We start from the raw sequence: 57,671 nt of genomic DNA, 5'->3' as shown, positions 1-57,671 counted from the left end.
AGCATCCGATGCAGTAAAGTTCGTCCATGGTCGAACGACAGCCGCAGGGACTCAGGGAGCGCAAGAAGCTGCGCACCCGCCACTCGCTGTGCGAGGCCGCCATGCGCCTGTTCCACCACAAGGGCTACGAGGAGACCACCGTCGCCGAGATCGCCGCCGCGGTCGACGTCTCCACCCGCACGTTCTTCAGCTACTTCGCCAGCAAGGAGGACGTGGTCTTCCACGACACCCGCGCCCGCGCCCAGCAGGCGCTGGCGCTCATCGCCGCGCGCGAGCCGGGCGAGCCCGTCGCCGCGCTGCTGACGCGGGTGGCCGACGCGATCCTGACGCTGGACCCCGTGGAGGGCGATCTGGTGCTGCGCATGATGCCCGAGCGCAGCGGGATCATCAGGGAGGTGCCGGCCCTCCAGGCCCGCGCCCTGCACCTGCTGTTCGAGTTCCAGCGCGAGCTGGCCGGCGCGCTGCACGAGGCGTACGGCGGCGAGCTGGACCACGTCGAGGCGGCCACGGCCATCGGCGCGTTCATCGGCGGGGCGAAGCTCGCGGCCACCGTCACCATGGACCACGGCGGCTCCCCCGAGCAGGTCGTGGCGGCGGCGCACCGGGCCGCGGAGCTGGCCATCAGCGGCCTACAGGGGCTAGGACACCAAGATTCGCCATAAAAGGGTAGCGGACGGGCCTATGTCTTGCTCATCCTGGGCGTAATGGGTCTGATCCGGTCGATCAACACGCTACCCGCCAGTATTACGACAAAATCGTTCCCCGAGGGTGCCGACCCGGCGCCTCTCGGTGGCATGCGCGCGACCACATGGGACACCGCGCGTGAAAGTCCCTGGCAGAAATGGATTGCGGCGTGGCTGTTCCTGGTGTTCCGTCACGCTGTGGGGTACAGACATGAACGGTCGTGAGGCTCAACCGGACGGCGACGGCGCCGGACCGGTCCCCCAGGGCGTCCCCCTCGTCGGGCGGCGTGACGCGTTGCGCGCTTTCGCCCAGAGTGTGGACGCGACCGTGACCCGGGGCTTCCAGTTCCGAGCCGTGGTCGGCGAACCGGGCGCGGGCAAGACACGGCTGATGGCCGAGCTGGCGGCGATGGCCGGCGGGCGCGGCATCACCACATTATGGGGCCGGGCCGCGGAGTTCGAGCAGATCATGCCGTTCAGCGCGCTCGTCGACGCGCTGGACGACCACCTGGAGGCCCGCCGCGACGAGCTGTCGGGACGGCTCGGCGCCGGGCAGGCCCGGCTGCTGGCCGCGGTGTTCCCCGCGCTGGCCGCCAAGATGCCGGTGCCCGCGGAGGGCGCCGGCCACGAGGACGACGGCGACCAGAGCGGCATGGTCCGCTACCGGCTCTACCGGGCGCTGCGCCAGCTCATCGACGAGCTGGCCACCCCCGCCGGGCTGGCGCTCATCCTGGACGACGTGCACTGGGCCGACGACAGCTCCGCCGAGTTCCTGGACCACCTGGTGCGCCATCCGCCGCGCGGCCGGGTGCTGGTCGCGGTCGCCTACCGCCCGATGCAGGTGACCCCGCGCCTGGCGGCGCTGGCCCGCAGCGCGGGCGTGCGGGGCGGGGAGGTCGCGGTCGGGCCGCTGAACCAGGCCGAGGTCGAGCAGTTCCTCGGCCCCGCGGTGCACCGCAGCCGCCGCGCCGCGCTGTTCGAGGCCAGCGGCGGCAACCCGTTCTACCTGGAGGCGCTGGCCAGGATGAGCCGCCTGGCGGTCGGCGAGCTGCCCGCGACCGTGCGGGCCGCGCTCCAGGTCGAGCTCGGCGACCTGTCGCCGGGCTCGCTGCTGGTCGCCCAGGCCGCCGCGGTCACCGCCGACGAGTTCGAGCCCGCGCTGGCCGCCGTGACGGCCGAGGTCGGCGAGGCCAGGACCCTGGACGCCCTGGACGAGCTGGTCGCCCGCGACATCGTGCGCCCCGGCACCGGCGGCAGGTTCCGCTTCCGTCATCCCCTGGTCCGGCAGGCCGCCTACGAGTCGGCCGCGGCGGGCTGGCGGCTGGCCGCGCACGCCCGCCTGGCCGCCCACCTGACGGGTCTCGGCGCGCCCGCCACCATGCGCGCCCACCACATCGAGCGCTCGGGCAGCTTCGGCGACCAGAGGGCCATCGCCACCCTGGTGGAGGCCGCCCGCACGGTCGCCGCCCAGGCCCCGGTCACCGCCGCCCACTGGCTGCGCAAGGCCCTGGACCTGATGCCCGAGGAGCCCGGCACGCTGGAGGAGCGCCTGGAGCTGCTCATGGAGCTCAGCCGCGCCCTCGGCGTCAGCGGCCGGCTCGCCGACGGCCGCGACACGGCCCGCGAGCTGCTGCGCCTGCTCCCCGAGGACGACCACGCCCGCCGGGCCAAGGCCGCCCGCATCTGCGCCCTGATGGAACGCCAGCTCGACCGCCCGCACGAGGCGCGCGCCCTGCTGCTGGACGAGCTGCGCCGCATGCCCGACCCCCGCGCCGCCGTCGCCATCCCGCTGCGCATGCGCCTCGTCGCCGAGAGCATGATGCGCGCCGACTTCCGCGCCGCGCAGGCCGTGCTGGACCTGATGCCCGACTCCGAGGAGGGCTGGGCGCCTGGCCTGGCGATGGCGGTGGCGGCGCTGCGGCCCATGCCCGCGCTGGCGGCCGGGCGGCTGACCGAGGCGCTGCACGCCGCGGACGCGGCCGACAGCATGATCACCGGCGCGCTGGACGAGCATCTGGCCGAATGGCTGGACGCGGTGGCGTGGACGTGCTGGGCCGAGGACTACATGGGGCGCTACTCGTCGGCGCTGCGTCACTTCGACCGGGCCGCCGCGGTCGCCCGTTCCACCGGGCAGGACTACATCCTGACCAACCTGCTGGCCGGCCGGGCCCGCACCCTGATCGTGCTCGGCCGCCTGCCCGAGGCGCTGGACACCGCCGAGGAGTCGGTGGAGGGCGCCCGGCTGCTGGAGTCGGGCCAGCAGACGGTGTTCGCCCTCACGTTCCTGTGCCTGGCCCTGACCTGGTCGGGCGAGCACGAGGCAGCGCTGCAGGCCGGCGAGGAGGCGATCCGCGTCGGTGTCGGCGGTGACGAGGTGTGGGGCGATATGGCCCGCTACGCCCGCAGCGTCGCGCTCATCTGTGTCGGGCGGGTGGACGAGGGCGTGGAGGCGCTGCTGGACGCCTGCGACGGGTTCGTCGACCCGCGACTGGACAAGGCCACCCTGCTGACCTGCTGCGAGCACCTCGCCTACGCCGAGGCCTCCCGGGGGCGCCCCGAGGCCGCCATGGCCTACGCCCAGCGCGCCGCCACGCTCACCCAGCCGCAGCTGCCGGTGTTCTCCGGCCTGGTCCCGCTCGCCGAGGCGCACGCGCTGCGCACCGGCGACCCGAGGGCCGCCGCCGAGCGGGCCGACCAGGCGTCCATCCTGCTCACCGCGGGCGAGCGGCGCATGGACGCCGGACGGGCGCTGATGACCGCCGGGATCGCCTACGGCGAGGCGGGCGAGCGCGCCCTGGCCCGCGCCCGCCTGCGCGACGCCAGCGAGATCTTCAACGCCTCCGGCGCCCGGAGCCTGGCCGCGCAGGCGGCCCGCGCCCAGCGCCGCCTCGGGGTGCGGGTGTCGTCGGCGGGCACCGGTGGCCAGGCCTCCGGGCCGCACGGGCTGTCGCCCAGGGAGACCGAGATCGCCCTGCTCGTCGCCGAGGGGCTCACCAACCAGCTCATCGCCGAACAGCTGTTCCTGAGCGTCCGCACCGTGGAGACCCACCTGTCCCACGTGTTCGCCAAGCTCGGTGTGACCTCACGCGTGGGCGTCGCCACCAAGCTGAACCGCGGCGGACCCTGAGTCCGCACCCGCGCGGGCACGTAGGTATGTACGGGGTTTCCACGATGCCGTACGGGGTCCCCTGTTGGCATTGTTTGAGGTGGGTCAAGAGCAGGAGGACGGTCAGATGGAACACCGCATTTCGCGCTTCACGCTTGACGGCGTGCCGGGGGCCGAGATCTCGGTGCATCCCTTCTCGACCGAGGACGAGCTCGGCCTGACGCTGACACGGTACCGCTCCGCGGACTGCGACGACGTCGTGCTGCTCGTCCACGGCCTGACCTCGTCCAGCGACATGTTCATCATGCCGGAGCACCACAACCTGGTGAGCTTCTTGCTGGACAGCGGTTTCGGCGACGTCTGGACGCTCGACTTCCGGATGAGCAATCGGTTCCCCTACAACATGGAGACCCGGCGGTTCACCCTGGACGACATCGCGGCCTTCGATCATCCGGCAGCAATGGCAGAACTCCGCCGTCACGTTGGGGCACGGCGGATCCATGTCATCGCGCACTGCCTGGGATCGGTGTCCTACATGATGAGCCTCTTCGGCGGGGCCGTCACCGGCGTCACCAGCATGGTCGCCAACAGCGTGGGGCTGACCCCGCGGGTCCCCGCCTGGGCCCGCGTCAAACTCCGGTTCGGCCCGCCGATGCTCGAGTACGGCCTGGGGCTGCCGTACCTCGACCCGCGCTTCGCGGGCGCGCCGCCGCTCAGCCGGCGGCGCCTGCTCGCCCGCGCGGTGTCGCTGTTCCATCCCGAGTGCCGCGAGCCCGCATGCCACATGCAGAGCTTCATGTGGGGCAGTGGACGCCCGGCGATGTACCGGCACGGCAACCTCGCACCGGAGACCCACCTGCACGAGCGGCTCGCCGACCTGAACGCGGCGGCCGACGTGAACTACTACAGGCACATCAACAAGATGGTGCGGGCAGGGCGCGCGGTGAAGTGCGATCCGGGGGATCCGCGGCTCGCCGCCCTGCCCGACGACTATCTGGCCGACGCGGGGCGGATCGAGACCCCCGTGCTCTTCCTCACCGGTGACCACAACGACGTGTTCACCGACTCGAATATCGTGTGCCACCGTGTCCTGGCCAAGCGGGCGCCGGGCCGGCACGAGTTGCAGGTCCTGCCGGGGTACGGGCACATCGACCCGCTCATCGGGAAGAACGCGCACGTGGACGTGTTCCCGCGCGTCCTCGACTTCCTCAAGCGTCACGCGGGCTGAGGCACATAATGATCACGAACATTCCAGGCGCGCCCTCGGGTGCGGAACACGCGGACGTCGTTGTGGTGGGATCCGGGTTCGGGGGCTCGGTCGCGGCGTACCGCATGGCCTCGGCGGGGCTGTCTGTGGTGGTGCTGGAACGGGGTCGTGCCTACGCCCCCGGCACCTTCCCGCGCAGCCCCGCCGAGATGGGGAAGGCTTTCTGGGACCCGGCCGAGGGTCTGTACGGCATGTTCGACGTGTGGAGCTTCGACGGCTGCGACTCGGTGGTCTCCAGCGGGCTCGGCGGCGGGTCGCTCATCTACGCCAACGTGCTGCTGCGCAAGGACGAGCGGTGGTTCGTGCACGAGGAGCCGCTGCCGCACGGCGGGCACGAGAACTGGCCGGTCACCCGGGCCGACCTCGACCCGCACTACGACGCCGTGGAGCAGATGATCGGCGTCACCTCCTATCCCCTGGAGCACGACGCCTACAGCGACACCCCGAAGACCCGGGCGTTACAGGACGCCGCCACCGAGCTCGGCCTGGACTTCCAGCTGCCGCCGCTGGCGGTCAGCTTCGCCCCCTCGCGGGGCGCGGCGCCCGGCATCGGGCTCCCCCTGGTGGACGGCCCGTACGGCAACCTGCACGGCGTGCCGCGGCGCACCTGCCGGCTCTGCGGGGAGTGCAACCTCGGGTGCAACGACGGGGCCAAGAACAGCCTCGACCACACATACCTGGCGGCGGCCCGCCACCACGGCGCGGACCTTCGCACCTTGCACGACGTGCGCGGGATCCGGCCGAGGCGGGGTGGCGGGTACGCCGTCGACTACGTCACGCATCAGCCGTCCACCGGCCCGCGGACCATCACCTGCGACCGGCTGGTCCTGGCGGCGGGCACGCTCGGCACGACCTATCTGCTGCTGCGCAGCCGCGCGGAACTTCCCGGGCTGAGCAACGCGCTCGGCACCAGGTTCTCCGGCAACGGCGACCTGCTGACGTTCTTACTACGGGCCAAGGACCGCACCCGCACCCGCACCATCAACGCCAGCCGGGGCCCGGTCATCACCAGCGCGATCCGGCTGGCGGACACCGCCGACGGCACCCGCGAGACCGGCCGGGGCGGCTACATCGAGGACGGCGGCTTCCCGGCGTTCGTCGACTGGCTGGTGGAAGGCGCCGACGTGCGCAGCGAACTGGGCCGCGCCGCCCGGTTCCTGGTCGAACGGCTGCGCGCCATGCTCACCGGCGACACCAACCTGTCGGCAGAGATCGCCGACCTGCTCGGCCGCGGCGAGCTCTCGGTCTCGTCCCTGCCCCTCCTCGGCATGGGCAGGGACGTGCCGGACGGCGTGCTGCGGCTGAAGGACGGCAAGCTGGACGTCGAGTGGCACACCGAGACCGGTGAGGACTACTTCGAGCGGGTGCGGGCCACCATGCGCCGCGTGTCGGACGTGCTCGGCGCCGAGTACGCCGAGCTGCCCGCCTGGCTCGCCAAGCGGATCGTCACCGTGCACCCCCTCGGCGGCGCGCCGATGGGGCGTCACCCCGGCGAAGGCGTCTGCGACGCCTACGGCGAGGTCTTCGACCATCCGGGCCTGTTCATCGCCGACGGCGCCGCGCTGCCGGGAGCGGTGGGGGCCAACCCGTCGCTGACGATCGCGGCGCTGTCGGACCGCATGAGCACCCGGATGCTGGAACGGCGTCCGAGCCCACCCAAGAGATCCACGACGGCCACGAAAGAGGTTGAGTTTCACATGACCGTGGCGACCGGCCTGGTCCATGACCCGTCCGGTGAACTGCCGTCCGGCCCGACTCCCGGGCCCGGCGAGCGCACGTCCCTGTCGTTCACCGAGGAGATGCGGGGTTTCCTGTCTCTCGGCGTGGCCGACCCGCGTTCGGGCGACGTGTCGTCCCGGACGGACGGCGACCGGTTCTCCTTCGAGCTCACCATCAGAATCGACGACGTCAGCCGCTTCCTGGCCGAGCCCACGCACCTGGCGCGCGCGGAAGGCTGGGTCGACGCCCCCTTCTGCGGGGGACGCCGCATGGTGGAGCGTGGATGGTTCAACCTGTTCGCCCCCGGCCTGAGCTCCGACCGGCGTGAGATGCGCTACCGGTTGTGGTTCACCGACGCCGAGGGCGAGCCGCGCACCCTTTCGGGCTGGAAGGACGTTCATCACGGGCCGGCCACCAGGCTGTGGCTCGACACCTCGACCCTCTTCTCGCGCCTGCTGGAGGGTCACGTCCCGGAGGGCGAGGACGAAGGGGCCACGGTGCTCGGCGCGGGCACCCTGCACATCAGGCCCATGGACCTCGCCGCCACGCTGAAGAGCTTCGACACCGAGGGGCCCCGCGGCCTGACGGCCGTCGCCCGCTTCGGGAGGTTCTTCGTCGGCGAACTGTGGGACGTCTACGGACCGGGGTGAGGCGGAAACCCCGAGGCGGCCGACCGGTGAGGGGGAGGTGGATCCCCTGAACCGATCGGCCGCCGGCCCCGGGTCAGCGGCTGAGGTCGCGGTCGCCCGCGGTGGGCCGGTGAGCCATCGATGACTTCATCGTCTTCGTCCCCTACTACTTGGAGGGGATAGGGGAGGGAGGCGGGGGTGTCGGGAGGGCGGCGTAGTCGACCCTGCCGGTGCTCTCCAGAAGCGTCATGTGCTTCATCACCACATCGACCGCGACCTGGGCGAAGGCCCGGATCTCGTCGTTCTTGGTGCCCGCCCGCACCAGGGCGACGGCGGCGAACACCTTGCCGTGCGCCGCGCGCAGCCGGTCGGCGAAGACCTTGTCGTACTCCTCGCCCGACAGCTGCGACAGCTCGGCCATCCAGCCCTGCTGGTCGGAGTTCGGCGTGCTGGGCAGCCGGACCCTGAGCTTGGCGGCCAGCGCGCGCACCTGCTCGTCGAGCTTCACGTGGTCGGAGGCCAGCATCAGCCCGACCTCCTTGACCCGCTGGCTGCCGGCCCGCTCCTGCGCCTGCTGGCCGGTCGGGATCTCCCAGAGCCCGGCCTGGCGCACCTTGATCAGGAAGTCGCGGTCCGAAGGCCCGATGGGGCCGGACTCGGCGCTGGTCCAGTCCGCCGGCGAGGCTCCGCTCGCCGACCTGATGGCGTTCGGGGCGATGGTCAGCACCGTGATCGTGGCTACGACCAGGAATGTCAGTGCGCCGAGCACCTCGATGATCCGCATGGGCCTGAACTGAAGCCGGTTCACCGAATGCCCTCTCCTTCCGTGTGTGCCGCTGTCTTCCGCCGCGCGCGCTTGTCGGGCAGAGGTACGGGAGTGGGGCGGCCACGGTTCAAGGTGGGGCGAGATTTCCTAATTTTGTGGAAGTTGTGCGATTTCCTTACCGTGACAGGTGGTCCGCTGCCACCATGTGCCTGTGCAGCGTCATCGCAGTGTCCGGTCCGGGCCGGAAGAAGCACACGACGACTCCGATGAGCAACTGGTCGCGACGCTCTACCGCGAGTTCGGCGGGCCCCTTCTGCGCAACGTGCGCAGACTGACGGGAGGTGACCAGCAATGGGCAGAGGATGTCGTCCAGGAGACGGTCTTCCGCGCGTGGCGCAACGCGGGGAAGCTGAACCGCGAACCCGGTCTGCTGTGGGCCTGGCTGATGACGGTGGCGCGCCGTATCGTCATCGACACCCATCGCCAGCGTTCGGTCCGCCCCCAGGAGGTGGAGCCCGACAAGCTCGACAGCGTCGCCATCCCGGACGGGTCTGAGCCCATGCTGTCGGCGATGGTGGTGTCCGAGGCCCTGTACAGCCTTTCCGAGGAGCATCGGGAAGCGCTCGTGCAGACGTACCTTCACGACCGTACGATCAATGAGGCGGCAGAAGTGCTGGGGGTGCCACCCGGGACGGTCAAGTCCCGGGTGTACTACGCGCTTCGCGCCCTGCAGAAGACCATGAAGGAGAGGGGGTGACCGGCTGATGGATTCACCCCCTCACGTCGAGGTGGCCGCGTACATCCTCGGCGTCCTCAACGACGAGGACTCCGCGAAGTTCGACCTCCACCTGCTCGACTGCGCGAGCTGCCAGGACGAGCTACGGGACATGTACGACCTGCCCGACGCGCTCGACCTGGTCAAGCGCGACGTGAAGCGCACGGTGAACGGCACGAGCCTCGGCACGAGCGGCGCGACGGCCGGATATCGCATCAACGGGGCGGCGCGCGACACCGGGGGCGGCCCGGTCTCCGAACCGATCGACCTGCACGAGCTGCGGGAGGCCCGCGACGGGGTGGTCCGCGACCTGCCGGGGGCCCGCGACACCCGTGAGCCGATCGACCTGCGCGACCTGCGCGAGGCCCGCGACGGCGTGGTCCGCGACCTGCCCGGCGCCCGGGACACCCGCGACGGCGAGGTGCGGGACCTGTGGACGCCGAGCGGCCCGCAGACGCCGCGGCGCCATCCGGGCACGGGGCACCGGCGGCGCGCCGACGACTACGACTACCTGCCTGGCCGCACCGACGACGACGAGCTGTCCCGCGTGCGGGACCGCCGGCGCAACGCGCTGTGGCTCGGCGTGGCCGCGGCCATGGTGGTCGCGGTGGCCGGCGTCACCACGGCCCAGGTGTGGCCGCGCGACGACCCGCCGGTGGTGGCCGCGCCCTCCCAGACGGGATCGTCGCTGATCCGCGAGGGCACGAGCCCGGACACCGGCGTCAGCGGCTCGGTCGGCATGGTGACCAAGAGCTGGGGCACCGAGGTGAACTTCCAGCTCAGCGGGGTGACCGGCCCGGAACGTTGCAGCCTCATCGCGATCTCGCACAACGGCGACCGCGACGTGGTGTCGGGCTGGCGTGTCCCCCCCGGCAGCGGCTTCGGCGTGCCGGGACATCCCGACCCGCTGCGCCTCACCGGGGCCACGGCCCTCGCCGCGAGCGAGATCGCCCACTTCGAGGTGCGCAGGGACGACGGCGTACGCCTGCTGGACATCCCGGTGGCCTGACGCGCCCCCGGTCCGGCCGGGGGCGCGGATGATGACGCGGTCCTCCTCCTAACGCCTGCTCTCGGTGGGCGCGGGGGTGAGGCGGAGCGCGAGCGCGGGGCACATCTCGATGGCCCTGCGCGCCTCCCCCTCCAGCCTGCCCGGCACCGAGGCGGTGCTCACCACGGGGTAGCCGTGGGTGTCGAGTTTGATGAGCTCCGGCACCACCAGCGAGCACAGCCCGTGGCCCTCGCACCGGGACCAGTCGAGGATCAGCTGCGCCTCGGCGGCGCGGGACAGCGGCTCGTCGGGCAGCGGCAGCACGCCGCGGGTCGGCAGGCCGCAGGTGCCGTACGCCGAGTGGGTCATGACGTCGTCGGCGAAGACGTCGATGGCCGACAGCACGAAGCGCGAGGTGCCGTCCGGGTGCCCGCAGGCGCCCCGGCCGCGCATCGTCGCCGCGGCCCGGTGGATCGCGTCGATGTGCCCGTGACCGTCGGCGAGCGCGCCGAACGCCTGCGCCAGGTCCGGCAGGCCCATGTAGCACGGGCCGCACTGCCCCGCGCTCTGGCCCGCCATGTAGCGGGCCACCCGCGCGGTCTCGCCGAGCGGGCAGGACTCCCAGCCGAGCGGGATCACGATGCCGGCGCCGAGCACGCCGCCCATCGCCTCGAACCCGGCGCGTGACACCTCGGCCCGCTCGGCGGCCTCGGCGGACATCCACTTGCCGTGGTAGCCGCCGACCAGCACACCCTGGCCGATGGTGGCGTCGCACAGGTCGAGGATCTCGCGCAGCCGGACCCCGGTGGGGGTCTCCACCACGGCGGGACGCCGGGCGGAGCCGGTGACGCTGAGCATCACCGTCCCGGGCTCGGACGGCAGGCCGACCGAGGAGTACATGTCGACGCCGAGCATCGCCAGCAGTGCCAGCTGGGCGTAGGTCTCGGCGTTGGAGAGCATGGTCGGCATGCCGCCCACGCCCCGGTCGCTGGAGCGGACCTTGCGGCCGGGCGGGATGGGACGCTCGCCGTTGATGCCGCGCACCAGCGCGCCGCCCTCGCCGGAGATGAAGCGGTCCGGCATGCGGACGACGCGGACGGTGTCGGTGATGCCGCGTTCGTGGATGGCGTTGAGCAGCGACCGTTCGCCGGGACCGCCGTGGGCGACGCCCACCACGATCTCGACGGCGGACAGGGCGCGGGCCACGAGGTCCGCGCCGTCCAAGATGAGGTGCGGCGCCCTGCTGAGCAGCACCTTGTCCTTGTGCGCCGCGGGCTCCCCCTCGGTGGCGTTGACCACCACCGTGATGGGGGCGCCGCGGCGGCCCGCCGAGTCGACCACGGCCCGGAGCTTGCGGGCGAAGGGGAAACCCGCACCGCCCCGGCCGCGCAGGTCCCCGAGCTCGGCGAGCGCTATCAGATCGTCGATCGGCAGGCGGGGCATGTGCCCGTGGACCCGCCGGTGGGTGTCGTAGTCGAGGCGCGGGGAGGCGTCCAGGCCGGCGGTGAGCCGGCCGGGACCGATGCGGTAGACGTCCAGTACGCCGTACGTCGTCATCGCCGCACCTCTTTGCGCAACGTCACCCAGAACTCCTCGTCGAAGACGTCGTCGACCCGGATCGTCTCGGCCTTGCGGCCGCCGCCGGTCTTTCCGGCGGACCTGAACTTGGCGGGGGCCCGGTCCCGTGGCCCGACCGTCACCACCAGACGCACCAGCAGCACGAACCCGACCGCGACGATCGCGGCGACATAGCTCAGGGTCACCCAGTCCGCGGCTGCGCGGCCCGCGGTGAGGCCGTGCACGATGGAGACCGGCCAGGACAGATAGGCGGTGACGTGCAACGCCCGCCACAGCCATGGCCATCGGATCCCGACGAAACGGCCGCGGAACGCGCCCGTGGCCGCCACCAGGATCATCAGTTCGGCGGCGACGGTCCCGAGTGAGACCGCGAAACCGGAGTCGCCGAAGGGCAGGAACGCGTCGGACGGAGCCACCCGTCCCCTCATGATCTGCAGGACCACGTGCGTGATGAGGAATCCCACCGAGAACACGGCGAAGAAGCGATGCAGTGCCTGCATGAAAACGCGTTGCCGCACCCGGAGGAGAAGTCGGTCCGTGGCCGCCAATCCGACGACCACCGTGCCTGTCAGTCCAAGGAGAGTGAACACCCCCGAATAGAAAATAAGAAAATCCTGAAGCTGTACCAGGACCGATGCTCCGAGGAGAGCGGTGCCGGCCAGCAGCGACGTGGAGGTGACCAGTCTGACCACGATTGGGGGTCGTGATCGAGACCTTTGCGGTGCCCGCCGGTGTCGCGTTTCCTTCATCCCGTCCTCCGCCAGATGATGCGGAACCGGCCTAAACCGGACAACATACCGCTGGGTGCCTACCGGGATCATCGGGACATTTGCGCGCGCCGATCACAATAGCGCCTCTGGAGTCTCGCTGGTACCAGAACGTTACAGAAATTCGGGCATTCGTCACCCGCCTCACCAGCCGACCTGACCACTCCCCTACCTCGAAGTCAGTACCGCGTACCTGTCCTGACCACCGGAAAAGCAGTGGCCCGGCGCGCCGGAGGCGATCTAACGTTGAGCGTCGTGAACACTCGCAGCCCTCAGACGATCAGTGACGGATCCGGCCGTCCGGTGCTCAGCTACGTCGAGGGCACCCGCGCCGGACGCCCCTACGCCGACATGGCCAAGGTGCTCGGCCCCGGCGCCGACGAGGTGATCCTGCGCCGGCTGCCCGGCTGGGTGGTGTCCGGCGACGAGGACCTCGGCAGGCGCCTGCTCGCCGCCGGGGCGTCCCGGCTACGGCACGCCCACACCTACTCGCGCGACCTGCGGGCCGAGCCCGCGCCCGCCTGCTGGGCCGAGACCGGGTACGGCGTGGTGGCCTGCGACGCGGTGCCTCCCGCCGAGGTGTTCCCCGCCTGGCGCGCCGCCTACGGGCCCGGGCACCCCGACCACCACGACACCGGCGACGCCGCCCTGCTGGCCGGTGAGCTGGCGCCGCTGCTGGCCGGGAGGTCCTGGGGCCCGCTGCTGCCGTGCGGCGGCCTGCTGCTGCGCCAGGACCGCGTGGTGGCCGGCGTGCTGGTGGGCACGCTCGGCGCCGACCCGCCGTTCGGCGGCCCGTGGGTGATGGACGTGTTCCGCGACCCCGCCCCCCGCTTCGCCGGGCTCGGCGGGGTGATGCTGCGCCGCGCGCTCGCCCTGGCGACCATGCACGGCCTCCCGGCCCTGGGCCTCGCCGTCACCGAGGGCAACCCCGCGCGGCGCCTCTACGAGCGTCTGGGCTTCCGCCACACGGCCTCCGCGATGACGGTGATCGTCCCCGGCGAGGTACGGGCGGACGCCGCCGCCGAGCACGGCTGACCCCGGGCGCCGCGGGCCCGGCCGCCGGAGGTCTCAGGCCGCCTCGGGGCTCAGCCAGACGTAGCCCGCGAACCTGCCGCCGATGCGGTCCCTGCGGTGGGAGTACAGGTCGGCGCTCTCGATGGTGCAGCGGTCGTCGTGGCGGACGTCGGCGACGCCGGCCCGGGCGAGCTGGGCGGCGATGCCCGCGCGCAGGTCCAGCGCGGGGGTGCCCGCGCGGGTGGTGGACCACGCTCCGGGGACGGCCGCGGCGACCTGGTCGCGCAGCGCCCCGGGCACCTCGTAGCACGCGCCGCAGGCCATCGGGCCGATCAGCGCGATCAGGTCGCCCGCGCCGTACGCGCGCATGGCCTCGACCAGCGCGGGCACCACCCCGGCGGCCGTGCCCGCCCGGCCGGAGTGGGCGCCGCCGACCAGCCCGGCGGCGGGATCGGCGAGCAGGACGGGGGCGCAGTCGGCGGCGAGCACCGCGAGCGCGAGGCCGGGACGGTCGGTGTAGACGCCGTCCAGCTCGGGAGGGTCGACGCCGAACGGCTCGGTGACGTAGCCGACGTGGGGGCTGTGCACCTGCCGCATGAACACGACCTTGGCGGGGTCCAGGCCGAAGCCCTTGGCGGTGATGGCGCGGTTCTCGCTGACGGACACCGGGTCGTCGCCCACCGACCCGCCGAGGTTGCGGGTGCCGTACGGCCCCCCGCTGACCCCGCCGTGCCGGTCGGTGAACGCCATGCGCACCCGGTCGATCGCAAGCACGGCGCCAGCCTACCCGTCAGGCCCGTCGCAGGGACTCGTACAGGGCGTGGGTGCGGGCGGCGACGGCGGCCCAGGAGAAGTGCTCGACGGCCCGCGTCCGGCCCGCCTTCCCCATGGCGGCGGCCGTGCCCGGGTCGGCCAGCAGCGCGGCGACCCGCTCGGCGAGGGCGTCCGCGAACGCCTCGGGCTCGCGCGGCTCTCCGTCGGCCAGGGGGTCGATCGGCACCAGCAGCCCGGTCTCGCCGTCCGCGACGACCTCGGGGATGCCGCCGGTGGCGGTGGCCACCACCGCGGTCTCGCAGGCCATGGCCTCAAGATTGACGATGCCCATGGGCTCGTACACCGACGGGCAGACGAAGACCGTGGCGTGCGTGAGGATCTGGATCACCTCGGGCTTCGGCAGCATCTCCGAGATCCAGACCACGCCGGACCTGCGGGCCCGCAGCTCCTCCACCAGGCCGGTGATCTCGGCCGCGATCTCCGGGGTGTCCGGGGCGCCCGCGCACAGCACGAGCTGGGCGTCCGGCGGGAGGGCGCGGGCGGCCCGCAGCAGGTGGGCGAGGCCCTTCTGCCGGGTGACCCGCCCGACGAACAGCACGTACGGCCGCGCGGGGTCGATGCCGTGCCGGGTGAGGACGTCCGTGCCTGGGTCGGGGGCGTACTCGGCGGTGTCGATGCCGTTGTGGATCACACCGACCCGGGCGGGCGGGATGTCCGGGTAGCAGGCGAGCACGTCGCGCCGCATGCCCTCGGAGACGGCGATCACCGCGTCCGCGGCGAGCAGCGCCTCGCGCTCGGCCCACGAGGACAGGGTGTAGCCGCCGCCGAGCTGCTCGGCCTTCCAGGGGCGCAGCGGTTCGAGGCTGTGCGTGGTGACCACGTGCGGGACGCCGTACAGCATCTTGGCCATGTGACCGGCGAAGTTGGCGTACCACGTGTGGCTGTGCACGAGATCGGCGCCCTCGCAGGCGGCGGCCATCTCCAGGTCCACGCCGAGCACCTGCAGCGCCGGGTTGGCCGCCTCCAGGCCGCCGGGCACCCGGTAGGCGTCCACGGCGGGCTCGGCGCGCGGGGCGCCGAAGCAGCGGACCCGCACGTCGGCCAGGCGGCGGAGCTCCCGCGCGAGGTATTCGACATGGACGCCGGCCCCGCCGTAGACCTCCGGCGGGTACTCGCGGCTCAGCAGATCGACACGCATGGGTAGACCTTAGCCGTCTGTGATGTTTGAGCGGATTTGGTGAGGAAAAGGCGGGTAACGTCGTGCTATGACGACGTCCAGAATCCTCGCGATCGTGCTGGCCGGTGGCGAGGGCAAGCGGCTGATGCCGCTCACAGCCGACCGGGCCAAACCGGCGGTCCCCTTCGGAGGCATCTACCGCCTGGTCGACTTCGTACTGTCCAATCTGGCCAACGGCGGCTACCTCAAGATCGTCGTCCTCACGCAGTACAAGAGCCACAGCCTCGACCGGCACGTGTCGCGCACCTGGCGGCTGTCCGCCATGCTCGGCAACTACGTCACGCCGGTGCCCGCCCAGCAGCGGCTCGGGCCCCGCTGGTTCGCCGGGTCGGCGGACGCGCTGTTCCAGAACCTCAACCTGATCTACGACGAGCTGCCCGAGCACTGCATCGTGTTCGGCGCCGACCACATCTACCGCATGGACCCGCAGCAGATGGTCCGGCAGCACGTCGACTCCGGGGCGGACGTCACCGTCGCCGCGATCCGCCAGCCGCTGACCATGGCCGACCAGTTCGGGGTGATCGAGACCGACCCGGCCGGGCGGCGCATCGTGGCGTTCCGGGAGAAGCCCACCGACGCCATCGGGCTGCCGGACGCGCCCGACCAGATCTACGCCTCGATGGGCAACTACGTCTTCAAGACCCAGGCCCTGATCGACGCCCTGCGCGAGGACGCGCTCGACCCGAGCAGCCGGCACGACCTCGGCGGCGACATCATCCCCATGTTCGTCAAGGCCGGCGGCGCCGAGGTGTACGACTTCGCCGACAACGTGGTGCCCGGCTCCACCGAGCGCGACCGCGGCTACTGGCGGGACGTCGGGACGCTGGACGCCTACTACGAGGCCAACATGGACCTGGTGTCGGCCCATCCGGTGTTCAACCTGTACAACTCGCACTGGCCGATCTACACCGGGCACGACCCGCTGCCCCCGGCCAAGTTCGTGCACAACGACGGCGACCGGGTGGGGCAGGCGCACGACTCGCTGGTCTCCCCCGGGGTGATCGTCTCCGGCGGCACCGCCTGCCGGTCGATCCTTTCGCCGGGCGTGGTGATGCACTCCCACTCCCAGGTGGAGGATTCGGTGCTGATGGGCGGGGTGAAGATCGGCCGGGGCGCCATCGTGCGGCGGGCGATCATCGACAAGAACGTGGTGGTCCCGGACGGGGCCAGGATCGGCCTGGACCTGGAGTACGACCGCTCCCGATTCGCGGTGACGCGGGCGGGCGTGGTGGTCATCGCGAAGAACGAGATCATCGACCGGTAGGCGCGCGCCCTTGGTCAATCCATGGGGCGTCTGCGACTAGCCGCTATATCTGGGTAGGCGTTGAAGTATGACGGAATTTCGGCGAGGCCCCGACGACATGGGCGACGACGAGCAGTTGAGCGAGATCGCGGAGTGGACCGGCGACGTCCGCCTCGGGCACAACTTCGAGGAGGAGGACCCGGAGCACACCGGAGGTATCTCCCGCCGCGTCCGGCAGGAGGTCCCCGACCGCCCCCCGCACGCCGTGCGGGAGAACATGCGGCTGGTCGCCCCGGACGAGGGCGCCCACGAGGACGTGGACTCCGAGGAGTTCGCCCTCTACGCCGGACCGGACGACGACGATCTGTCCGCCGAGGAACGGGCCATGCACATCGAACCCGAGTAAAGCGCCGGCCTTCGCACGCTAAAGTCCCGGATGTGCGAAGATCACGGCCATTCTGGCGGCTGACCCCGGCGGAACGACGCGTGTGGGACGCCTATCCCTCCGGCGACTGGGTCGACCTGCGGACCGGTGACTGCCGGAAGGACGACCCGGCCGAGGGCGGCCGGTGGGGACGCGATCGCACGGTGCGCGCCGGGGTGCTGACCGCGCTGCTGCTCGGCGCCCAGCCCCCGGAGGACGGGCGGGTGGCCGGGCTGCGGCTGGCGGGCGCGCGGATCACCGGCCTGGTGAACCTCTCCGACGCGAACCTCACCACCAAGCTCCACCTGCTCAACTGCCACATCGGCGGCACCATCGCGCTGTCCGACGCGACCACCAAGGGCGTGCGGTTCCGCGGCTGCGACATCCATCGCATCAGGGCCGCCCGCTGCACCGTCGACGGGCTGTTCGAGCTCGACTCCTGCACCGTCCACGCCGGGGTGCGCCTGGACAACGCGCACATCAGCGGCCAGTTCCGCCTCGCCGGGGCCCGCCTGTTCGCGCCCCGTTCCGACTCCTCGCCCAGCGAGAGCTTCAAGTCCGACCCGCGCCGTCCCTACAGCGACACCGAGCAGCGCGAACGCGGCTGGGATCAGCACCACTGGGCGCTGTGGGCCGGCGGGCTCACCGTGGACGGCGGCGCGTTCTGCCGCGACATGCGCACCGAGGGCGGCCTGCGGCTGATCGGCGCCCGGTTCAACAGCGGCCTCTACCTGCAGCGCGCGGTGATCAAGGGCACCGGTAGCCAGGCCGTCTACGCCGACCACATGCAGGCCTCCAGCGTCGAGTGCAGCGAGGGCTTCACCGCCGAGGGCACGGTGCGGATGCGCGGCGCGCGGATCTCCGGGGTGCTGTCGTTCAACAACGCCGTGCTCGGCGACGAGCGACGCTGCCTGCACCTGAGTCACATGCAGGTGGACGAGCTGATCCTCACGCCCGCCTCGCTGAAGGGCGAGGTCAACCTCGCGTACTCCCGGATCGGGGTGCTGCTCGACAACCCCCGCGCCTATCCCGGGGATGTGCGCCTCAACGGGTTCGTCTTCGAGTCGCTGCGCGGCGGCACCCCCTTCGCCCACCGGCTGGGCTGGGTGGCCAAGGACCCCGACGGCTACCGGCCGCAGCCGTACGAGCAGCTGGCCTCCTGGTACCGCCGGATCGGCCACGACCAGGACGCCCGGCGGGTGCTGCTCGCCAAGCAGCGGGCCCGCCGCGGCACGCTGAGGCTGCCGAGCCGGGTGGCGGGGTACCTGCTGGACCTCGCGGTCGGGTACGGCTACCGGCCCTGGCTGGCCGGGGCGTGGTTCGCCCTGCTGCTCGCCGCCGGGACGATCATCTTCGCCGGCCACCCGCCGGCCCAGGTGGGCCTGGACGAGCGGCGGGTGTTCCACGCGTTCCCCTACACCCTGGACCTCCTGGTGCCGGTGAGCGTCTTCGAGCTGCGCGGGGCGTGGGAGCCGGTCGGCTGGACGCAGTGGGTGGCCAACACCCTCATCGCCTGCGGCTGGATCCTCGCCACCGCGCTGATCGCCGGCGGCACCCGGGTGCTACGCCCCTCGTCCGCCTGAGTCGACCCGCACGCCCCGGGTGCCGACGATCCTGCGCGGCTCGGGCACGTCCTCCACGCGTACCCGCGGCAGGGACTCGGGGTGGTTGCGCCGGATGTAGTCGACCATGTGCTCGCGCATGTCGCACTTGAGGTCCCACACGCTCGGCGCGTCCGAGGCACTCATCAGGGCGCGCAGCTCCACCAGGCCGTTGGGCTGCACGCCGGTGACCTGGAGCGTCCAGTCCTTCTGGTCCCACAGCGGGTGCTCGCGCAGCGCGCGGTACAGCTCTGCGCGCAGCTCGGCCACCGGGACCGCCCAGTCGACGCTGAAGGTCACGTGGCCGATGACGCGGCTGCCGTGCCGGGTCCAGTTCTCGAACGGGGTGTTGGTGAAGTACGACACCGGGAGGATCAGCCGGCGCTCGTCCCACAGCCGCAGCACCACGTAGGTCAGGGTGAGCTCCTCTATGCGGCCCCACTCGTCGTCCACCACGACCACGTCGTCCAGCCGGATGGCGTCGCTGAACACCAGCTGGAGCCCGGCGATCAGGTTGCCCAGCGTGGACTGGGCCGCGATGCCCACGACCACGCCCGCGATGCCCGCCGACGCGATCAGCCCGGCGCCGAGCGCCCGCACGGCGGGGAAGGTGAACATGATCGCGCCGAGGGCGATCAGGATGATGACGGCGGCGGCCGCCCGGCGCACCAGGGTGATCTGGGTGCGGATGCGGCGCGCCCTGCGGTTGCGGTCGCCCTCGACGTGGCCGAGGCGTTCCAGCACTACGTCGGTCACCGCGTACGCGGCCTGGATGATCAGCCAGGTGGAGCTGATGATCAGCAGCACCGCGACGGTCTGCTCGACCGGCCCCTCGAAGGACCGGCCGGACATGCCGGGGACGTAGACCGTCTCGAAGGCGACCAGCCCCGCGGTGGCGAACCCGGGCCAGGTGCAGCGTTCGACGATCGGCCCCGCCAGGGAGAAGCGCCCGTTCACCCTGCGGGACCTGAGCAGCCGCCTGAGCAGCTCCACCACCACCAGCGCCGCCACCACGGCGACGACCAGCACTATCCACTTCACTGCCGATGACACCGGCCGTGCTCCTTCGTCGTTCCCTCGCCGATCCGGGACGGACCCTAACCGCTATCTGGGCTCAAGAATCCCCCAAACCGGGGTCAACTACGAGATAAGCATCACAATCTCCTCGAAGGGACGGAGAGGATGCCTCAGGCGCGCAGGCCCAGGTCGCCGAAGGCTTTGCTCAGCCGGGCCGCCTCCACGCGGAGCCACTGGCCGAAGTCGTCGCCGTCCAGGTAGAGCGGGGCCCAGCCGTTGCGGTGGCACAGCTCCCGCCAGGACGCGGTCTCGGTGACCGCGCGGCACATGGCGACGAGGGCGTCCCTGTCGTCGCCGGGCAGGTCGCCGGGGCCGAGCAGGGCCCGCCAGTCGGCGCAGTACAGGTGGGCGTCGCACTCGAACAGCGTGGGCGCGTCCAGGCCGGGCAGGCGGTCGGGGGCCGAGACGGCCAGCACCCGCAGGTCCCCCGCGCGCACCCGGGCGCGCAGGCCGGAGTGGCTGCCGAGGACGACGGCGGCGAGCCCGCCCGCCGACGCGCCCGCCGCCTCCTCGCCGGTGCGGCACGCCACGTAGTGCGGCAGCCGCGGGTCCACGCCGAGGCTCTGGGCGAGCATGCCGAACATGACGTGATCCACGCCGCCCTCGGCGCGCCCGGCGACCGCCACCGCGGCCGGGTCGCGCCGCATGGTGTCGGCGAACGCCGCGAACGAGCCGATGGCCGAGGCCGAGGGCACCGCGACCAGCTCCCACTCCCCGCACAGCCGGGCCAGCGGGGTGATCCCGGCGAACGCGGTGGCCTGGCGCCCCGGGCGTACCGTCCCCACCGTCTCCAGCTCGGCCAGCATGAGCCGCCCGGGCCCGCGGGCGGCGGCGAACTCGGCCAGCGCCGAGCGCTCAGGCCGGTTGACCACCTCGACCCCGCGCACCAGGGCCTCCCGCTCCGCCAGGCCGCGCAGCGACCGCGCCACCCGATCGGCGACGGACCCCGGCGGCCCGGGGACGATCAACGAGATACCGGAGTTCGCCAGGGCCCGCTCCCGTGCGCCGATGGCGCTCCCGCATCCGGCGGCCGCCGCGGCAAGGCCGGCGCCGAGCGCGAGCACCTGCCGTCGACGCATACTTCACGCCCTTTCCCCCGATATTCGACTAAATGCCCAATTAGTCACCCCGCCACACGGCACCCCCCTGGAGGGCGACGCGGGGCGTGCGCGGGGGATGTGCGTGCGCGCGGGAAGGGCGATCGTGGCGGGGAGCCTGGTGTTCCGCGACGAGGATCAGGCACTCGCCGGACCGGCGCTCGGCATGCCGAGCATGTTCGTGCCGATGTTCGGGTCACCGTTCAGCGGTGGCGGCCGCGGGGCTTGAGGCGGGTGGTGGGGAGGGCGGGGGCGGGGAGGGGGGCGCCGGCGAAGCCGGGGACGGTGCCGAACTCCCTGCCGTGGGACCACTCCTTGCGGAAGCGCTCGATCTCCTCGTGGGTGCGGCCGACGAAGTTCCACCACATGACGAGCTCCTCCTCGAAGGGCTCGCCGCCGATCAGGAGGACCCGCGCGGGGGTGGGGGCGTGGAAGGACAGCTGCGTGCGGCCGGAGCCCAGGTACAGCAGGGGGCCGGGGTCGAGCGTCACGCCGTCGGCCTCGACGCCGCCGGACAGGGCCAGCACGGCGTACTCGAAGCCGGGGCGGACCGGGAAGGTGACCTGGGCGCCGTCCTCGAAGGCCAGTTCGGCGCCCACCAGGGGGGTGTAGGTCCGCGCGGGCGAGGTCACGCCGTCGAACTCCCCCATGATGACGGTCGCCGCGACCCCGGGGCGGGTCGCCACCGGCAGGTCGGGGTGGTGGTCGAAGGCCGGGTCGGCGTACCGGTGCTTCTCGGGCAGCGCCACCCACAGCTGCACGCCGTGCAGCACCCCGTCGCCTGCCTCGCCGGACTCCTCGGCGTGGGAGATCGCCCTGCCGGCCGTCATCAGGTTCAGCCGGCCGGGGGTGATCAGCTGCTCGCTGCCGAGGCTGTCGCGGTGCAGCACCTCGCCGCGCAGCAGCCAGCTCACGGTCTGCAGGCCGGTGTGCGGGTGCGGCGGCACCCGCATGACGGCCCGCTCGGGGCCGTAGTGGTCGACGAAGCACCACGCGCCGACCATCCGGCGGTCGCGGTTCGGCAGGGTGCGGGTCACCTTCATCGCGCGCGGGCCGCCGAGCACGACCTCCCGGCCGATCAGCGGCTCGCGCACGGGGCCGTCCAGGGCCTCGGCGCTGCCACCCCAGGTGGTCTCCCGCGGTTCCTGTTCCAGGTTGCTCACCAGACGACTGTACGGCCCTGACGCAGGGGAGATACCAGAGTTTTGCCCGATTTGTGATGCTGTCCACTCACACCGCGTGCCCACCCGGTCACGCGACCGGCGCCGCCCGGCCCGTCCCAAGGGTGCGGGCCGGACCGGGCGAGGCCGGGCGGATCACTCGGCGCGCCGGGGGGCGAGGTCGCCGGGGCGAGCCCGGTGAGCGGGTGAGGCGAGGTCAGCGGGGGCGGGCCTCGACGTAGGAGACCCCGGGCATGGGGAGGTCGAAGGCGGTGGTGAGGGTGCCGCGTTCGGCCCGCACCGTGGCCGGGGGGTGGAGCTCGTCGAGGGTGTTGCGGGCGCGCAGCTCGGCCCACTGGTCCGTGGTCGGCCAGTCGCCGCCGCCCATGGACGCCCACACGCCCTCGATGTCGGAGTGCCCGCGGTCGACGCGGTGGTGCGTCAGGACGTACTCGCGGTCGGCGAGCCCGGCGAAGGTCAGGGTGACCCGCCGGCCGAGGATCGGGGCGCCGCCGGCCTTGGCGTGGTCGAGCGTGCCGTTCCACACCAGCGCCCCGGCGCGGCCGTCGTCGTGCCGGGCCGCCCACGCCTCCACCCCGCCCGCGTCGCCGGTGACCTCCACGGCCAGCTCGTGGTCGCCGAGCCGCTCGGCCAGGACGAGCGCGAGATAGCGGGGCTTGCGCAGGTTCCCGACGGTGAGCAGGCCGAACCCGCCGTGGAACAGCCGCGGCGGCCGGCCCAGCTCCTCGAAGTGGTCCGAGGCCACCCAGTGCGACAGCGCCTCGACCCGCCCCGCCGCCGACCGCATTCCGTGCAGGACGAACGCCGCGCCGAACGGCCCGTCGCCGACGCCGTGGAAGTGCGTCGGCGTCGGTCCCCACTCGGTCCACCAGATCGGCGTGCCCGCCTTGCCGTACCGGGCGAGGACCGGCCGCCAGTCCAGCGGCGCGTTGCCGTAGGTGTGGGTGGAGACGAAGTCGAGCGACGCGCCCGACCGGACGGTGTGCGCGACGAGCTCCTCGACCCAGCCGTTGGCGGCGCTGGCGGGGCCGCCGACGCGCAGGTCCGGATGCACGTTCTTCACCGCCGCGGCGGTGACGTCGTACAGCCGGAGGTACTCCTCGGGAGTGCCGCTCCAGAAGACCTCCAGGTTGGCCTCGTTCCACACCTCGAAGGACCATTCGGCGACCAGCTCGGCCAGCCCGTAGCGGTCGGCCAGGTGGTGCACCAGGTCGTGGACCAGGTCGCCCCAGCGGTCGTAGTCCTTGGGCGGGGAGATGATCGCCCGGTAGTCGAACACGGTCTTGGACGGGTCGGCGGCCAGGTCCCGCGGCATGTAGCCCAGCTCCACGACCGGCCGCAGGCCGAGACCGGTCAGGGTGTCGTAGACCCGGTCCACCCCGGTGAAGTCGTGCACCGGCGCGCCGTCCACCTCGCGGTAGACGCCGAGGTCGTCGCCGAGGATGGCGTGCGCGCGCACGGCGCGCACGCCCAGCTCCTCGCGGGCCAGGCGCAGCGCCGCCGCCAGCTCGGCCCCGATGGGACGGCCGCCGGTCTCCTCGGCGCTGAGCATGTGCGACAGGTGCTCCGAGCCGATCATCGGCCGCCAGGGCCGGGGCAGCGGCCGGGTGACGCGGCCCGCGTCGACGCCGACCGCCACCGCGTGGTCCCCGCCGTCGTGCGGGGTCGCCGCGACGGGGGCCGAGAACTCGCCGTGGACGTCCATCGTGCCGAGGGCGGCCACGACGTAGTGCGCGGTCCGCCCCGGGGTCACCGCCGTGTCGGCGTACCGGGTGGCCGGCACGCCGGCGACGTCCACGTGCGGCGGCTTGGTGCTGCTGAACGGCCCGTCCGGGCTCTCGCCCCGGTGGACGAGGTAGCCGATCGCCCCTTCCACCGGTTCCCACTCCAGCGTGACGTGCCCGGCGCCGGCGGTCGCGCGCAGCCCCCGCGGCACGGCGGGGATCGCGGGCTCGACGCCGGCGACCGCGCTCGCGTCGCCCGAGCTCCGGTAGATGCGCGCTCGCCAGTCGGTGCGGGCGGAATCGGTCATGTCGTCTTCTCCCCGATCGATGGTGGTTCGCTGGTCGCGCGGGTCGATGGTGGTCGTCAGCGCATCCGGGAGTCCCACACCTCGTCGCCCAGCACGGGCTTGAGCAGCCGCTCCGCGCCGCCGCGGGTGTAGTAACGGCGCATGGCGTCGTCGGCGAGGGCGTTGCCGAGGGCGGCCATGACCATCCCCTGGTCGAGGGCCAGGTACTCCTTGGCCACCGTGCCGCTGCGCACGGCCACAGCGTCGTAGAAGCCGCCGGGGCCGTAGGAGGCGAAGTCCTTCCGCAGCCGCGCGAGGTTGTCCAGCGCCTTGTCGCCCGCGTAGCGCAGGGCGAGGAAGGACGCGTGCGGCGTCACCACGCCGTCCCCGTACTGGGTGGGCTCGGGCTTGGCGGGCCGGCAGTCGCCGAAGCCGGGGTCGGTGGAGGTGCGCTCCTGGTCGGAGGTGTAGCCGTCGGTGTCCATGCCGAGGGGGTCCACCCCGTACTCGCGGTAGCCGCCGGCCGGGTTGTCGGACGGCGAGAAGCCCCAGTAGCCGTACTTCGCCTCCTTCAGGCCGTGCTCGATCTGCGCGGCGACGTAGACGGGGTGGTTGCGGCCCCAGCTCCGCCGGCCCCAGGTCTCCTCGGGGACCACGAGGTCGGCCATCAGCGCCTCGAACATGCTGCCGCCCCAGGTGGGGACGAACCGCATGCCGCGGTAGCCGTAGGTGCCCTCGAAGACCTCGATGCCCCGGTGCGTCCGCCAGGCGCCCTCGGGCTTCTGGTCGGACCAGCCCCAGTCGCAGGTGTCGGGGAAGGTGCGCCACATCCCGAAGTAGTGGGTGGCGGGCACCTGGCCGAGCGCGATGGCGACGTAGCTGACGATGCGCGTCTCGGACATGGCGCCGTAGCGGTGACAGGTCGAGTACACCGTCGTGCCGGTGTGCGCGTAGTCGGTCTCCTGGGAGCAGCCCTCCGGCGGCTCCGGCCAGTAGCCGCCGGTCATCAGCCCGGTGCCGACGTCCGCCCGGCCCTGCGGGTCGTAGAAGGCGGTGAAGTCCATCCGGGACAGCAGGGCGCGGGCCTTGGCGGACTGCTCGGGCACGGCGTTCCCGACCATCGTCAGCGCGGTGGCCAGCCAGGCGTTGTCGACGCTGGACACGAACGGCCGCACCGGGTCGCCGGTGTCCGGCCAGGTGCGCACCACCTGCAGCGTCGCGGGGTCGTACCAGTTGTAGTACAGCCCGGTGGCGGTGTCGTGGTCGAGCCGCCCGAGCGCGTCCAGCACGCGTCCGGCGCGCGCGGCGGCCTCCCGGCGATCGATCAGCCGCAGGTCGCGGGCGGCCAGCGTGCTCCACAGGTACGTACCGGCGTTGGTCGGCGAGGTCACCTTGGCCCGGGTGGTCAGGTCGCCGGACACCTTGTCGGCGGGCAGGCCGGTGCCGGGGTCCACCATGGCGGCCATGGAGCGCCAGGTGTCGGCGGCGTACCGCCGGAGCACCGAGGCGCGCGAGTCGGCCGCGACGGTGGGTGCCGTCCCGGCGACCAGGGCGAGGGAGAGTAAGCCGGTGAGGACTGTCTTGCGCATGGGCACCTCAGATCGCTCGAACTGTCCGGTGGGGGGTCATCTGAGCCCGGCCGTGGCCACGCCCTGGACGAAGTAACGCTGGAGGAACAGGAACAGCAGCAGGACGGGGGCGATGACGACGATCACTCCGGCCAGCAGCAGCCCGTAGTGGACGGCTTCCCGGCTCGACAGGCTCGCCAGCGCGACGGGCAGGGTGTACATCTCCTTGCGCTGGGCGACCACGGCCGGCCAGAGGAAGCCGTTCCACGAGGTCATGAAGGTGATCAGGCCGAGGGTCGCGAGCACCGGCTTGCAGAGCGGCAGCACGATGCGGAAGAAGATGCGCAGCTCCCCCGAGCCGTCCACCCGGGCCGCGTCCACGAGCTCGCCGGGGATCTCCCCCATGAACTGCCGCATCATGAAGACCCCGAGCGGGGTGACCAGGCCGGGCAGCACGATGCCGGCGTAGGTGTCGGCCAGGTTCAGGCTCGCCACCGTCACGAACTGCGGGATGAGCAGCACGATGCCCGGCACGAACATCTGGAGCAGCACCAGGCCGAAGACCACGCGGCCGCCGGAGAAGCGCAGCTTGGTGAGCGCGTAGGCGACCATCGAGCAGAACAGCAGGTTGGCGGTCACCACGACGGCCGCGACGACGACGCTGTTGAACGTCACGCGCACCACGTCCATCCGCTCGAACAGCAGGGCGTAGTTGTCGGTGACCCATCGCAGGGGCAGGAAGGTGGGCGGGTCCTGCCGCAACTCGGCGTCGGTCTTGAACGAGCCGAGCAGGGTCCACAGGAAGGGGCCCGCGACGGCCACCAGCCCGATCGTGAGCGCGGCGTACAGCGCCGCGACGCGTGCTCTCCTCACGGTCACGCTCCTCACCTCCCGGGCCGCAGCCATCGGAACTGCGCGAACGAGAACGCGGCGATGACGGTGAACAGCACGGTCGCCGCCGCCGCGCCGTAGCCGTAGTCGCCGAACCCGAACTGGTTGAAGATCGCCAGCGAGGCCGACAGGGTCGAGTTCAGCGGCCCGCCCCGGGTCATCACCAGGGGCTCCTCCAGGAACTGCAGGAACCCCGCGGCGCTGTAGACGCTGCAGAACAGCAGCACGGGGCGCAGCATCGGCACGGTGACGCGCCGGAATCTGGCCCACGTCCCGGCGCCGTCCACGGCGGCCGCCTCGTACAGCTCCTTCGGCACGCCCTGCAGCGCGGCGAGGAAGACGACCATGTCGAAGCCGAAGTTGCGCCACGCCGTCATGACGACCAGCGCGGGCAGCGCGGTGCGCTCGTCGAGCAGCCAGGCGGGCCCGTCGACGCCCACGGACCTGAGCAGGTCGTTGACCAGCCCGGCCTGGGGGTCCAGCAGCAGCCGCCAGGCCACGGCGATGCCGATGATGCTCGTGACGTAGGGCAGGTAGTAGCCGAGCCGGAAGAACGTGCGCAGCCGGGTGATGCCCGAGTTCAGCAGGACGGCCGCCGCCAGGCCCAGCGCGATGGTCAGCGGCGTGGTGGTGACCACGAAGAACAGCGTGTTGGCCGCCGCCCTGCGCATCGTGTCGTCCTGGAACAGGCGCTCGAAGTTCCGCAGGCCGACGAAGTTCACCGCGAGCGGGTCGCGCACGTCGGTGCTGCGCATGTCGGTGAAGCCCATGACGAGCCCGGCGAGCAGCGGCAACGCGTACATCAGGGCGAACACCGCGAGGAACGGGGCCGAGAACAGCCACGCCTGGACGTTCTTCCCGGGCGGTCTCGCCGCGGCCCGGCGGCGAGAGGCCGTTCCCCGGGCGGGCGTGCCGCGGCCCGTGCCCGGGTCCCGGCCGCGGCGTGCCAGGCCGGAGGCGGGGGCGGCGGACATCACAGGCCGGTGCCGACCGCGTCGGCCTGCGCCTGGACGGCCTTGGCCGCCTCCTGCGGGGTCGACCGGCCGAGGACGACCTTTTCCACCTCCTGGTCGATCACCTTGGAGATCTGGTCCCAGCTCGGGAAGGGCGGGGGCGACTTGGCGTCCTTCAGCTGCTCGCCGAAGACGGCGACGCGCTTGTCCGCGGTGAGCTCGGGGCGCTGCCACGCGGCCTGGACGGCGGGCAGGTCCTTGACGGCCTCGAACCAGGCGGCCTGAGTGGCCGGGTCGGTGAGCCACTGGACGAACTTCCAGGCGGCGTCCCTGTTCTTGGCGTCCTTGAAGACCACCAGGTCGCTGCCGCCGATGAAGCTCGTGCCGCCCGCGCTGCCCTTGGGGTAGGGGGCGACGTCGAACTTCTCGGCGAAGCCGGGGCCGCCGTCCTTCTCCATGGCGGCGATCATCCACGGCCCGGAGAAGTACGCGCCGACCTTGCCCTTGAAGAAGCTCGCCGGGAACGACGCCGGGTCGACCTTGTTTGAGGCCAGGCCCTCCTTGAAGTAGGACTGCTGCTGGGTCAGTGCGTTGACCATCTCGGGGGTGTCGAAGGTCCACTTGCCGTCCGAGCCGCTGATCGAGCCGCCCTGCTGCCAGACCAGCGGGAGGATCTCCTGCCAGGACCCCACGGTGTAGTTGAGGTTCACGCCCTGCGTGGCGCCGGCCTTCTGCAGGCCCTTCGCGAAGGCCTTGGTCTCCTGCCAGGTGGCCGGCGGCGTGAGCCCGGCCTTGGCCGCCAGGTCCTTGCGGTAGTACATGACGCGGGTCTCCACGTACCAGGGGACGCCCCAGGCCGTGCCGTTCACCTCGACGGTGTCCCACGCGCTGGGGAAGAACGCGGACTCGTCGATCAGGTTGCCCGGTGTCGGGTCCACCGCGCCGGTCTTGGCCAGCTCGCCCATCCAGGTCGAGCCGATCATGCTGACGTCGGGGGTCGCGCGGCCGGCGATCGAGGCGGTGATCTTGTCGTGCGCGACGTCCCAGCCGATGGGCGTCACCGTCACCTTCACACCCGGGTTGGCGGCCTCGAACCGCTTGGCGAAGGCGGCGAGCGCCTCACCCTCCGAGCCCATGGCCCACACCGAGAGGGTGCCGGTCACCGGGGCGGTGGTGTTCACGTCCTTGGGCTTCTCGGCGGCGCCGCCCGTCCCGCGCCCGCAGCCGGGCACGACGAGCAGGGCGGCGGCCAGCAACCCGGCCAGGGCCCTGGTGCCGCGCGCGGTCGTCGTGTACGTCTCTCGTGTTCCGTGTGCCGTGGTCCTGTACGCCGTCAACTCACTGACCTCCTGGGGGGTGCGGCCCGCAGCTGTCGCGGACGACCAGCTCGGTGCCGAGAGTGCGATGGCTTCGCTCGAGGCCCGCGCCGTCGATCAGCCGGTCCAGCGCGCGGGCGGCCTGGGCTCCCAGCTCTCTCATGGGCTGGCGCACGGTGGTCAGCCCGGGCCGCGCGTGGCGCGCGGCCATGATGTCGTCCCACCCGGTCACGGCGACGTCGTGCGGTACGGACAGGCCGAGGCGCTCGGCGGCGAGGATCACGCCGAGCGCCACCTCGTCGTCGGAGCAGATCACCGCCTCCGGCCGCCCCGCGCCGCCCAGCAGCGCGAGCGCGGCCTGGTAGCCGCTCTCGACGGTGTACTCGGCGGTGGCCACCGGCTCGACGGCGTCGCCGAGCACCGCGCGCACGCCCTGCCAGCGCTCGTCCACGTCGTCGCCGGTCGCGTACGGCGCGCCGAGGAAGACGAACCGCCGGTGGCCGTGGCCGCGCAGGTGGATCGCCAGGGCCCGCGCGGCCTCGGAGTTCTCGCTGCGCAGGGTCACCGCGCCCGGCCTTGGAGCGTGCGAGATGAGCACCAGGGGCAGGCTGGAGGCCACCAGCTCGCCGACGACGTCGCCGGGGACCGTGCTGCCGAACACCGCCAGGCCGTCGACCCGTCCGGCCAGCTCCCGCACCAGGTCCCGGACCGGCTCACGTCCCTTGGTGGACAGGATGACGACGGACCGGCCGAGCTCGGAGGTGACCTCCTCGTAGCCGATGAGAACCTCGGCGAAGTAGGGCCCGGAGAGGTTCGGGAAGACGATGCCGTTGGCGGCGTGCCTGCCCTCGGCGAGGCTCACCCCCGCGCGGCTCGGCGTGAAGCGCAGCTCCTCGACGGCGCGCAGGACCTTCTCGCGGGTGTCCGCCGCCACCGGCCCGGTCCCGCGCAGCGCGCGCGAGACCGTGGCGATCGACACCCCCGCGCGGCGCGCGACCTCGTAGATCGTCACGCCACCCGGCACCGAGGCGTCCCGCCCGTCCATGCGACCTCCTGGATGTAAGCGCTTCCACTGCTGAAAGCGACGAAGCCTATGGAAGCGCTTACAGTGCCAGCACCATGCCCGCGTCACCGGAATGTAAACAAATCCGCACAACATCGGAGACCACGGCTCGCGCGAGCCGTGGTCTCCGGGGCGAGGGCTACTCGACGGTGACGCTCTTGGCCAGGTTGCGGGGCTTGTCCACGTCGCGCTCCAGGGCGACCGCGGCGTGGTAGGCCAGCAGCTGCAACGGGATGCCGAGCAGGATCGGGTCCAGCTCGACCTCGTTCTTCGGCACCACGATGACGTCCTCGGCGAGACCGCCGTCCGGCACCCGGTGGCCGACCATGAGCACCCTGCCGCCCCGGGCGCGGATCTCGCCGAGGGTGGTGAGGTTCTTGTCCAGCAGCTCGTCGTCCGGCACCACCGCGACCGTCGGCATCTCCGGGCCGATCAGCGCCAGCGGGCCGTGCTTCAGCTCGCTGGCGGGGTACGCCTCGGCGTGGACGTAGGAGATCTCCTTGAGCTTCTGCGCGCCCTCGCGGGCCACGGGGTAGCCGCGGACCCGGCCGACGAACATCATGCCGGGGCTGGTGGCGTACTTGCGGGCCAGCGCCTCGATCGCGTCGCTCTGCTTGACGATCTCCTGGATCTGGTCGGGGAGCTTGCGCAGCCCCTGCACGATGCGGCGCCCGTCGGCCGGGGACAGGTCGTGGATCCGGCCGAAGTGCAGCGCCATCAGCGCGAACGCGACCGCCGTGGAGGTGAACGCCTTGGTGGAGGCCACCGACACCTCCGGGCCCGCGTGCAGGTAGACGCCGCCGTCCACCTCGCGCGCGATGGCGCTGCCGACCGCGTTGACGACGCCGAGCACCCGGCCGCCCTTGCGCTTCAGCTCCTGCACCGCGGCGAGGGTGTCGTAGGTCTCACCGGACTGGCTGACCGCGACGTACAGCGTGTCGTGCTCGACGACCGGGCTGCGGTACCGGAACTCCGAGGCGGGCTCGGCGTCGGCGGGGATGCGGGCCAGCTCCTCGATCAGCTGCGCGCCGATCTGACCGGCGTAGTAGGCCGAGCCACAGCCGATGATCTTCACACGGCGGAACGCCCGGGTCTCCCGGGCGTCCAGGTTGAGGCCGCCGAGGTGGGCGATGTTGAAGCGGTCGTCCAGGCGGCCGCGCAGGGTGCGGGCCACCGACTCGGGCTGGTCGGAGATCTCCTTGAGCAGGTAGTGCTCGAAGCCGCCGGTGTCGTAGTGGCCGGCGTCCCAGTCGACGGTCAGCGGCTCCTTGGAGGTGGCGCGGGCGTCCATGGTGAACGTGCGGAAGCCGTCGGCCTTGAGCACGGCCAGCTCGCCGTCCTCCAGGTGCACCACCTGGCGGGTGTAGCGCACCAGGGCGGCCACGTCGGAGGCGCAGAACATCTCCTTCTCGCCGATGCCGAGCACGATGGGGCTGCCGTTGCGGGCCACCACGATCTCGCCGGGGCGCTGCGCGTCCAGCACCGCGATGCCGTAGGTGCCGACGACGCTCTTCAGCGCCCGGCGCACGGCCTCCTCCAGGGACTCGGCGTCCTGCGCGGTGCGGGCGAACAGGTGGGCGAGCACCTCGGTGTCGGTCTCCGAGGCGAACACCGCGCCGTCGGCGATCAGCTTGGCGCGCAGCTCGTCGGCGTTCTCGATGATGCCGTTGTGCACGACCGCGATGCGCTCGGAGTTGTCCAGGTGGGGGTGGGCGTTGACGTCGTTGGGCACGCCGTGGGTGGCCCAGCGGGTGTGGCCGATGCCGAGGCCGCCCTTGAACCGGGCGGGCACCACCGCCGCGAGGTCGGCGACGCGGCCCTTGACCTTGCGGACCTTCAGGCCCTTGTTGCTCACCACGAGACCGGCCGAGTCGTAGCCGCGGTACTCCAGGCGCTGCAATCCTTCGAGCAGGATCGGCGCCGCGTCCTTCGGCCCGACATACGCGACGATTCCACACATATTTCGATCTCCTTGGCGCTACCCGTAGACGATACGGCGCAGTTGGCGGAGCGACAGTTCAGGTGCCGCGACGCGCCGGGCGGACAACTCCACGGCGATGCCGGGAAATATCCGCTCATTGGTGAGACCCTGAGCCCTCATCTCACCGTGGCGACGCCGCACGAACTCCTCGGTCGACTCCGAGAAGTAGGTCACGACCTCCGCCACGACGCGCGCCGCCTCACCCGGCCCGAGCGGCGTCGTCCGGGTCAGGTGCGCGATCAGGTCCTCATAGGACTGTCGTGCCGTAGACACAGGCCAGGACTTTACGCATGAAATCACGACCACGCCAAGATTCCTGCCCGATATCGGGCAGGATCACGCCTGAACTTCCCATCACCCGCCCATCCCTCATCGTCACGGCCCTCCCCCCGCCCCAAGCCCCGGCCCAAGCCAAGACCCACCCCCGCGCTACCCAAGATTCCCTCACCCATCCCAACGAGCCCCGACCGTCCCCACCCGCCCCGCGAACGCGCTAGAGTCGTCTCATCACCGGGTGGAGATCCCCTCTCCGACATCCGGTAAAGTAGGACCTGCATCACCCGGGCACCCGCCCAGATGCACGCGCGGACGTGGCTCAGCTGGTAGAGCATCACCTTGCCAAGGTGAGGGTCGCGGGTTCGAATCCCGTCGTCCGCTCTGAATCCCGATCAACCCCGGGGCGATTAGCTCAGTGGGAGAGCGCTACCTTGACACGGTAGAGGCCACTGGTTCAATCCCAGTATCGCCCACCACGCACGCCCTCATCAGGCCCGGTTTCATGCCGTGCTCCACACCGGCACACCGGTCGCCGCCCGCCCCCAGACGGGCCTCATCACAATTTGAACCCGGGTGACCTCCGCCCCCGGAGAACGCACGTCCTCTCTAGGACCTCGCTCATGCATCTTGAGCCACTCCGGCCCCACAGGAGAGCCCCCGTGACCGTTCGATCCCGCGACCCGCGCCTGATCGACAAGACCGCGCGGTTGATCGAGTTCCTCAGGGAACTCGCCTCGGTCAAGCGGCAGCCGGTCCGGGACCTCGCCTCCTACGACGAGGTTCACTGGCTCAACGATCTGCCGGCCGACGTGAAGGTCCACACCGCGGCCGAGCCGGACTCGGTCCTCCTCGAGATCGAGCCTCCTCCCGTGCTGCCCGCACCGGCGATCCCGGATCTGCTGGACGGCTGGGTCGACGTCGAGCAGGCGAGCCGTCCGCGGCTCGGCGTCCCGCCGCTTCGCGAGGAGGGGCCGGTGGCCCACACCGAGATCCTCCACGGGGAACGGCGGATCATTACGAAACTGGTGGCCGCCGAGGACGCTCCAGGCGTCCTGGCCGCCTACGACGCGTGGGTCCCGGTGTGGCGCGCCTGGGCCGAGCAGGAGCGCGTCCTGGCCGATCGCCGTCACTGGCACACACGTCTGCGGACGCACGCCGACACGTTGTCGCAGCACGACGACGAGTTCGAGCTGGTGCTGGCCACGGGCCTGCTCACGTGGAAGTCCCCCGAGGGGGTGAAGGTCGGCAACCACCTTCTGGTCACTCCGGTGGAGATCCGGCGGGACGAGGAGTCGCAGCGCGTCGAGATCGTGCTCAAGTCGCGTACCGTCCTCCAGGACCGTTCCATACTCGACGACCTCGCCGGGTTCGACCCGCGGCGCACCGATCACCTGCGTAACCGCGTCCGGGAGGGAGACGCCGGGTTCGGACTGGGTGAGACGGCTGTCCGGCTGCTCCAGCTCTGGTGCGAGCGCGCCTTCGAGCACGGCGCCGCCTATGACGGCACGTGGCATCCCCCGGCCCAGGACGACCTCACCACCCAGGTCCGCCTGGCGCCCGCGCTGGTGTTCCGCAAGCGTGACCGCGCCTCCCTGATCTCGTACTACGACCAGATGCTGGAGGCCCTCTCCGGCCCGGACGCGAGGGCGCCGCTCGGGCTCGCGCAACTGGTGACCTCGCTGGAACCGGACGAGCGGATGACGTTCATGCGAGAGCAGGGCACGGGAACCGGTCTCGGCTCCGATCCCCTGTTCCCCCTCCCGGCCAACCCGGAGCAGAGGCAGATCATCCAGCGCCTCCGGGCCGACAACGGCGTGGTGGTCCAGGGACCGCCCGGTACCGGCAAGACCCACACCATCGCCAACCTCGTCGCGTCGCTGCTGGCCGAAGGGCAGCGAGTGCTGGTCACCAGCCAGAAAGGGCAGGCCCTGCGGGTACTGCGCGACAAGCTGCCGGCCGACATCGCCCACCTGTGCGTCTCGGCGACCGACCAGGCCCGGGGCGGATCGCTCGAGCTGGAGGGCAGCGTGAAGACGCTCTCCCTCCGCCACGCCGACTATGTCCCCGAGACACAGGCGAAGCGGGTGGAGGACAGCCAGGGCCGGCTGGACGCGGCCCGCCGGACCGTCGCGCTGCTCACCGAGGAGATCCGGTCGATCCGTGAGGCGGAGACGTTCGACCACGGCACGGTCTCGCCCGGGTACTCCGGCACCCTCGCCCAGATCGTCGCCAAGATCAAGGAACGTGAGGACGTTCTCGGCTGGATGCCCCGGGGCGGCGTCGCCGATCAGCCGATCACCGCGGGAGAGGCCCAGGAACTGCTCGCGCTGCTCGCCTCCGGCACCCCCCGGCGGGAGGCCAGGGTCGATCAGAGGCTGCCCGATCCGGGTGCTCTGCCGTCGGCCGAGCGGGTACGCGGGCTGATCGCGGCCGAGTCCGCCGCGCACCAGGCCGCGCACTCCGCCCGCGACGGGCTGTCCGAGCTGCTGTCGGCCTGCGACGACCGGTTGTTCGCCTTGCTGGAGGAGCGGAAGGACACCGCCGAGGCGGCGCTGCACGAACTGAGGGGCCGCGCGGACGCCTGGGTCGAGCAGGCGGTACTCGACGGGCTGCACAACCGTAGAGTCGCGCTGTGGGAGCAGCTCGAGTCGCACAGAGACCGCGCCTCGGCCCTGGCCCAGGCGGTCACGGCCATCGGCTTCCGCCGCATCACCCTCCCCGCGTTCGAGACGGCCGGACCGCGCAGCTTGAACGGCCAGTGGACGGCCGCCGTCCGTCTACGCGACCATCTCGCCGGCGGAGGCAAGCTCAAGCGCGGCCTGCTCGCCTCCCGGTGCAGAAACAAGCCGAGCCGATTCTGCGTGACGCGCTGGTCGACGGGATCAGCCCCACCACGGTGGAACTGCTCGACCTGGTCATCGCGGAACTGAACGGCCGCGCGGCGATCGACGCGCTCGGCCACGGCTGGGACCTGGTGGGGGTCACGTTCGACGAGGGACCCCTGCAACGGGTGTCGACACGTATCACGGAGACGTACGAGCAGCTGGACCTCGTGCGTCGCGCCCTCGCCGCGATCACCGGCACCATCAAGTGTCTCGCGGCCGCGGGCATCCGGATCTCACTGCGCACGCCGGATGACTGGTCCCGCTATGTCGCCTCGTTGCGTGCCGTCCGGCTGAGACTGAGCGCGGAGAAGGCCACCCGGGAGCTGACCGAGCTGCAGGCGGGCCTGGAAAGGGAGATCGCCATCGGGCGGACGCCGCCCGAGCTGACGGCGGCGTCCCGCGCGGTCGCCCGGCGGGACGCCCAGGCCTACGCGGAGTGCCTGACCGGCTTGGCCCATGCCCTGCGTGAGCTGCGCGACGAGAGCCGGTGCGCCGCGTTGTTCACCAGGGTCCGTGACGCGCATCCGGCGCTCGCCAGGCTCATGAGCACCACACCCGGCGACGCGGCGTGGCAGCGGCGCCTCGGTGACTGGGATGGAGCCTGGGCGTGGGGGAAGGCCGCCGGCTTCTTCGACCGGCAACGGCGGCGGGGCCGGGAACAGCAACTGGAGATCCAGCTGGAGGCGGAGACGCGGCATCAGCTCGACCTGGTCGCGGAACTGGCCGCTGAGAAGGCGTGGGACCGATGCCTCGGCCGGATGACCGCGGAGCATTCGCAGGCGCTCAGGGCCTATCAGGACTATATGAGCAAGCTGGGCAAGGGCACCGGCAGGTACGCGTCGCGTTACCGCGCGCACGCACGGGAGGCGATGAGCAAGGCACTCGACGCGGTGCCCGCCTGGATCATGCCGCTCCCGCAGGTGGCCGAGACCATCCCGGCGCTGCGTGATTCCTTCGACGTGGTCATCGTCGACGAGGCCAGTCAGGCGAGCGTCGAGGCCCTGTTCCTGCTGTGGCTGGCGCCACGGGTCATCGTCGTGGGGGACGACAGGCAGTGCGCCCCATCGATGATCAGTAAGGGTGAGCTGGAGCCGATCTTCCGGAAGCTCGCCACCTACCTGCCGGACGTTCCCGCCTACCTGCGGGACGTGTTCACACCGGGTCCCAGCCTCTTCGACGTGCTGTCGACGCGGTTCGGCTCGGTCATCCGGCTCAGGGAGCATTTCCGCTGCATGCCGGAGATCATCGAGTACTCCTCGCGGCAGTTCTACAGCGGTGAGCCGCTGGTCCCGCTGCGCCAGTTCGGTGTGGACCGGCTGCCGCCGCTGCGCACCGTCCACGTCACCGGAGCCTTCACCGAGGGGACGGCGACTAAGCTGCGCAACCAGACCGAGGCCAAGGCGATCGTCGAACAGCTCAAGGCGTGCGCCGCCGATCCCGCGTACGACGGAAAGACCTTCGGTGTCGTCGTGATGCAGGGCACCGGCCAGGTCGCGCTGCTCCAGAACCTGCTCCATGCCGAGATGGAACTCAAGGAGCTCGACCGGCGCAAGATCCGGGTCGGGACCCCGCCGGACTTCCAGGGCGACGAGCGTGACATCGTCTTCCTGTCCATGGTGGTCGCGGAGCAGCGAAGCGCGGTCACCAGCACCGAGTGGCAACGCCGGTTCAACGTCGCCGCGTCGCGGGCCAAGGACCAGATGTGGCTGTTCCACTCGGTCAGCCCTGACCTGCTGCGGGCGGCCGACCTGCGGCGCTCGCTGCTCACGTACATGCTCAACCCACCCTCGGTGCTGTCCACGCCGTCCGCCCTCGCGGAGGTGACCGAGGACGACCGCCACCCGCACTTCGACTCCCTGTTCGAGCAGCGGGTCTTCCTGGAGATCCGCGCGCGCGGGTACCACATCGTGCCGCAGTTCGAGGTGAACGGCCGCCGTATCGACCTGGTCGTCAGCGGGGCGCAAGGCCGGTTGGCGGTCGAATGCGACGGCGACCACTGGCACGGCACACCGGAACAGATCCGGCAGGACAACGAACGGGAGCGGGAGCTCAAAAGGGCCGGCTGGCGATTCTGGCGGATCCGGGAGAGCGAGTTCTACTTCTCACGGCAGGAGGCGCTGGCGTCCCTGTGGCAGACGCTGGAGCGGATGGGAATCCGTCCCGGTGACGGGGAACCGGCCGCCCCCGCCAAGGACGCCGCGCACTGGTCCGCCCTGGAGCTGGCCGCGGTCGACGGCTGGGACGGCCTGGAGGACGGCGATGTGTCCGACCTCGAACAGCCCGACCTCCCCCCGAAGTCCTCCGAACCCCGCCCACCGTCACGACGCCCCGGCCCCCCGCGGCCCCCCGCGCCCGCCCGCCCGGCACCGGACGTGCCGGCGGTGATCGCCGGCTCCCGGCGCGGCACACGTCCTCGCTTCAAAGATCTTGAGGGGACCGACTGGCGTGCGGGCACCGCCGAGGTACGTGAATGGGCCCGGCGAAACCGCTACGAGATGGACGACGACCGGATTCCAGCGCACGTGCTCATGGCTTATAACCACGCCCACCCCGATCGCCCGTACTGAGATCGCGGGCGTCGTGGTCACCTGGCGACCGTGGCGGGGGTCGGTGCTCTACGGCTCGCGGGTGCGGCGAGAGCGTGACCAGAGTCGGTTGAGCGGGCCGGTCAGTAGGAGTAGGAGGAGTGCGTAGTAGCCGACGCCGGGGAGGGTCGCCGCCAGGGCGAAGGCCAGGATGAGGAGGGTGGTGGCGGTGAAGGCGCCGGTGACTATTCTGCGGGGGATGGGGTTGGATTCCAGGGCGGTGCCGGGGGTGCGGTGGATGATCAGGATCATGGCGGTCTGGCAGAGGCTCGCGGCGAGGATCGTGGCGATGTAGAAGGCGGCGGTGAAGCGGTCCCCCTTGTAGATGCCGATCATCTCGGTGGGGAACGGGAGCACCACGATGGCGAAGAGCCAGCCGAGGTTCCACCGCATCAGGCCGTGGGTGTACGCCTGGACGTGGCGGAAGAGGCGGTGGTGGTTCAGCCACAGCTGGGCGATCACCACGAAGCTGAGGACGAAAGTGAAGATCTGTGGCCAGCTGCCGGCCACCAGTTCGAACGCGGACCTGCCGTCGTTCTCCGAGACCACCTCCACCAGCGGGAGCACCAGGAGGGTGAGGGCGATCGCCACGACCGCGTCGGTGAACAGGACGAGGCGGTCGGGCTCCGGGGGATGGTCACTTCTGGGCTCCGGTGGTGGTCGGGCTGGGGGTCACAACGTCCTCAGCCAGGCGGCGGCTTCGCGTGGGCCCGGGAGACGGATCACCTGCAGGGGGGCGAATCGGGCGTCGGTGGTGCGTTCGCGGATGAGAGTGCGGCGGGGGGCGTGCTGGGACCAGGCCGACCAGGCCGGGTGGTCGGCGGTGAGCCATTCTGACAGCTTCTCCCTGTTGCCGCCGTAGACGTCCTCGCGGAGCAGCGTTCTGCGCAGGGAGCGGCGCAGGACCCTCGGCATGACGACGCTCCGGCGGTAGTCCAGCCAGACCACCGTGTCGGCCCGCCGCCAGAGCAGGTCCCTGACCTCGGCCTGGCCGAACGAGTCGAGAACCCAGCCCGGCCCGGACGCGATCTCGGCGACCTTCGCCGCGAAGTCCCCCGCCACGGCCCACCCCGGCCCGGCGAAGTACAGCGAGTCCATCTCGTGGTACGGAATCTGGAGCCGCCCGGCCACCGACCGCGCCATGGTGGTCTTGCCCGCCCCGGTGGTGCCCACCACGAGAACCCGCCGCACGCGTGAAGGATAGGCGTACCGACCCGGCACACCGCCGGCGGCCTCGACCCCACGGCAGGCGGCACGCACTACCGGGTGGAGCACAGGCCGGTCGCCTGGGCGTCCTCGGGGAGGTCGCGCCGCTCGGCGGGGGTGAGTTCGCGGCGGCTCAGGATCGTGCAGAGGTGGTCTGTCCACTCGCTGGGGCGGGTCGACAGCGTGTACTCCCGCCAGGGGTCCACGCCGGGTGTCCCGGGGTGGCTCGTCGCGATGAGCTCGTCCGTGGTGGGACCGGCGAGCGGGGGGGACGCGTGCCAGGTGCCGCCGGTGCGGTCCAGGATCACGTGGGCGAGTCCGGCGTTGACGGCGGGGTGGCCGTGCCTGATCAGGACGCGGCGGCCCGAGTCGAGGAACCTGATGTCGCCCGCCCAGCCGATGCCCGTCTCCTCGGTGCTGAGGCCGGGCAGGAACTGGAGGACGGCGGTGGAGCGCGGTTCGCCGGCGGTGACGGTGTAGAGGTGCACCCGGTACCTGTCGTCGCAGACGACCAGGAGGCGGCCGTCCGGCGACAGGGCCAGATCGGTGAAGGTGTCGTGAGGGAAGACTATCGACCCCCTTCTGGCTCGGGTGCGCGTGTCCCAGACCTCGATCCGCTTTCCTGTGGTGTCGCCGACGGCGACCAGGGTGCCGTCGGCGGACGCCTTCAGGGCCCCGGGGCCGCCGAACCCGGTGACGGACGGGTCGAAGAACGGCGTGGCCTCCCTGCCGGGGGACGACATCAGCAGACGCTGATCGCGCCGGACCAGCAGATGGGTGCGATCCACCAGCGCCACCGGCAGGGCGAGCCGCTCGCTGTCGGGGTCGACCACTCCCGGCACCCCCGGCAGCGATCCCGCCCGCGTCAGACCGGGCATCCGGTATACCGCGGTCCGGAACTCGCCCGCGACGGCGAGCCAGCGGCCGTCAGGGCTGAACAGCAGTTCGACGGCCCCCGTCCCGCTCCCCGATCCCGGCGGGCGGCAGACGCCGTCCTTGATCCTGACGCGCCCCGTCCGCGCGCCGCCGTCGGCGTACGCGGTGACGACCCCGCCCGGACCGCACGTCACGTAGTGACCGCCGCCGGGGCTGCGCAGGGCGACGTCCACGGTGCCCGGGCGGTAGGGCAGCGGCCTGTCGCGTGATGACGTCACCAGCACGAGTTGGTCGTCGGCCGACACCACCAGGGGCCGGTCCCCGGCGGAGGCGGCGACCATGTCGCCGATGGTGCTGCCGGAGCGCGGGACGCCGCTCCACTCCCGCCGCCGGGACGGCGGACCGGCGAGCTCGGTGGCCGTCCAGCGGTTCATCGCCCAGCCGTCCAGGTCGAGGAACCAGCGGGCGGCGGAGTCGAGGCGGAACGGGGAGTAGCAGTCCGCCGCTGGCAACGCCGACGGCCTGCGTTCCCGGAACGGGAGTGTCGACTCGAACAGCCTCAGCCCACCGTCGGCCCCGGCGGTGGGGGCGCAGAAGAACAGGCGGTCACCGGCCGCCTCGACGCGCAGATCCGTGCCGACGGCCCGCGCCAGGGTCCGCCAACCGGGGGTTCCCGTGTCCGCGAGCCCGATCCTGACGACGTCGGTGAAGCCCGGGTCCTCCCCTGGCGGAGGGCCGAACTTGACGATCGCGGCCCGCGCCCCGGGCGTGACGCCGATCACCGTCAGGTAGCCCTTCTGCCCGCGTACCGGCAAGACGCGTTCCAGGTCACCGCGCGGGCTGTAGACCTCTACGGCCCCCGGGACCCTGTCGGCGTACTCACCGGTCAGGGACGCCGCCACCAGGCCGTGCTGGATCCGCACCGCGGAGACGCGCCGGCCCGGCGTGGCGGCGCGCACCGTGCGGACGGCCAGGGTGTCCACGTCGACGAACCACAGGCTGTCGCGCCCGCCCGCCACCAGCGTCGTGCCGTCCGGGCTGACGGCGACCGCGTCCACCTGCCGTCCGGGCAGGACGTCGACGGGGTCCGGCGACACCGCGCGGCGCCACAGGAACGCCCTGCCGAGCCCGGTGCCCACGGCGATGACGGCGCCGTCGTCGCTCGCCACGAGCCGGGCGATCGATCCGGCGTCGCGTGGCACGGCGTACACCCGGTCGGCCAGAGCGGTTCTGAAGTAGTCGCTGAAGAGGGCGGCGCCGATCTCCGGGTCGGCGGGGTCGGTGCGGTAGGCCGCGATGCCGTAGAGCAGGGCGGTGGCGTAGCCGGTCCGGCCGGCGACGGAGAGCTTCATGAGCCTGTCGGCGGCGCCCGGGCGGTCGTGGCCGGTGAGGTCGATGCCGAGCAGGGTCAGGCCGCCGATAAGTGCCGCGACCACCAGGGTCACGCCGGAACGTACCAACGGGGCGCGGCGGCGGTGGCGCAGGCTCCTGGCGATGTACCCGGTCTCCCGGGTGCTGAGCGCGGCGGGGCGCAGGGAGCGCCATCGCCGGGCCTCCTTCAGAGCCGGTCCGTACAGCAGGCCGCCGCGGGGGTGGCCGGCGCGTTCCCAGCGGGTCAGGTCGTGCTGGAAGCCGTCCTGCCAGGTGCGGAAGTCGCGGTCCTGTTCGGCCCAGTCGCGCAGGCGGGTCCAGTGGGTGATCAGGGCCTCGTGCGCCAGTTCCACGGTCTCGGCGCCGTCCGGGTCACGGCCGGTCACCAGGAGGCGGTCGTCGGCCAGGCGCCGGGCCAGGGCCCACCGCTCGTCGCCGAGGTCGGTGCGGCGGGCGATCCTGCGGGTGGAGGCGGTGTTCTCGCCGGGGCGGACGAGCTGGGAGAACAGGAGGCGTGCCGGTGAGTCGGGGGTGTCGGCGTGCGAGGTGAGGCGCTCGGTCCAGATCTGCTCCGCGTAGGTGGCGAGGGAGCCGCCCACGGCGCCGAGGCGGTCGTAGGCGTCGTGGGTGAGGCGGCCGTGGTCGCGGTGCTCCCACAGGCAGGTGAGAGTGAACTGCAGCAGCGGCAGGCGGCCCGGGGCGTCGCCGAGGTCGTCGAGGATGCGCTCGGCCAGGCCGGGTTCCACCGTGACCCCGGGAGGCAGCGGTGCGGTGATGGTGGAGGCCAGGGCGGGCCTTTCCATGGGGCTGATGATGCGCAGGGAGTCGTGGAACGCGTGGGCGAGGTTCTGGACGCGGGAGACGTGGTCGATGAAGTCCGCGCGGAGGGTGGCCAGCAGCCAGACATCGGGCGGGAGCGGCAGCAGCGCGTCGGCGATGAGGCGGCCCTGGCCGGTGTCCCCCTCGGTGAAGACCTCTTCCAGCTGGTCGGCGACGATGAGGAGCCGCCCGGCGTCCTGGACGGCCAGGACGCGCTCGGTGACCTGTGACAGGTGGCCCTTGCCGATGACCTCCGCGAGCTGGACGAGGCGGGCGAGGCGCTCGACCTCGCCGAGGCCCGGCTCCAGCAGCGGCAGCAGCGCGGCGGCCAGCGAGAGGATCGCGTCCCCACCCGGACGGAACACCGCGACCACGAGCCCCGGGGAGGCGCGTAGACGGGGGACGAGCCCCGCGAGGGCCAGGGAGGACTTGCCTGAGCCGGAGGCACCGGTGATGACCAGGAGGTGCCGCGAGCGCAGTTCGCGGGCCAGGTCGGCGGCCACCTCGTCGCGGCCGTGGAACAGGGCCTCGTCGGACTCGGTGAAGGGTCGCAGGCCGCGGTAGGGGCACGGCGGCTCGGTCGCGGCAAGCAGGTCCGGGCGGGAGGCCAGGAGCAGCGCGGCGGGGATGACGTAGGCGGTGCGCAGGTCCGGCGGGCCGGTGGCCACGACCATTCCCACGGCGACGGCGCGCTCCTCGTCCCAGGCGGGTCCGCCGCTGAAGCCGGGTTCGACGAAATGGCCGTGGCCGTGCGCGGCGTCCACCTGGATCCAGCCCGTCGCCTGTGTCCCCGCCAGCCTGCCGAACGCCCGGACCCCGTCGTCGTGGGCCGCGGGGAAGCCGAAGACCGTCACCGGCCGCCGGCCGGGGACCTCCGCGCCGTCCAGCGCGACGGGCCTGGCGCCGGGGGGCGGCGGGCCGGGGAGCAGGAGCCAGGCGATGTCGTCCGGGTGCCCGGGAGCAGGTGGCTCGTCGACCCGGGCGCGCAGGACCGTTCCCGGGGCGAGCAGCGGGAAGTCGACGTCGACTTCACCCTCGCGGGCCGCGCGACCGGCCACGTGGGCGCAGGTCACGGCGATCCGGTCCGCGACCAGGAAGGCCGCGCCGATCGGGACGCCATTTGTCCCGAAAATACGAATTATGGCGTCGTCCAGCCGTTTCGCGGACGACGTCACGTTCGCACCGGCGGATTTTCGGTCACCCATTTCCGCCGTACCAGAAATACGCCCTGCTTTTTGAACACGGGCCACAATGATGCCATTTTTCGCGGCCACCGGTCCCCCGTATCCGCGATTACGGACCGCCGCAGTCAGAGGTGGAAAAAACGGTCTTCAGCTGGGGTGGGGCGTGTATCAGCCGGCCACCGTTTTCCAATCGGTCGTCAATCGGCGGGGGACACGCTTGGCCGGACACCGCACAGCGAAAGGAGACGAGGGACGGATGGCTGAGCAGACGTTCACGGCGGAGATTCCCATGGAGAAGCAGGTTCCCACCGTGAAGGTGAAGGACTGGGCTTTTCAGGCGCGTACCGATCTCGCTTCGTACATCAAGACGCTCACGATCAGGGACGACGTCAAGCCGTACGCGGAGGCGCTGGAGAAGCACCTGCTGAGGCTGGAGAAGTCGATCACTGACGGGACCGACGAGGCCGTCGCGCGGGCCACGTTCATCGAGACGGTGACGAACACCGACTACGGCAACGCCTGGGCGTTCTACATCGACAGGAAGACCGCGGCGGACCTGGCCTTTCACGCGGCGGCGGCCAAGGTCGCGCTTCAGCAGCTCGTCAACAGCGCGCGTGACGCGGCCGTCCGGGTGAGCAAGCAGAACAGCGGGGGACCCGGGAGTGCCGTCGGCACGGTGATCGCCGGGCTGGCCGACGCGAGCACGGGGACCACCTACACCGGGACCAGCGGCAACTACGCCTATGTCACCCAGCACCCGCTCATGGCCCAGGTGCTCGCGGGTACGGCGCAGGCCGAGAAATGGCCGGTGACCGGCTGCGCCGAGGTGGACGCGATGAACACCTACCTGCTCACCACGAACTTCACCAAGCTGTCCGACATCCCGCGCGGCAAGCTGCACTTCCACGCCGAGACCTACAACTGGTCCAAGGGCACCTGGCAGGCCCGGGGCGCGTGCAGCAACTGCGACCAGTGGCTGAAGAAGATCGGAGCGGGCCGGATCTGAACGCCGGTACCTGCCGAACCGTCCGACGAAAACGAGGAGGAAACCAAATGGCCGAGCAGACGAGCACCACGAACAACCCCTTCGAGAAGCAGGTGCCCACCACCGGAGTCCAGGCGTGGGCTCTCAAGGCGCGCCAGGACCTCGCCAGGTACATCAAGCCGCTCACGATCAGGGACGACGTCAAACCGTACGCCGAGGCGGTGGAGAAGCAGCTGGTCGCCCTGGAGAGCGCCATCGGTGTCAAGAAGACGGACCAGTCGGTCGCACGCGCCGAGTTCATCACGTGGCTGCTTCGCAACGACTACGGCGGCTTCCAGTTCTACGTGGACTCGAAGGACAAGGAGATCCTGGAGGCGAACCGGCTGGCGGCCGAGGCGGCCGTCAACAAGATCATCGCCAGCGCCCGGGACGCGGCCGTGCAGTTGCGCAACCAGCACGGCGGCGGGAGCGGGGCCGCGGTGGGCACGGTCGTCTCCGGTCTCGCCGACGTGACGACGGGCAACACCTACACCGGCACCAGCGGCAACTTCGCGTACGTCACCCAGCACGCGGTCATGCTCACCCTGCTCGCGCAGACGACGCAGGTCGAGAACTGGCCGGTGACCGGCTGCGCCGAGGTGGACGCGATGAACAACTACCTCCATCACATGAACATCACCTCCGTGGCCGGCATCCCGCGCGGCAAGCTGTTCTTCCACGCCGAGACCTGGAACAGCAACAGCCGGAAGTGGCAGCCGCGCAGCGCGTGCAGCAACTGCGACCAGTGGATCGCGAAGATCGGCGCGGGACGCATCTGAGCCCGGGCGGACCGGCGGGCGAGGCGTGGGGAGCCGCCTCGCCCGCCACCCCGGCCGCCGCCGGGCACGTCGCGGGTGTCCTCATCCGGTCAGCGCGATGAGCCGGACGGGACGCGCAGCCCGTCGATGAGCAGAGCGACCATGCGCCGGTTGTACTCGGGTCCTTCGCCGGGTACGGGCATGCACAGGTTGGCGATGGCGGCCAGCCCTCGTTCGGTCCCCAGGAACTCGGTGTACTGGCGCAGCCACTCGGCGAGCGCCTCCCCCGGCTCGTGGACGGCGCCGAGCCGAGGCCCCGCCGCGGCGCAGGCGTCGATCCCGCTCTCCACCACCGCCTTGACCAGGTCTGAGCGCAGCGGGAAGTGCCGGTAGAGCGTCCCGACGCCGACTCCGGCCAGGTCGGCGATCTCCTTGGCGGGCGCGTCGACGCCGGATGTGTCGAAGACGGCCCTCGCGGCCTTGATCAGGGCGTCCACGTTGCGCTGAGCGTCCGCGCGCATGCGGCGGGGCGCCGCGACGACGTCGTCCTGACCACCAAGGTGAGCCGCCCGATGGGCGAGGACCCCAACCGGCAGGGCGCCTCCCGGCGCTGGATCATGACGGCGGTCGAGAACTCGCTGCGTCGCCTGCGGACCGACCACATCGACCTCTACCAGATCCACCGCGTCGACCCCGCGACCGACGTCGAGGAGACCCTCTCCGCGCTCGCGGACCTGATCCGCGGCGGAAAGGTCCGCGCCATCGGCTCCTCCACGACCCCGGCCTCCGACATCGTCGAGGCGCAGTGGGTCGCGGAGCGCCGGAATCTGGAACGCTTCCGCACCGAGCAGCCGCCCTACTCCATCCTCAACCGCGGCATCGAGCGCGAGGTCCTGCCCGTCACCCAGCGGTACGGCATGGGCGTCCTGGTGTGGGGGCCGCTCGCTCAGGGGCTGCTCACCGGCCGTGTCCGCAGGAACCAGGAGAACGGCCTGCGCCGTGCGGGCCTCGTCAAGCACCTCAACGACGAGCGCCGCATCGACGTCGTCGAGCGGCTCATTCCCGTCGCCGAGGAGGCGGGCATGCCGATGACCCACCTCGCCACGGCGTTCGCCATCGCCCACCCCGGCGTCACCAGCGCCATCATCGGGCCGCGCACGATGGACCACCTCGACGACCTCCTCGCCGGCCTCGACGTCGTCCTCGGCGACGACATCCTGGACCGGATCGACGAGATCGTCCCGCCGGCACCGATGTCGGCGGCCTCGACCAGGACTACACGCCCCCCGCCCTGGAGGCCGCGAGCCTGCGCCGCCGCCCCCTCATCGGCCGCGCGGCCGCCTGACGATCCGCGCGTCCCGGACACCGGCGGCACGCCGTAGCGACGGCTACGAGCGCCCGGGGCCGGGGGCGGAGGCGCGGAGGGTCTCGGCCAGGCGTCCGGCGGAGCGGTGGGTGGCGGTCACGGCGGCGGGGGCCGCGGGGGTCACCAGGCGGCCTGCGTACTTGACCGGCTCGCCGGCGACGAGCACCGTGTCGACGTTGCCGGGGTGTGCGGCGGTGACGACGGTCCCGACGGGGTCGTGGCGGGCGCCGGACAGGTTGACGACGCCGGTGCGGATCAGCAGCAGGTCGGCCTGTTTGCCGACGCGCAGGGAACCCACCTGGTCGTCCAGACCGAGGGCCACGGCGCCGTCCAGGGTGGCCATGCGCAGGACGTCGGACGTGGTGAGACGGGGAGCGGCCTCCCCCTCGCGGCCGGGCTCGCCGGAGGGCCGCCACGTCCGGTCGACCGGGTGTTCCAGCCGTGCGGTGAGCAGGGCGGCGCGCATGAGGGAGAACATGTCGCCGGGGGACGAGGTGACGACGTCGGCGCCGAGGGCGGTGGTGACCTTGGCCTCGCGCAGGCGGGTGATCATGGGCGGGCCGTGGCCCATCTGGGCCTCGACGGCGGGGGCGATGGAGACCGAGCCGCCGGAGCCGGCGATGAGGAGGAGCTCGTGGCCGGGGAGCGAGTTCCCGTGCACGTACAGGGTGCCGGGGGCCAGCAGGTCGTGGTCGCGCAGGGCGGCGACGGGGTGGTCGGCGAGCGGGCCGCTGGCGACGTGGACGGCGATGCGGAGGCCGAGCTCCCTGGCGAGGAGCCAGTCCTCGCGCACGGTGTCCATCGGGCTGTACGACGGGCCGCGCGGCGCGAGGACCATGCGGAGCAGGGACCCGTCGCCGGGGAAGTGCTCGGCGCGGACGCGGCGCACCTCGGCGGGGTCGCGGACGGCGGGACGGCCGCCGCCGGGGCCGAACAGGGGGTAGCCGTAGCCGAACACGGCGCGGACGCCCGCCTCCCGCAGCGCCGACAACGCCGCCTCGGTGTGGCCGGGGCTCCGCTGGATGTCGGAGTAGTCCTGCACGGTGGTGATGCCGCCGTCCAGGCACTCCAGCGCGCCGGCCAGGGTGGCGGCGTGCACGTCCTCGGGGGTGAGGCGCCGGGCCAGGCGGCGCTGGACCAGGGAGACGTAGTCCATCAGGCCGGCGTCGGGGGCGATGCCGCGCAGCACGGTCTGCCACAGGTGCCGGTGGGCGTCCACGAAGCCGGGCAGCACGATGTGGCCGGAGCAGTCGAGCACGGTGGCGCCGGCGGACGGCAGGCCGGGTCCCACGGCGGCGATGCGGCCGTCCTCGATCAGCACGTCGACGGCGTGCCGGGCGTGCGGCTCGGGCTCGGTGTCGATGACGGTGCCGTCGCGCAGCAGGAGGCGGTCGGCGGGCATGGCGCTCCCCCGGTGTCGGGACGTGGGGCTACGCAGAGCAAGGTACCCCGGGTGCCCTCACCGCCCGCGGGACACGCCGTGCGGCTCGGCCCGCTCAGGGGCTTTAGATGGCGCAAAGGTCGCCATTAGGGCGGCCGGGGATGGTCGGGGACAGAGAAACGGATCCCATGGTCCCGAGGCGGCGGTCCACTGGTCGGTGCACAGGACGAATCACGCGTCGCCCTCAATGAAGGAGAGCCCGGCGCGCGATGGTAACCGAGCCCAACTCCGCTGTTCCCCATGGACGGACCTCTCCCGGCGAGGGCGTGTGGGCCGCGCCCGCCGAGGACGGTGACACACGGGTCGCCGTCGTCGGTGTCGCGTGCCGGCTGCCCAAGGCCCCGGACCCGGGGGCGTTCTGGCGCAACCTGCGTGACGGGGTGGACGCGATCACCGAGGTGCCCGCCGGACGGTGGGACGGGGACGCGTTCCACGACCCGGATCCGGCGGCGCTCGGCAAGGCCGTGGCCCGGCACGGCGGGTTCGTGGACGGGGTCGAGCTTTTCGACGCGGGCTTCTTCGGGATCGCGCCGCGCGAGGCCGAGGCGATGGACCCGCAGCAGAGGCTCATGCTGGAACTGAGCTGGGAGGCGCTGGAGCACGCCCGCATCGTGCCGGCGAGCCTCGCGGGGAGCCGCACGGCGGTGTTCGTGGGTGCCATCAGGGACGACTACGCGCTGCTGCTCGACCGGCACGGCGCCGAGGCCATCACCCAGCACACCGTCACCGGCACCAACCGGGGCATCATCGCCAACCGCGTGTCGTACACCCTCGGGCTGCGCGGGCCGAGCGTCACCGTGGACACCGCGCAGTCGTCCTCGCTGGTGGCCGTGCACCTGGCCTGCGCGAGCCTGCACGACGGAGAGGCGGACGTCGCCATCGCGGGCGGGGTGCACCTCAACCTGGTGCCCGAGGGCGTGGTTGGCGCGGCGAAGTTCGGCGGGCTGTCGCCCGACGGGCGGTGCCACACCTTCGACGCGCGGGCCAACGGGTACGTGCGGGGTGAGGGCGGCGCGGCCGTCGTGCTCAAGCCACTGCGCCGGGCCCTCGCCGACGGCGACCCGATCCTGTGCGTCATCCACGGCAGCGCGGTCAACAACGACGGCGCCACCGAAGGGCTGACCGTGCCGAACCCGTCCGCGCAGCGGGAGGTGGTGCGGCTGGCGTGGGCACGCGCCGGGGTGCGGCCGGACGACGTCCAGTACGTGGAGCTGCACGGCACCGGCACCCGCCGCGGCGACCCCGTCGAGGCCGCCGCCCTCGGCGCCGCCCTCACCTCACCGCCCGGCGTTGAGGCCACCGCGCCCGCCTCGCGCCAGGGGCCGCTGATGGTCGGGTCGGCCAAGACGAACGTCGGGCATCTGGAGGGCGCGGCCGGGATCGTCGGCCTTCTCAAGGTGGCGCTCAGTGTCAGGAACCGTGAGCTGCCGCCCAGCCTGCACTTCGAGACCCCGAACCCCGACATCCCGCTCGGTGAGCTGAACCTCGCCGTACAGCGCTCCCTCGGCCTGTGGCCCGCCCCGGACCGCCCGCTGGTCGCGGGCGTGAGCTCGTTCGGCATGGGCGGGACCAACTGCCACGTGGTGGTCTCCGACTGGCCGGAGCCGGAGCCGGAGGTGCCGCTGCACAGTTTCGGCTGGAGCGACACGTCGGTGCGCGAGCATGCCCGTGCTGCCACCCCAACAACGCATGACATATCCGAAATGTCGGATGGCTCAATCTCCACAAACGGATTCACCCCTCAGGACACGACCGTTTCCCACGACGTGGCGCCGCCGGGCGGCGGGGTTGCGGTGCCGGGTGATGAGGTTGCGGTGGCGGGTGATGACGTCGTGGTGCCGTTGGTGGTGTCGGGGCGGAGTTCGGCTGGGGTGCGGGGGCAGGGTGGGCGGTTGCGGGAGTGGCTTGCTCGGCGGGGTGGGGTGGGGGTTCGGGAGGTGGGGTTCTCGCTGGCGGTGACGCGGTCGGTGTTCGAGCATCGGGCCGTCGTGCTGGCGCGGGACGCCGAGGAGGCGCGGCGGGGGCTGGACGCGCTGGCGGACGGCCGGGAGGCGGCCGAGGTCGTGGTGGGGCGGGTCTCCGCGGGACGGACGGCGTTCATGTTCCCGGGGCAGGGGAGCCAGCGGGCCGGGATGGGGCGGGGGGCGTACGAGGCGTTCCCGGTGTTCGCGGCGGCGTTCGACGAGGTCTGCGCGGAGCTGGACAGGTGGCTGGGACGGCCGCTGCGTGAGGTCGTGTTCGCGGCGGAGGGGTCGCGGGAGGCGGCGCCGCTCGACCGCACCGAGTACACCCAGCCGGCGCTGTTCGCCGTGGAGGTGGCGCTGTTCCGGCTGCTGGAGCACTGGGGGCTGCGGCCCGGCCTCCTGATCGGCCACTCGGTGGGCGAGATCGCCGCCGCCCATGTGGCCGGGGTGCTGTCCCTGGCGGACGCGGCGCGGCTGGCCGCGGTGCGGGGACGGCTCATGCAGGGACTCCCCGGCGGCGGCGCGATGGTCTCGGTCGAGGCCGGCGCCGAGGAGGTGCTGCCGCTGCTGGAAGGACGCGACGGGCGGGCGGGGATCGCGGCGGTGAACGGGCCCCGGGCGACCGTGGTGTCCGGGGACGAGGACGCCGTCCTGGAGGTCGCCGAGGCGTTTCGCGCGCGGGGCCGCAAGGCCTCCCGGCTGCGCACCAGCCACGCGTTCCACTCGCCGCGCATGGACCCGATGCTGGAGGAGTTCCGCGCGGCCGTCCGGGCCATGTCGTTCGCCCCGCCCGTGGTCCCGGTCGTGTCGAACCTCACCGGCGAGCCCGTCACCGCCGGGACGCTGTGCGACCCCGAGTACTGGGTGCGGCACGCGCGCGAGCCCGTGCGGTTCATGGACGGCGTTCGCGCGCTGCGCTCCGAGGGCGTGACCACCTTCCTGGAGCTCGGCCCGGGGGCCGTGCTCACCGCCCTGGCGGGCGACTGCCTGCCGGACAGGCCCGAGGGCACGGCGCTGATCCCCGTCCTGCGGCCGGGCACCCCCGAGCCCCGCGCGCTCACCGTCGCCGCGGCCCGCGCGTTCACCCGGGGCGCGCCGGTCGACTGGCGCGTCCTCACCGGCGGCCCCGGCGTCGAGCCGGTCGACCTGCCCACCTACGCCTTCCAGCGCGAGCGCCACTGGCCGGACACGACGGCCCGCCGCGCCCGGCCCACCGGCGACCGGGCACCGGGCCAGGACGGCGGCACGCGAGCCCCGTCCGGGACGGACGCGGACGCCCGGATACGGCTGGACCTGCGCGGGCTGAGCGAGGGCGAGCAGGAGCGGGAGGCGCTCGAACTGGTGCGGACCAGTGTGGCGCTGGTGCTAGGGCACGTGACGTCCGGGGCGGTGGACACCGAGCGGCCGTTCAAGGACCTCGGGTTCGACTCGCTGACCCTGGTGGAGCTGCGCGACCGGCTGAACGCCGCGACGGGCCTGCGGCTGCCCGCCGCCGCGCCGTACAGCCACCCCAGCCCGGCGGCGCTGGCCCGCCACGTGCGCGAGGAACTGCTCGGGACGGCACACGCGGAGGCCGCGGCGGCGCCCGCCGCCGACGGGGAGCCCATCGCGATCGTGGGGATGAGCTGCCGCTACCCGGGCGGGGTGAACTCGCCGGACGACCTGTGGCGGCTCGTCCTCGCCGGCGGGGACGCCATCGGGGCGTTCCCGGGGAACCGCGGCTGGGACCTCGCGGCGCTGTACGACCCCGACCCCGGCAAACCCGGCACGTCCTACACCCGCGAGGGCGGGTTCCTCTACGACGCCGACCGGTTCGACGCGGACTTCTTCGGCGTCAACCCGCGTGAGGCCGCGGCCATGGACCCCCAGCAGCGGCTGCTGCTGGAGACGGCCTGGGAGGCGCTGGAGCACGCCGGCATCGCGCCGGACTCGCTGCGGGGACGGCAGGCCGGGGTGTTCGCCGGGCTCACCGCGCAGGACTACGGCCCGCGGCTGCACGAACCGGCGGGCGGCTCGGACGGCTACCTGCTGACCGGCGGCACCACCAGCGTCGCGTCGGGCCGGGTGGCGTACACGCTCGGGCTGGAGGGCCCGGCGGTGACCGTCGACACGGCGTGCTCGTCGTCGCTGGTGGCGCTGCACCTGGCGGCGAACGCCCTGCGGCAGGGCGAGTGCGCGCTGGCCCTCGCGGGCGGCGCCACCGTGATGGCCTCGCCCGGCATGTTCGTGGAGTTCAGCAGGCAGCGCGGGCTGGCGCCCGACGGCCGGTGCAAGCCGTTCGCCGCGGCGGCCGACGGCACGGCGTGGTCCGAGGGCGTCGGCATGGTGGTGCTGGAACGGCTGTCGGACGCCCTGCGCGAGGGGCACACCGTGCTGGCCGTGCTGCGCGGCTCGGCGATCAACCAGGACGGCGCCAGCAACGGCCTCACCGCCCCCAACGGCGCCGCGCAGGAGCGCGTGATCCGGCAGGCCCTCGCCGTGGCCGGGACCGCCGCGCGGGACGTGGACGCGGTGGAGGCGCACGGCACGGGCACCACCCTCGGCGACCCCATCGAGGCCGAGGCGATCCTGGCGACGTACGGGCGGGGCCGCCCTGCGGACCGGCCGGTGTGGCTCGGGTCGCTGAAGTCGAACGTCGGGCACGCGCAGGCGGCGGCCGGGGTCGGCGGCGTCATCAAGATGGTCATGGCGCTGCGCGAGGGCCTGCTGCCGAGGACGCTGCACGTGGACCGGCCGACGCCGCACGTCGACTGGAGCTCGGGCGGCGTCGCGCTGCTCACCGAGACGACTCCGTGGCCCGCGAACGGCCGTCCGAGGCGGGCCGCGGTCTCGTCCTTCGGGATCAGCGGCACCAACGCGCACGTCATCCTCGAAGAGGCCCCCCGGGTGGACACCGCCGGGGATGAGGGCCGCGACCGGACCGGGCCCTGTGCGGTGGCCTGGCCGATCTCGGCCCCCCACCCGGCCGGCCTGCGGGCCCAGGCCGGCCGGGTGCGCGGGCATCTCGCCGAGCGGCCGGACCTCGACCCGCGCGACGTGGGCTTCTCCCTGGCCAAGGGCCGCTCGGCGTTCGGGCACCGCGCCGTGGTGATCGGGGACGGCCTCGCGGAACTCACCGCCGGGCTGGCCGCGGTCGCGGGCGCGGAGGCGGCGGCGGACGTGGTGACCGGCGCGCCCGGCGGGGCGGACGGGGTGGCGTTCCTGTTCACCGGGCAGGGCAGCCAGCGGCCGAGGATGGGGCAGGAGCTGTACGAGACGTTCCCGGTGTTCGCGGCGGCGTTCGACGAGGTGTGCGGGCATCTGGACCCGCTGCTGGACCGGCCGCTGCGGGACGTCGTGTTCGCGGCCGGGGGCGCCGCGCCGCTGGACCGGACGATGTTCACCCAGGCGGGCCTGTTCGCGCTGGAGGTGGCGCTGTTCCGGCTGGCGGAGCACTGCGGGCTGCGGCCCGGCCATCTGATCGGGCACTCCATCGGGGAGCTGGCCGCCGCGCACGTCGCCGGGGTGTTCGGCCTGCCGGACGCCTGCGCGCTGGTCGCGGCCCGGGGGCGGCTGATGGGCCGCACCTCCGCGGACGGGGCCATGGTCGCCGTACAGGCGCCGGAGGAGCGGGTCTCCCTGGCGCTCGCCGGGCTGGATGACCGGGTCGCCGTCGCGGGGGTCAACGGGCCCGCGTCCACCGTGATCTCCGGGGACGCGCGGGTCGTGGAGCGGATCGCCGGGGAGCTGGCGGCCGAGGGGTTCCGGACGCGGCGGCTGCGGGTCGCGCACGCGTTCCACTCGCCGCACATGGAACCGATCCTCGCGGAGTTCCGCGCGGTCGCCGCCGGGCTGGCCTACGCCGAGCCGCGCATCCCCGTCGTGTCCAACGTGACCGGGGACCTCGCCGGGCCCGGGCTGCTCACCTCCCCGGACTACTGGGTGCGGCAGATCCGGGAACCCGTCCGGTTCCTTCCCGGCGTGCGGCGCCTGCGTGACACCGGGACCGGCGTCTACGTGGAGCTCGGACCCGACGGCACGCTCACGGCGATGGCCCGCGCGTGCCTCACCGACGACCCGCCGGAGCCCGCGGCGGCCGGCTCCGGCGGGGCCTCCGCGACGGCGGGCGAACCCACCCTCGTGGCGACGCTGCGGGCGGGGCGGCCCGAGGGGCGGACGGTGCTCGCCGCGCTGGCGCACGCGTACACGCGGGGGGCCTCGGTCGACTGGGCGCGGCTCGTGCCCGGGGCGCGGCGAGTGGAACTGCCCACGTACCCGTTCCAGCGGCGGCGGCACTGGCTGGACGCCGGGAGCGGGGAAGGATCGCGCGGCACCGGTCATCCTCTGGCCGGCGGGGCGGTGAGCCTGGCCGACGGCGACGGGCTGCTGCTCACCGGGCGGCTGTCCACGGCGGCCCAGCCGTGGCTGGCCGACCACGCCGTGCTCGGCGCCGTGGTCCTGCCCGGGACCGCGTTCGTGGAGCTGGCCGTGCACGCCGGGGACCAGGTGGGGTGCCCGCACCTGTCCGAGCTGATCCTGGAGTCGCCGCTGTTCCTGCCCGAGGACGGCGTGGCGCACGTCCAGGTGACGGTGGGGGGTGCCGGCTCCGGGCGACGGCCGGTCTCCGTCCACTCCCGCCTCGGTGAGGGGGACTGGACGCGGCACGCGACCGGTGTCCTCACCGCCGGCCCGTCGGCGGTGCCCGCCGAGATGGGTGTGTGGCCGCCCGCCGGGGGCGTGCCGGTCGAGCCGGAGGGGTTCTACGGGCGGCTGGCGGAGCTCGGGTACGCGTACGGCCCGGCGTTCCAGGGGGTCACGGCGGCCTGGCGGGCCGGCGAGGACCGGTACGCGGAGGTGACGCTCGCCGACGAGCAGCGTGACCTGGTCGCGCGGTTCGGGGTGCATCCCGCGCTGCTGGACGGCGCCCTGCACGCGCTCGTGCTGGAGGAGGGTGCCGACGGCCTGGTGCGGCTGCCGTTCACCTGGAGCGGCGTCACGCTGCACGGCACGGGCGCCACGACCCTGCGTGTCCGCCTCTCCCCCACCGGCCCCGGCACCTGGACGCTGCTCGCCACCGACCCGGCGGGGACCCCCGTCCTGTCCGCCGAGACCCTTCACCTCCAGCCGGTCCCGCCCGGCGGCATCGCGGGCCCGCGCCAGGACACCCTGTACGCCGTGGAGTGGACGCCGGCCCCGCCGGAGCCCGCCTTCACCGGCCGCCGCGCCGTCCTCGGCTCACCCGCGCTCGCCTCGTCCCTGGACGCCGAGGCGTATCCCGGCCTGGCCGCGCTCGGCGCGGCCGTCACCGCCGGTGCCCCGCTCCCCGACGTGGTGGTGGCATGCCTGCCGCCGGAACTCGGCGACGACGGCGCCGACGGCACGGTCGCGCGTGCGTACGCGGCCACGCACCAGGGCTTGGCGCTGCTGCGGGACTGGCTGGCGGACGAGCGGTTCGAGGCCGCGCTGCTGGTCGTGCTGACGCGCGGCGCGGTGGCGGCCACGTCCGGCGACGGTGTGCCGAACCTCGGCGAGGCACCCCTCTGGGGGCTGGTCCGCACGGCGCAGTCCGAGCATCCGGGGCGTTTCCGGGTGATCGACGTGGACGGGCCGGACGCTCCTCTCGCGTCCGTCCTCGGCTCGGACGAGCCGCAGCTCGCGCTCCGGGCCGGGCGCCCGCTCGCCCCCCGGCTGACCCGCGTGCCACCCGCGCGGAACACCCCGGACGGACCCACCCCCACGGACCCCGGCGACGGCCGGGCGTCCGCCACCGACCCCGCCCTCGCCGGCGTGGCTCCCGGGGAGAGCGGGTTCGCGCAGGAACCCGCTCCCGCCCGCACGGCCTCCGGCGAGGGCGGCTCCACCGTCCGGCATCGGCCGCGCACCGCCGCCCCGGACCGATCCGGTACCGGCGGGCTCGGGCTGAAGCCCGGCGGCACCGTGCTGATCACCGGCGGCACGGGGGTGCTCGGGGCGCTGCTGGCGCGGCATCTCGTCGTGCGGCACGGCGTGCGGCACCTGCTGCTGACCGGGCGGCAGGGGCCGGACGCGCCGGGAGCCGGGGAGTTGCGCGACGAGCTCACCGGGCTCGGGGCGCGGGTCACCGTCGCGGCCTGTGACGTCGCCGACGCGGACGCGCTGGACCGGCTGCTGGCGTCGGTGCCGGACGAGCATCCGCTCACCGGGGTCGTGCACGCGGCCGGGGTGCTGGCGGACGGCACCGTCGAGAACCTCACCGCCGACCAGGTCGACCGGGTGCTGCGGCCCAAGGTCACCGCGGCGTGGAACCTGCACACCCGGGCCGGGGACGTGGACGCCTTCGTGCTGTTCTCCTCGATCACCGCGACGCTCGGCACCGCCGGCCAGGGCAACTACGCCGCCGCCAACGCCTTCCTCGACGGCCTCGCCGAGCACCGCCGGGCCAGGAACCTGCCCGCGGTGAGCCTCGGCTGGAGCCTGTGGGCGCAGACCGGCGGCATCGGGGGCGGCCTCACCGAGACCGACCGGGCGCGCTGGGCACGCGGCGGCGTGACAGCGCTGACCGCCGACACCGGCCTCGCCATGTTCGACACCGCGCTCGGCACCGGCCGCGCCACCGCCGTCCCGGCCCGGCTGGACCCGGCCGCGCTGCGGTCCGGCGGGGGCCCGGTCCCGGCCGTGCTGCGCGACCTGGTGCCCGCCCTCCCGGCCCGGCGCGCGGCGGTCGCGGCGGGCGACGGGCGGCGTCCGTGGGCGGAGCGGATGGCCGCGCTGCCGCCGGAGGACCGCCGGGCCGCGGTGGAGGACCTCGTCCGCATGATCGTGACCACCGTGCTCGGGCACGGCGCCTCCGGGGCGGTGGACCCGGCGCGGGCGTTCAGGGACATCGGCTTCGACTCCCTCACCGGCATCGAGCTGCGCAATCAGGTCAACACGGCCACCGGCCTGCGGCTGCCCACCACCGCCGTGTTCGACCACCCCTCCCCCGCCGCGCTGGCGGCGTACCTGCTCACCCAGGTGTCCGGGGCCGCCGGGCCCGCCCCCGTGGCGGCGGTCGCGACGGCCGCGGCGGACGAGCCCGTCGCGATCGTCTCCATGGCGTGCCGCTACCCCGGCGGGGTGCTCACCCCCGAGGACCTGTGGGACCTGGTGGACACCGGCACCGACGCGATCAGCGGCTTCCCGGTCAACCGCGGCTGGGACCTGGACACGCTGTACGACCCCGACCCCGAGCACTTCGGCACCACCTACGCCCAGGGCGGCGGCTTCCTGCACGACGCCGACCGTTTCGACCCGGCGTTCTTCGGCATCTCCCCCCGCGAGGCCACCGCCACCGACCCGCAGCAGCGCCTGCTGCTGGAGGTCGCCTGGGAGACCCTGGAGCGCGCCGGCATCGACCCCGCCACCCTGCGCGGCAGCGGCACCGGCGTCTTCGCCGGCGTGATGTACCACGACTACGGCTCCCGCCTCCCGAAGACCCCCGACGGCTTCGAAGGCTTCCTGCTGACCGGCAACACCGGCAGCGTCGCCACCGGCCGGGTCTCCTTCACCTTCGGCTTCCACGGCCCCGCCGTCACCGTGGACACCGCCTGCTCGTCCTCCCTGGTGGCCGTCCACCTGGCGGCCCAGGCTCTCCGCAACGGCGAATGCGACCTGGCCCTGGCAGGCGGCGTCACCGTCATGTCCACCCCCAACACCTTCATCGAGTTCAGCCGCCAGCGCGGCCTGGCCCCCGACGGCCGCTGCAAATCCTTCGCCGCCGGAGCCGACGGCACCGCCTGGGGCGAAGGCGCCGGCCTCATCCTCCTGGAACGCCTCAGCGACGCCGAGCGCAACGGCCACCAAATCCTCGCCATCGTCAAAGGCTCAGCCGTCAACCAAGACGGCGCCAGCAACGGCCTCACCGCCCCCAACGGCCCCGCCCAGGAACGCGTCATAACCCAGGCCCTGGCCAACGCCGGCCTGACCCCCGCCGACATCGACGCCGTAGAGGCCCACGGCACCGGCACCACATTGGGCGACCCCATAGAAGCCCAAGCCCTCCAAGCCACCTACGGCCAGTCCCGCCCCCCCGGCCATCCCCTATGGCTCGGCTCCATCAAATCCAACATCGGCCACACCCAAGCCGCCGCAGGCATAGCCGCCATAATCAAAATGATCAAGGCGATGCACCACGAACGCCTCCCCCGCACCCTCCACATAGACGAACCAACCCCCCACGTCGACTGGACCCCCGGCACCCTGGCCCTCCT

38 protein-coding genes and 2 tRNA genes are annotated in these 57,671 nt (G+C 72.7%); 19 read left to right on the top strand and 21 right to left on the bottom strand.

Annotated features, from left to right (window positions below; translation table 11 throughout):
• Positions 1-26: 26 nt before the first annotated feature.
• The 4 genes from ACFP1K_RS24615 (at position 27) to ACFP1K_RS24600 (ending at position 7,425) form a co-directional block, all read left to right on the top strand.
• Positions 27-662: a TetR/AcrR family transcriptional regulator gene (locus tag ACFP1K_RS24615; RefSeq protein WP_380757323.1), complete on the top strand. Its 636-nt coding sequence runs from the start codon at positions 27-29 to the stop codon at positions 660-662.
• 232 nt (positions 663-894) lie between these two features.
• Complete coding sequence (locus tag ACFP1K_RS24610) at positions 895-3,810, top strand: helix-turn-helix transcriptional regulator (protein WP_380757321.1); 2,916 nt, start codon at positions 895-897, stop codon at positions 3,808-3,810.
• Between the two features lie 106 nt (positions 3,811-3,916).
• Positions 3,917-5,017: an alpha/beta fold hydrolase gene (locus ACFP1K_RS24605; RefSeq protein WP_380757319.1), complete on the top strand. Its 1,101-nt coding sequence runs from the start codon at positions 3,917-3,919 to the stop codon at positions 5,015-5,017.
• Positions 5,018-5,079: 62 nt separating this feature from the next.
• A complete protein-coding gene (locus tag ACFP1K_RS24600) occupies positions 5,080-7,425 on the top strand; it encodes a GMC oxidoreductase (RefSeq protein WP_380757317.1) in 2,346 nt (781 codons plus the stop codon).
• A gap of 145 nt (positions 7,426-7,570) precedes the next feature.
• On the opposite strand, the gene ACFP1K_RS24595 is transcribed toward ACFP1K_RS24600, so the two are convergent.
• Complete coding sequence (locus ACFP1K_RS24595) at positions 7,571-8,212, bottom strand: DUF4142 domain-containing protein (protein ID WP_380757315.1); 642 nt, start codon at positions 8,210-8,212, stop codon at positions 7,571-7,573.
• Positions 8,213-8,381: 169 nt separating this feature from the next.
• On the opposite strand from ACFP1K_RS24595, the gene ACFP1K_RS24590 reads away from it, so the two are divergent.
• Complete coding sequence (locus ACFP1K_RS24590) at positions 8,382-8,927, top strand: sigma-70 family RNA polymerase sigma factor (RefSeq protein ID WP_380757313.1); 546 nt, start codon at positions 8,382-8,384, stop codon at positions 8,925-8,927.
• A gap of 7 nt (positions 8,928-8,934) precedes the next feature.
• Entirely contained in the window at positions 8,935-9,954 is a 1,020-nt protein-coding gene (locus ACFP1K_RS24585; protein WP_380757311.1) for a zf-HC2 domain-containing protein, read from the top strand.
• A 48-nt stretch (positions 9,955-10,002) separates the two neighbouring features.
• Here ACFP1K_RS24585 and ACFP1K_RS24580 read toward each other — a convergent pair whose 3' ends face one another.
• Positions 10,003-11,490, bottom strand: a complete 1,488-nt coding sequence (locus ACFP1K_RS24580) for an NADH-ubiquinone oxidoreductase-F iron-sulfur binding region domain-containing protein (protein WP_380757309.1) — start codon at positions 11,488-11,490, stop codon at positions 10,003-10,005.
• The gene (locus ACFP1K_RS24575) at positions 11,487-12,011 is read right to left on the bottom strand and encodes a hypothetical protein (protein ID WP_380757308.1); all 525 of its coding nucleotides are present in this window, start codon (positions 12,009-12,011) and stop codon (positions 11,487-11,489) included. Before ACFP1K_RS24575 ends, ACFP1K_RS24580 begins: the two co-directional genes overlap by 4 nt.
• A gap of 522 nt (positions 12,012-12,533) precedes the next feature.
• Between ACFP1K_RS24575 and ACFP1K_RS24570 the strand changes: the two genes are divergently transcribed.
• Positions 12,534-13,313 (top strand): GNAT family N-acetyltransferase, encoded by a 780-nt coding sequence (locus ACFP1K_RS24570; RefSeq protein WP_380757306.1) that lies wholly within the window; start codon positions 12,534-12,536, stop codon positions 13,311-13,313.
• A 33-nt stretch (positions 13,314-13,346) separates the two neighbouring features.
• Here ACFP1K_RS24570 and pgeF read toward each other — a convergent pair whose 3' ends face one another.
• Together pgeF and glgA are read right to left on the bottom strand one after the other, a co-directional pair.
• Entirely contained in the window at positions 13,347-14,042 is a 696-nt protein-coding gene (gene pgeF / locus ACFP1K_RS24565) for a peptidoglycan editing factor PgeF (protein ID WP_380757361.1), read from the bottom strand.
• Between the two features lie 40 nt (positions 14,043-14,082).
• The gene (gene glgA, locus ACFP1K_RS24560; RefSeq protein ID WP_380757304.1) at positions 14,083-15,264 is read right to left on the bottom strand and encodes a glycogen synthase; all 1,182 of its coding nucleotides are present in this window, start codon (positions 15,262-15,264) and stop codon (positions 14,083-14,085) included.
• Positions 15,265-15,331: 67 nt separating this feature from the next.
• Between glgA and glgC the strand changes: the two genes are divergently transcribed.
• From glgC to ACFP1K_RS24545, 3 genes are all read left to right on the top strand, one after another.
• On the top strand, positions 15,332-16,567 hold the full coding sequence (gene glgC, locus ACFP1K_RS24555; protein WP_380757302.1) for a glucose-1-phosphate adenylyltransferase: 1,236 nt from the start codon (positions 15,332-15,334) through the stop codon (positions 16,565-16,567).
• A 67-nt stretch (positions 16,568-16,634) separates the two neighbouring features.
• Positions 16,635-16,952 (top strand): DUF5709 domain-containing protein, encoded by a 318-nt coding sequence (locus ACFP1K_RS24550; protein WP_380757300.1) that lies wholly within the window; start codon positions 16,635-16,637, stop codon positions 16,950-16,952.
• Positions 16,953-16,984: 32 nt separating this feature from the next.
• Positions 16,985-18,553: a hypothetical protein gene (locus ACFP1K_RS24545; RefSeq protein WP_380757299.1), complete on the top strand. Its 1,569-nt coding sequence runs from the start codon at positions 16,985-16,987 to the stop codon at positions 18,551-18,553.
• Here ACFP1K_RS24545 and ACFP1K_RS24540 read toward each other — a convergent pair.
• Complete coding sequence (locus ACFP1K_RS24540; protein ID WP_380757297.1) at positions 18,533-19,624, bottom strand: mechanosensitive ion channel family protein; 1,092 nt, start codon at positions 19,622-19,624, stop codon at positions 18,533-18,535. The genes ACFP1K_RS24545 and ACFP1K_RS24540 overlap by 21 nt on opposite strands.
• 134 nt (positions 19,625-19,758) lie before the next feature.
• Positions 19,759-20,727, bottom strand: coding sequence for a tripartite tricarboxylate transporter substrate-binding protein (locus ACFP1K_RS24535; RefSeq protein WP_380757295.1), 969 nt, complete (start codon positions 20,725-20,727; stop codon positions 19,759-19,761).
• Positions 20,728-20,830: 103 nt separating this feature from the next.
• Between ACFP1K_RS24535 and ACFP1K_RS24530 the strand changes: the two genes are divergently transcribed.
• Positions 20,831-20,974, top strand: coding sequence for a hypothetical protein (locus tag ACFP1K_RS24530; RefSeq protein ID WP_380757293.1), 144 nt, complete (start codon positions 20,831-20,833; stop codon positions 20,972-20,974).
• Here the strand turns inward: ACFP1K_RS24530 and ACFP1K_RS24525 are convergent.
• The 9 genes from ACFP1K_RS24525 to ACFP1K_RS24485 form a co-directional block, all read right to left on the bottom strand.
• The gene (locus tag ACFP1K_RS24525; RefSeq protein WP_380757291.1) at positions 20,949-21,908 is read right to left on the bottom strand and encodes a pirin family protein; all 960 of its coding nucleotides are present in this window, start codon (positions 21,906-21,908) and stop codon (positions 20,949-20,951) included. The two genes, ACFP1K_RS24530 and ACFP1K_RS24525, sit on opposite strands and share 26 nt — an antisense overlap.
• A gap of 214 nt (positions 21,909-22,122) precedes the next feature.
• On the bottom strand, positions 22,123-23,958 hold the full coding sequence (locus ACFP1K_RS24520) for a GH39 family glycosyl hydrolase (RefSeq protein ID WP_380757288.1): 1,836 nt from the start codon (positions 23,956-23,958) through the stop codon (positions 22,123-22,125).
• 56 nt (positions 23,959-24,014) lie between these two features.
• Complete coding sequence (locus ACFP1K_RS24515; protein ID WP_380757286.1) at positions 24,015-25,526, bottom strand: glucoamylase family protein; 1,512 nt, start codon at positions 25,524-25,526, stop codon at positions 24,015-24,017.
• Positions 25,527-25,562: 36 nt separating this feature from the next.
• Positions 25,563-26,378, bottom strand: a complete 816-nt coding sequence (locus tag ACFP1K_RS24510; protein ID WP_380757284.1) for a carbohydrate ABC transporter permease — start codon at positions 26,376-26,378, stop codon at positions 25,563-25,565.
• Positions 26,379-26,389: 11 nt separating this feature from the next.
• Complete coding sequence (locus tag ACFP1K_RS24505; protein ID WP_380757281.1) at positions 26,390-27,370, bottom strand: carbohydrate ABC transporter permease; 981 nt, start codon at positions 27,368-27,370, stop codon at positions 26,390-26,392.
• Complete coding sequence (locus ACFP1K_RS24500; RefSeq protein ID WP_380757279.1) at positions 27,370-28,686, bottom strand: extracellular solute-binding protein; 1,317 nt, start codon at positions 28,684-28,686, stop codon at positions 27,370-27,372. The genes ACFP1K_RS24505 and ACFP1K_RS24500 overlap by 1 nt, the downstream gene beginning before the upstream one ends.
• A gap of 1 nt (position 28,687) precedes the next feature.
• Positions 28,688-29,710, bottom strand: a complete 1,023-nt coding sequence (locus ACFP1K_RS24495; protein WP_380757277.1) for a LacI family DNA-binding transcriptional regulator — start codon at positions 29,708-29,710, stop codon at positions 28,688-28,690.
• Positions 29,711-29,867: 157 nt separating this feature from the next.
• Positions 29,868-31,688, bottom strand: coding sequence for a glutamine--fructose-6-phosphate transaminase (isomerizing) (gene glmS, locus ACFP1K_RS24490; protein WP_380757275.1), 1,821 nt, complete (start codon positions 31,686-31,688; stop codon positions 29,868-29,870).
• 18 nt (positions 31,689-31,706) lie between these two features.
• Positions 31,707-31,982 carry a hypothetical protein gene (locus tag ACFP1K_RS24485; protein WP_380757273.1) on the bottom strand — a complete coding sequence of 92 codons (276 nt, stop codon included), beginning with the start codon at positions 31,980-31,982 and terminating at the stop codon, positions 31,707-31,709.
• A gap of 311 nt (positions 31,983-32,293) precedes the next feature.
• Here ACFP1K_RS24485 and ACFP1K_RS24480 point away from each other — a divergent pair.
• From ACFP1K_RS24480 to ACFP1K_RS24465, 4 genes are all read left to right on the top strand, one after another.
• Positions 32,294-32,366, top strand: a tRNA-Gly gene (locus ACFP1K_RS24480).
• Between the two features lie 20 nt (positions 32,367-32,386).
• A tRNA-Val gene (locus ACFP1K_RS24475) sits at positions 32,387-32,461 on the top strand.
• A gap of 183 nt (positions 32,462-32,644) precedes the next feature.
• Positions 32,645-34,915: an AAA family ATPase gene (locus ACFP1K_RS24470; protein WP_380757271.1), complete on the top strand. Its 2,271-nt coding sequence runs from the start codon at positions 32,645-32,647 to the stop codon at positions 34,913-34,915.
• On the top strand, positions 34,819-37,437 hold the full coding sequence (locus tag ACFP1K_RS24465; protein WP_380757269.1) for an AAA domain-containing protein: 2,619 nt from the start codon (positions 34,819-34,821) through the stop codon (positions 37,435-37,437). The genes ACFP1K_RS24470 and ACFP1K_RS24465 overlap by 97 nt, the downstream gene beginning before the upstream one ends.
• Before the next feature lie 48 nt (positions 37,438-37,485).
• Here the strand turns inward: ACFP1K_RS24465 and ACFP1K_RS24460 are convergent, their stop codons facing one another.
• The 3 genes from ACFP1K_RS24460 to ACFP1K_RS24450 form a co-directional block, all read right to left on the bottom strand.
• A complete protein-coding gene (locus ACFP1K_RS24460) occupies positions 37,486-38,064 on the bottom strand; it encodes a TMEM175 family protein (RefSeq protein ID WP_380757359.1) in 579 nt (192 codons plus the stop codon).
• A 63-nt stretch (positions 38,065-38,127) separates the two neighbouring features.
• Positions 38,128-38,646 (bottom strand): AAA family ATPase, encoded by a 519-nt coding sequence (locus tag ACFP1K_RS24455; RefSeq protein WP_380757267.1) that lies wholly within the window; start codon positions 38,644-38,646, stop codon positions 38,128-38,130.
• A gap of 68 nt (positions 38,647-38,714) precedes the next feature.
• Positions 38,715-42,902 carry an nSTAND1 domain-containing NTPase gene (locus ACFP1K_RS24450; protein ID WP_380757265.1) on the bottom strand — a complete coding sequence of 1,396 codons (4,188 nt, stop codon included), beginning with the start codon at positions 42,900-42,902 and terminating at the stop codon, positions 38,715-38,717.
• A 265-nt stretch (positions 42,903-43,167) separates the two neighbouring features.
• Between ACFP1K_RS24450 and ACFP1K_RS24445 the strand changes: the two genes are divergently transcribed.
• Both ACFP1K_RS24445 and ACFP1K_RS24440 read left to right on the top strand, forming a co-directional pair.
• The gene (locus ACFP1K_RS24445) at positions 43,168-43,917 is read left to right on the top strand and encodes a hypothetical protein (protein WP_380757264.1); all 750 of its coding nucleotides are present in this window, start codon (positions 43,168-43,170) and stop codon (positions 43,915-43,917) included.
• Between the two features lie 47 nt (positions 43,918-43,964).
• On the top strand, positions 43,965-44,714 hold the full coding sequence (locus ACFP1K_RS24440; protein ID WP_380757262.1) for a hypothetical protein: 750 nt from the start codon (positions 43,965-43,967) through the stop codon (positions 44,712-44,714).
• An 89-nt stretch (positions 44,715-44,803) separates the two neighbouring features.
• Here ACFP1K_RS24440 and ACFP1K_RS24435 read toward each other — a convergent pair whose 3' ends face one another.
• Positions 44,804-45,214: a TetR/AcrR family transcriptional regulator gene (locus tag ACFP1K_RS24435; RefSeq protein WP_380757261.1), complete on the bottom strand. Its 411-nt coding sequence runs from the start codon at positions 45,212-45,214 to the stop codon at positions 44,804-44,806.
• A 51-nt stretch (positions 45,215-45,265) separates the two neighbouring features.
• Between ACFP1K_RS24435 and ACFP1K_RS24430 the strand changes: the two genes are divergently transcribed.
• The gene (locus ACFP1K_RS24430; protein ID WP_380757259.1) at positions 45,266-46,075 is read left to right on the top strand and encodes an aldo/keto reductase; all 810 of its coding nucleotides are present in this window, start codon (positions 45,266-45,268) and stop codon (positions 46,073-46,075) included.
• Positions 46,076-46,081: 6 nt separating this feature from the next.
• Here the strand turns inward: ACFP1K_RS24430 and ACFP1K_RS24425 are convergent, their stop codons facing one another.
• Positions 46,082-47,461, bottom strand: coding sequence for an amidohydrolase family protein (locus tag ACFP1K_RS24425; RefSeq protein WP_380757257.1), 1,380 nt, complete (start codon positions 47,459-47,461; stop codon positions 46,082-46,084).
• A gap of 248 nt (positions 47,462-47,709) precedes the next feature.
• Between ACFP1K_RS24425 and ACFP1K_RS24420 the strand changes: the two genes are divergently transcribed.
• Positions 47,710-57,671 (top strand): SDR family NAD(P)-dependent oxidoreductase (locus tag ACFP1K_RS24420; RefSeq protein ID WP_380757255.1); only part of this gene is annotated, 9,962 nt, incomplete at its 3' end.

It is taken from the genome of Sphaerisporangium aureirubrum (genome assembly GCF_042658925.1).
Taxonomy (GTDB): domain Bacteria; phylum Actinomycetota; class Actinomycetes; order Streptosporangiales; family Streptosporangiaceae; genus Sphaerisporangium; species Sphaerisporangium aureirubrum.
Note: the sequence above shows the minus strand (reverse complement) of the source record. Positions and strands in the feature narration are given on the sequence as shown.

What these genes read in the sequence shown, in the direction of transcription:
- ACFP1K_RS24615 (WP_380757323.1), top strand. Translation starts at nt 27, where the DNA reads ATGGTCGAACGACAGCCGCAGGGACTCAGGGAGCGCAAGAAGCTGCGC.
- ACFP1K_RS24610 (WP_380757321.1), top strand. Translation starts at nt 895, where the DNA reads ATGAACGGTCGTGAGGCTCAACCGGACGGCGACGGCGCCGGACCGGTC.
- ACFP1K_RS24605 (WP_380757319.1), top strand. Translation starts at nt 3,917, where the DNA reads ATGGAACACCGCATTTCGCGCTTCACGCTTGACGGCGTGCCGGGGGCC.
- ACFP1K_RS24585 (WP_380757311.1), top strand. Translation starts at nt 8,935, where the DNA reads ATGGATTCACCCCCTCACGTCGAGGTGGCCGCGTACATCCTCGGCGTC.
- ACFP1K_RS24580 (WP_380757309.1), bottom strand. Translation starts at nt 11,490, where the DNA reads ATGACGACGTACGGCGTACTGGACGTCTACCGCATCGGTCCCGGCCGG.
- ACFP1K_RS24575 (WP_380757308.1), bottom strand. Translation starts at nt 12,011, where the DNA reads ATGCAGGCACTGCATCGCTTCTTCGCCGTGTTCTCGGTGGGATTCCTC.
- pgeF (WP_380757361.1), bottom strand. Translation starts at nt 14,042, where the DNA reads ATGGCGTTCACCGACCGGCACGGCGGGGTCAGCGGGGGGCCGTACGGC.
- glgA (WP_380757304.1), bottom strand. Translation starts at nt 15,264, where the DNA reads ATGCGTGTCGATCTGCTGAGCCGCGAGTACCCGCCGGAGGTCTACGGC.
- glgC (WP_380757302.1), top strand. Translation starts at nt 15,332, where the DNA reads ATGACGACGTCCAGAATCCTCGCGATCGTGCTGGCCGGTGGCGAGGGC.
- ACFP1K_RS24550 (WP_380757300.1), top strand. Translation starts at nt 16,635, where the DNA reads ATGACGGAATTTCGGCGAGGCCCCGACGACATGGGCGACGACGAGCAG.
- ACFP1K_RS24535 (WP_380757295.1), bottom strand. Translation starts at nt 20,727, where the DNA reads ATGCGTCGACGGCAGGTGCTCGCGCTCGGCGCCGGCCTTGCCGCGGCG.
- ACFP1K_RS24520 (WP_380757288.1), bottom strand. Translation starts at nt 23,958, where the DNA reads ATGACCGATTCCGCCCGCACCGACTGGCGAGCGCGCATCTACCGGAGC.
- ACFP1K_RS24515 (WP_380757286.1), bottom strand. Translation starts at nt 25,526, where the DNA reads ATGCGCAAGACAGTCCTCACCGGCTTACTCTCCCTCGCCCTGGTCGCC.
- ACFP1K_RS24505 (WP_380757281.1), bottom strand. Translation starts at nt 27,370, where the DNA reads ATGTCCGCCGCCCCCGCCTCCGGCCTGGCACGCCGCGGCCGGGACCCG.
- ACFP1K_RS24495 (WP_380757277.1), bottom strand. Translation starts at nt 29,710, where the DNA reads ATGGACGGGCGGGACGCCTCGGTGCCGGGTGGCGTGACGATCTACGAG.
- glmS (WP_380757275.1), bottom strand. Translation starts at nt 31,688, where the DNA reads ATGTGTGGAATCGTCGCGTATGTCGGGCCGAAGGACGCGGCGCCGATC.
- ACFP1K_RS24445 (WP_380757264.1), top strand. Translation starts at nt 43,168, where the DNA reads ATGGCTGAGCAGACGTTCACGGCGGAGATTCCCATGGAGAAGCAGGTT.
- ACFP1K_RS24440 (WP_380757262.1), top strand. Translation starts at nt 43,965, where the DNA reads ATGGCCGAGCAGACGAGCACCACGAACAACCCCTTCGAGAAGCAGGTG.
- ACFP1K_RS24435 (WP_380757261.1), bottom strand. Translation starts at nt 45,214, where the DNA reads ATGCGCGCGGACGCTCAGCGCAACGTGGACGCCCTGATCAAGGCCGCG.
- ACFP1K_RS24430 (WP_380757259.1), top strand. Translation starts at nt 45,266, where the DNA reads ATGGGCGAGGACCCCAACCGGCAGGGCGCCTCCCGGCGCTGGATCATG.
- ACFP1K_RS24425 (WP_380757257.1), bottom strand. Translation starts at nt 47,461, where the DNA reads ATGCCCGCCGACCGCCTCCTGCTGCGCGACGGCACCGTCATCGACACC.